This window comes from Spirilliplanes yamanashiensis, assembly GCF_016863475.1.
GTDB lineage: Bacteria > Actinomycetota > Actinomycetes > Mycobacteriales > Micromonosporaceae > Spirilliplanes > Spirilliplanes yamanashiensis.
The window spans coordinates 111,665-167,724 of the sequence record NZ_BOOY01000006.1 but is presented as its reverse complement, the minus strand read 5'-3'; the positions used below and the strand labels follow the sequence as shown (position 1 = coordinate 167,724).

Sequence of the window (56,060 nt, the reverse complement as noted above, 5' to 3'; positions counted from 1 at the left end):
CGCCGACCATCCTCGCCCTCAACGGCTCGGAGCGCGCCGACGGCAACACCGCCGCCGTGCTCGGCCACGTCGCGGAGCTGGCCGCCGGCCGCGGCGCCCGCCTCGAGGTGGTGCACCTGGCGCAGCACACGATCCTGCCCTGCGGCACGTGCGGCGACTGCAACCTCAAGCGCACCGCCTGCGACGTCACCGACGACGTGCCCGGCATCGTCGCCCGGATGACCGCGGCCGACGGCATCATCTACGCCGCGCCCGTGCACGGCTTCGGGATGGCCGAGACCATGCAGCGGTTCATCGAGCGCGCCGGGGTCGGGCACCTGCGCTTCCGCCGGCCGCTGACGAACAAGGTCGCCGGGGTGATCGTCACCGGCCGCCGCTACGCCCACGGCGACGTGCACGCCCAGCTGCAGAACAACGTCCTGCTCAACCGGATGCTGCTGGTCGGCAGCGGGTTCCCCGCGCTGGTGCAGGCGGGCGCGCGCGGCGACTGGCGGCACGACCGCGAGGGCATGGACACCGTGTTCCGGCTGACCCACCGCATGATCGACATGATCGAGCTGCTGCGCGACTACCGCCGCACCACCGGCCGCGACCTGCCCGTGCCCCACCAGAACGAGCGGGCGCTGCGGTGAGTGTCGCGCTGGTCACCGGGTCCGCCGGGGCCATCGGCGCGGCGATCGGGCGCGCCCTCGCCGCCGCCGGGCACCACGTCATCGGCGCCGACCTGCGGCCCGACCCGGCGGCGCCGTGGCGCACCGTCGTCGCGCGGCTGGACGACCCCGCCGAGGCCGCCGCGGCGCTCGCCGACGCCGCCGCCGACGGGCCGGTCACGACGCTGGTCAACAACGCCGGCGTGTACCTGGCCCGCGACTTCCTCACCACCACGCCGGAGGAGTTCGACGCGGTGCTGGGCGCCAACGTGCGCAGCGCGTTCTTCTGCGCCCAGCACGCCGCGCGGGCGCTGATCGCCGCGGGCACGCCCGGCACGATCGTCAACATCGCATCGGTCAGCGGGCGCACCGGCAGCGCCGACGCCGCGTACGGGGCGTCCAAGGGCGCCGTCATCGCGCTCACCAAGAGCCTCGCCACCGCCCTGGCGCCGCACCGCATCACCGTCAACGCCGTCGCGCCCGGGCTCATCGACAGCGACATGTCGCGGCGCATCCCGGCCGACCGGCAGCGGGCGTACCGCAGCCGCATCCCGCTCGGCCGGTTCGGCCGGCCCGAGGAGGTGGCCGCCGTCGTGGCCGCCCTCGCCGGCGACGCCGGCAGCTACCTGACCGGATCCGTCGTGGACGTCAACGGCGGCCTCTGGTGACCACCCCCGACTGATGAGAGGAGCGGCCCCGTGTGGCTGCCCACCGGCAAGGAGTACGAGGACTTCCTCACCGAGTTCCTCGGCGTCTGTGACACCTACTACGCCGGGCGGATGGACGACGCCGCCTGGACCTCCTGGTACGACCGGCGCCTGCCCGAGGTGGTGCGGCACGTGCAGGCCCGCTCGCCGTTCTACGGCCGGCACCTCGCGGGCGTCGACGGCGCGGCCGTGTCGACGGCGAACCTGGCGCGGCTGCCGTTCACGACGAAGGACGACCTGCGGCGCGAGATGTTCGACGTGCTCTCCGGCGACGTGAGCGACGCGATCTTCTTCTACGAGACGACCGGCACCACCGGCCGGGCCACCCCGTGCCCGCGCGACGGCGCCGAGATCATCGCCAGCAACACCCACGTCACCGAGAGCTGGAAGTCGATCTTCCGGCACCACTTCGGCGACCGGCGGCCCGCGGTCGGCCTGATGGGCCCCACCGAGGTCCACTCGTTCGGCGACACCCTCGGCGACGTGGCCCGCAACGTCGGCTCCTGCAACGCCAAGATCTGGCCGTACTCGCCCGTCATCGGGTTCGCCAAGGCGCTGCAGCTGATGAAGGACCTGAAGCTGGAGGTGATCGTCTGCACGCCGGGCGTCGCCCTCAACCTCGCCAAGGCCGCCGTCCACTACGGCTACGACCTGCACCGCGACTTCGCCGTCAAGCTGTTCTTCGTCACCGGCGAGATGTGCACCCCGGCGCTGGCGGCCAACATCGACAGCGTCTGGGGCGTCGACACCTACAACATCCTGTACGGCTCGCAGGAGGCGTTCGTCATCGGCACGACGTGCCGGAACAAGAACATGCACCTGTCGGCCCCGAACTACGTCGCCGAGATCATCGACCCGGACACCGGCGCCAGCCTCGGCGGCGCCGGCACCGGCGAGCTGTGCGTCACCACGCTGGTCACCGGCGTCAAGCCGCTCGTGCGCTACCGCACCGGCGACCTCGTCCGGCTCGGCGAGGGCAGCTGCGACTGCGAGCTGAAGGGCCCCCGCCTCGACGTCGTCGGCCGGGTCCTCGACCGCATCGAGCTGGGCGGCGGGAGGCACCTCGCCAGCGAGATCGAGGAGGCCGTGCTCACCGGCGTCACCGGCTGCCTGGGCTTCCAGGTCATCATCGAGCACGACTCGTACGGCGCCGACAGCGTCACCATCCGCCTCGACCTGATGTCCGGCGACGCGGCCGGCATTCCCGGCCGGTTCGCGGAGCGCTTCGGCGTCGCCGCCACCGTCGAGGTCGTCACCGAGCTCGACCAGATCACCAGCACCGGCGCGTTCGTCAGCTGGAAGGCCGCCCGCATCAAGGACCTGCGCACCGCACCCGACCACGAGGCGCAGGTCGCCGCGGCCCTGGGGGCGCGGCGCGGGTACACGACGTGACCCGGGCCGCGACGGGCTTCGACCGCTTCACCGGCGAGTACGCCGAGTCCGCCGCCCGCCTGCTCGACCTGGTCGGCACCGGGCCGGCGCCGCTCGGCACCCTCGGCCCCGCCGGCACGTCCAGCCACCAGGCGCTCGCCCATTTGGAGGAGCGCCTGGCCGACCACGGCGTCACCGACCCGTTCACCGTGCGGCTGCGCCCGTCGTTCGACGTCCTGCTCGACGAACTGGTCGCCGGCACCGTGCGGTACGCGCTCGTGCCCAGCGCCTACCAGAACGCCACCGCGTTCCACTGGCACCCGCAGGTGCGGCTGGTCTTCCACTTCGTGCACCCCACCCCGGCGTACGGGCTGGCCGCCCGTCCCGGCGAGGGCGTCACCTCCCGGCGCACCGTCACCGTGGCGACCGTGCCGGAGGTGCGCTCACTGTTCCACGCCCTGCGCCCGCCCGCCCTGCGCGACCGCCGGGTCCGCTGGGTGGACGCGGACTCCACCGTCACCGCCGCCGCCATGCTCGCCCGCGGCGCCGTCGACCTGGCCCTGACCAACGAGAACGGCCGCTCCACGTACCGGCTCGACTGGCTCAGCGTGCGCGCCGGCGCGGCCGTCGTCTGGCTGCTGTTCACCCACACCCCCCACGAGAGGCCGTCATGACCGAGCGTCCCCTGCTGCTGCACGACGTCACCGTCCAGGAAGGACTCGGCCGGGCGTCCGTGCCGGGCCGCAGCGTCCTGGTGCGCGGCGACACCATCGAGGCCGTCATGGCCGCCGGCGAGGCGCCCGTCGACTCCCCCGGCGTCGACGTGCGCGTGCTCACCGGGCACACCGTCATGCCCGGCATGACCCTCGGCCACGGGCACATCGCGTACAAGGACGTCATCACCGCCCGCGACACGATGTTCAAGTACACGCTGCCCGAGGTCACGCTCATCGCCGCCGAGCACGCCCGGCAGATGCTGCGCCTCGGCTACACCGGCCTGGTCGGCGCGGGCTCCGTCGGCGGCATCGACATGGCGCTCAAGCGGTCCATCGCCGCCGGGCGCATCGTCGGCCCGCGCATCACCGCGTGCAGCCGCGACCTGATGGTGTCGGCGCCCCCGCAGCGCCGCAACCCGGCCGTCGGCAAGAAGTTCCCCGCCGACCTCATGCCGATCGTCGACACCGTCGAGGAGATGGTCGAGCGCACCACGAAGGAGATCGACGAGGGCGCGCAGATCATCAAGACGTTCTCGTCCGGCGACGGCACCTACCCCAACGCCGACTCCCACGAGATCCTCTACACCCTCGACGAGATCAAGGCCGTCGTCGCCACCGCCCGCCCCCGCGGCGTGCTCGTGCGGGCCCACTCGCGCGGCATCGACGGCATCCGCAACGCCATCGCCGCCGGCGTCGACGTCATCGACCACGCCTCGTACGCCGACGAGGCCGCCCTGCACGCCATCGCCGAGCAGGGCATCTACATCGTGCCCAGCCTGTACCAGCCCAGGCAACTGCTCGACTACGGCGGCGACTTCGGCAAGAGCCAGGAGTACCTCGACAAGACCGAGTACGAGGCCGAGGTCGCCAACACGCTGTGGCTGCTGCCGAAGGCCGTCGAGCTGGGCATCAGGATCGTGGCCGGGGACGACTTCGGCTTCGCGTGGACCCCGCACGGCACGTACGCCCAGGAACTGGCCATGTACGTCGAGCTGGCCGGCATCGACGCCCCCACCGTGCTGACGTGGGCCACGTCGAACGGCGCGGCGCTGGCCGGCCGCGGCGACACGGCGGGCGTCGTGGCCGCCGGGCGCCTCGCCGACCTCGTCGTCACCGACGGCGACCCGGCCGAGGACATCCGCGTGCTGTGCGACCCGGAGCGCATCGTCGAGGTGTACCTCGGCGGCGTCCCGGTGGGCTCGACCGACCGGGAACTGGTGCCCGCGTGACCGTCACCGCCACCGCCGCGCCGCCGCGCGGGGCGCTGATCCCGCTGCTCGCGGCGGGCACGTTCGCCATCGGCACCGACACGTTCGTCGTGGCCGGGGTGCTGCCCGGCCTCACCGCCGACCTCGGCCTGTCCGTCGCCCAGGCGGGCCAGCTCGTCACCGTGTACGCCCTCGCGTTCGCCGTCGCCGCCCCCGTCCTCGGGGCGGCGCTCGGCGCGGTGCCGCGGCGCACCCTGCTCGTCGCCGCGCTGGCCGTGTTCGTGCTCGGCAACGTCGTCTCCGCCCTCGCCCCCGGCTACGCCCTGCTGCTGGCGGGCCGCGTCGTCGCCGCGCTGGGCGCCGCCGCGTACACCCCCGCCGCCGCCGCGGCCGCCGCCGCCCTGGTGCCCCCGGAGCGCCGCGGCCGCGCCCTGGCCACCGTGCTCGGCGGCGTCACCGCCGCCACCGTGCTCGGCGTGCCCATCGGCGCCTGGATCGGCCTCGGCTCGGACTGGCGGCAGACGTTCGTGCTGGTCGCCGTCCTCGCCGGCGTCGCCACCGCCGGCCTGGCGGCCCTGCTGCCGGCCGTCGCCGCCCCACCGGCGGTGCCGCTCGGCGCCCGGCTGCGGGTGCTCGCCGACCGCGGCGTGCTGACCATCATCGCCACCACGGTGCTGATCTTCGTGGGCGGCTTCAGCGTGTACACGTACCTGGCCCCGGTCCTGACCGCGGCGGGCGCGGGCGCCACCCAGGTGGCGCTGCTGCTGCTGGTCTTCGGCGTCGCGGGCGTCGCCGGCAACTGGCTCGGCGGCCGCCTCACCGACCGCCTCGGCCCCGTGCCGGTCCTGCGCGCCGGCCTGGCCGCGTTCACCCTGGTACTGCTCGCCTTCCCGCTCCTGGCCACCAGCCTGCCGGGCGCGGCCCTCGGCCTGGCAGCGTGGGGCGTCACCGCCTGGTCCACGACGGTGCCGCAACAGCACCGCCTGCTGGCCGCCGCCCCGCACGCCCCGATGGTGGCGGTCGGCCTGAACAGCGCGGCGGTGTTCCTCGGCATCGGAGTGGCGGGCGCGGCCGGTGCGGCGGGGATCGGGCTGGTCGGGCTGGGGCAGCTGGGCTACCTGGGCGCCCCGGTGGTGCTGGCGGCCCTGCTGCTCACCGGCCTGCGGCGCCCGGCCGGCTGACCGGCCCGGCGCTGCGGGTCCGGCTCGGGTACGGCGTTGCCGCGCCGGGCCGCGGCGCCCCACAGGCCCCGCGGTGCCGCGCCGGGCCGCCGCCGGGCCGCCGCCGGGCCGCGGCGCCCGCTCAGGTCCGGCGTTGCCGCGCCGCGCCGGGCCGCAGCGGCCGTTCGTACCGGATCAGGCCGTCGGGCCCGGCCGGGCCCGTGCGCGTGAACCCGGCCGGCGCCCGGCGGGTCAGTGCCGGCCGGTGCGGTGTTCGCGGAGTTCGAGGTCGATGAAGGCGCTGATCATCGTGCGGTACACCTGCTCGACCACGTCCGGGGTGGCGCCCGCGTCGGCCGCCAGGGTGCGGACCTTGCGCAGGACCTGGTCGACGCGGGCGGGGGCGCGGACCCCGTCCTCGGAGGTCTTCAGGGTGGCGGCGCGGCGGACGTGCGACTCGCGGGCCGCGAGCAGGTGGACGACCTGGGCGTCGATCGCGTCGATGGCGGCGCGGACCTCGGCGAGCTCCGCCGGGGTGGACGTGGCGGGGCTGCTGCTGGTCATCCGCTCATGATGCCATCGCGGCCGGGCGCCGGGCACACTCGTGGCCGTGAGAGAGATCGACGCGGCGCTGGTGGCGGAGCTGGTGCGGGAGCAGTTCCCCCGGTGGGGTGACCTGCCGGTGCGGGCGGTGGCGCGGCAGGGGTGGGACAACCGGACGTTCCGGCTGGGCGGGGAGCTGGCGGTGCGGCTGCCCAGCGGCGAGGGGTACGTGGCCGCCGTCGCGAAGGAGGACCGGTGGCTGCCGGTGCTGGCGGGCCGGTTGCCGCTGCCGGTGCCGGAGCCGGTCGGCGCGGGGCGGCCCGGGGCCGGGTACCCGTTCCCGTGGTCGGTGCGGCGGTGGCTGCCGGGCGAGCCGCTGGACGCGGCCGAAGGGGTGGACCCGGCGGGGGTGGCGCGCGATCTCGGCGGGTTCCTCACCGCGCTGCGGGCGGCGCCGGCCGCGGGTGGGCCCGCCGCCGGGCGGCACTGCTGGTTCCGGGGTTGCCACCCGAGCGTCTACGGCGACCAGGTCGGCCGGGCGCTGGACGTGCTGGGGGACGCGGTGGACGCGGCCGCCTGCCGGGCGGTGTGGGCGGCGGCCCTGACGTCGGCGTGGGCGGCGGCGCCGGTGTGGTTTCACGGGGACGTGGCACCGGGGAACCTGCTCACCGTGGGCGGCCGGCTGGCCGCCGTCATCGACTTCGGCACGTGCGGGGTGGGCGACCCGGCCTGCGACCTGGTGATCGCGTGGACCTGGCTGGGGCCCGCCGAGCGGCGGGTGTTCCGGGCGGCCGCCGGGCTGGACGACGACGCGTGGCGGCGCGCCCGCGGGTGGGCGCTGTGGAAGGCGCTCGCGACGATGGCCGGGCTGTCCGGTCCCGACCCGGCGGGCCACCAGGCGGCGGTGCTGCGGCGGGTGCTCGCGGACCCGGTCATCGGCTGAGGGCGGGCACGGGCGCGGGGACCGGCGCCGCCGGGGCGGGCGCGGGCGCCGGTGGGCGCAGCCGGAACGCCGCCGCCGTCGCGGCGACGAGGACCACCACCGGCAGCAGGTACGTGGCGCGGACGGCGTCGACGAGGGCGGGTGAGGACGCCCCGATCGAGGCGTCGCCGAGGCGTACCTGGAGCAGCGCGCCGACGGCCGCGCCGCCGAGGGCGCTGCCGCACAGCCGGCTCATGTTGAACAGGCCGGACGCGGCGCCCGCGAGCGACGGCGGGATGTCGTGCAGGGCGATCGCGGCGGGCGGGGCGGCGGCCAGGCCCATGCCGACGCCGAAGACGAGCAGGCCGGGCAGCAGGCCGGGCCAGGACGCGCCGGGGCGGACGGCGACCGCGAGGGCGGCGATGCCGGCGGCGAAGGCCAGGTAGCCGGCGATCATCACGTACTTGCCGCCGAAGCGGTCGATGAGGCGGCCGGCGTACACGGACACGGCGACGGACAGGATCGGGGCGACGGCGACGAGCAGCCCGGCGGACGACGCGGTCAGCCCGAGGCCGGTCTGCAGGTGCAGCAGGGTCAGGAAGAACATGGCGTTGAGGCTGAACGGCAGCGCGCAGACGAGGATCGCGGCGAGCCGGAAGTTGCGGTCGCGCAGCACGGCGAACGGCAGCAGCGGCTCGCGGTCCTGCCGGCGGTGCTCCACGGCGGCGAACGCGCCGAGCACGACGACGCCGGCGGCGAGCAGCATCGGCACGGTGACCGGCCCGGCGACCTGTCCCCAGTCGTGGGCGTCGCCCTCGATGAGGCCGTACGCGAGCAGGAACAGCGCGGCGGTGAGCAGCACCGTGCCGAGCACGTCGAACCGGCGGCGGTCGCGGGCGCCGGTGTCGGGCACCAGGGCGAGGGCGAGGCCGACGGCGATGATGCCCAGCGGCACGTTGACGTAGAAGACGGACCGCCAGCCGAACGCGGACACCAGCAGCCCGCCGACGGTGGGCCCGGCCGCGGCGGACGCGCCCGCGACGGCGCCCCACACGCCGAGGGCGGCGCCGCGGCGCTCGGCGGGGAAGGTGCGCGACACGATGGCGAGGACCTGCGGGGTGAGCAGGGCGGCGCCGAGGCCCTGCACGAGCCGGGCGGCGATGAGCTGGCCCGGTGTGGCGGCGAGCCCGCACGCGGCGGAGGCGGCGGTGAACAGGGCCATCCCGCCGATGTAGACGGTGCGGGCGCCGTACAGGTCGCCGAGCCGGCCGCCGGTGACGAGCAGCACCGCGTACGCCACGAGGTAGGAGCTGACCACCCACAGGATCTGGGTGACGGTGGCGCCGAGGTCGGCGACGAGCGCCGGGATGGCGACGTTGACGACGGTGGTGTCGAGCAGGCTGACGGAGTTGCCGACGCACAGCGCGGCGAGCACCCACCAGGGCCGCACGGGCCGGTTCACGTGAGCGCCGCGAGTTCGGCGGCGGCGAGCTGCTCGGCGAGGCTGCGCGGGCGCATGTCGGTCCAGGTGGCGTCGATGTGGTCGAGGCAAATCTGGCGCGGGGCGGGGCCGAACGTGGCGGTCCAGCCGGCGGGCACCGCGATGAAGTCGGGCCAGACGGAGTGCTGGCCCTCGTCGTTGACGAGCACGACGTAGTCCTTGTCGGTGATCTCGAACGGGTTGGTCACGGCTGCTCCTGGAGGGTGCGGGCGAGGATGTGTCCGATGCGGGCGAGCGGTCCGGGCGCGGTCATGGCGCCGTGTGCGGCGTCGACGGGGTGCACGGTGACGGCGCCGGTGACGTACGGCGTCCAGGCCCGCGGTGTGGGCGGGTTCGGGCCGTCGTGGCGGGCGGCGAAGAACAGCACGTCGCCGTCGAAGACGCCGGGCGTGTGCCCGGCCATGGCGGCGAGGTGGCGGCGCAGGCCGGCGACGACGGTGTCGAGCCGGTCGGCGCCGAGCACGGCGAGCGGGCTGCCGGCGGCGGTGAGCGCGGTGCGCAGCCCGGCCGCGTCGGTGACGTCCGCGCCGGGCACGCCGACGGACTCGGCGGCGGTGCGGTACGCGGCGGCGCCGGTGTACTCGGCGGGCGGCGGCGCGGTGTGCGGGTAGGAGTCCATGATCGCCAGCAGCTCGACCTGCTCCCCCGCGGCCCGCAGCCGCACCGCCAGGTCGTGGGCGACGAGCCCGCCGTACGACCAGCCGAGCAGCCGGTACGGCCCGGACGGCTGGACGGCGCGCAGCCGCGCGAGGTGGCCCTCGGGGTCGGCGGTGGCCTGCAGCCCGTACAGCGGCACGTCGGCCGGCAGGTGGCCGAGCAGTCCGGCGTAGACCCAGCTGAGGCCGAGCGCGGGGTGGACGCAGAACAGCGGGGCGGCGGCGCCGGAGCGGCGCAGCGCGAGCAGCGGTTCCAGCCCGTCGGACGGGGGCGCGCCGGCGTCGAGGTGGCGGGCGAGCCCGGCGACGGTGGGGGCGTCGAACAGGTCGCGCAGGCCGACGGCGGCGCCGAGCGTCTCGCGGATGCGGGCGGTGAGGCGGGCGGCGAGCAACGAGTGCCCGCCGAGGGCGAAGAAGTCGTCGTCGGCGCCCACGCCGTCGACGCCGAGGGCCTCGGCGAACAGGTCGGCGAGCAGCCGCTCGCGCAGCGTGCCGGGCGGGGTGGCGGTGGTGGCCGCGGCGGGCGGGTCGGGCAGGGCGCGCCGGTCGAGCTTGCCGCTGGGCGTCGTGGGCAGGGCGTCGAGCACCACGACGGCCGACGGCACCATGTGGGCGGGCAGGTGCGCGGCGGCGTGCCGGGTCAGCTCGGCCGGGTCGGGGGTGTGGCCGGGGGCGGGCACCACGTACCCGACGAGGCGCCCGGCGCGCACGACGACCGCGCTGCGGGCGACGGCGCCGTGGCCGGTCAGCGCGGCCTCCACCTCGCCGGGCTCGATCCGGAAGCCGCGGACCTTGACCTGGTCGTCGCTGCGGCCGCGGAACTCCAGGTCGCCGTCGGGGCGGCGGCGCACGACGTCGCCGGTGCGGTACATCCGGGAGCCGGGTGGGCCGTACGGGTCGGCGACGAACCGCTCGGCGGTGACGCCGGGGCGGCCGAGGTAGCCGCGGGCGAGGCCGTCGCCGGCCAGGTACAGCTCGCCGGGCACACCGGCCGGGACGGGCCGCAGCCGCTCGTCGAGGACGTGGGCGCGCATGCCGGGCACGGGGCGGCCGATCGGCGGCGGGGCGGGCTCGGCGCCGGTCAGCGGCGCGCTCATGGTGGCGACGACGGTGGTCTCGGTGGGGCCGTACACCTGCATGACGGTGCGGCCGGGCGCCCACCGCGCGGCCAGCTCGGCGGACAGCGGCTCGCCGCCGACGACGAAGCCGCGCAGGTCCGGCAGGTCCACGCCGGGCAGCGAGCCGAGCATGGACGCGACCAGGTCGGTGTGGGTGATGCGGTGCTCGCGCAGCGACGCGGCCAGGTCGTCGCCGGCGGCGCGCCGCTCGGGCGGCGGCAGCACGAGGGTGGCGCCGCTGGTCAGCGTCATGGCGATGTCGGCCATGGACACGTCGAAGCTGATGCTGACGAGCAGCAGGAACCGGCTGCCGGGGCCGAGGCCGAGCCGGTCGGCGTGCACGCCGGCGACGGCGGCGACGCCGCGGTGGGTGACGGCGGCGCCCTTCGGCGCGCCGGTGGAGCCGGAGGTGTAGATGACGTAGGCGGGGTGGTCGACGGCGATGTCCACGGCCGGGTCGGTGTCGTCGGCCGTGCCGCCGGTGGCGGCGCACAGGGTGGGCAGGCCGGCGGCGAGCGGGGCGGTCTCCGGCACGGTCAGGACCAGCTCGGGGTCCGCGTCGCGGAGCAGGTACGCGACCCGCTCGGCCGGGTACGCCGGGTCCACGGGCACGTACGCGGCGCCGGTCTTGAGCACGGCGAGCCAGGCGACGATCAGGTCGGCGGAGCGCGGCAGCAGCAGCGCGACGCGCCGCTCGGGCCGGGCGCCGCGGGCGACGAGGGCGTGGGCGAGCCGGTTGGCGCGGGCGTTCAGCTCGGCGTAGCTGAGCCGCTCGTCGCGGAAGACCACGGCGGTGCCGTCCGGGGTGCGGCGCACCTGGGCCTCGATCAGCCGGGGCAGCGGCGCGGGCGCCGGGCCGGGGGCGCCGGGCGGGGGCGCGTCGGCGGGCAGCAGCACGTCCACCTCGGACACCGCGAGCGCCGGGTTCGCCGTGACGGCCTCCAGGACCCGCACGTAGCGGGCGGCGAGCGCCTCGGCGGTGGCGGCGTCGAACAGGTCGGCGTCGTACTCGACGCGGCCGCCGAGCCCGCCGTCGGGGCGTTCGGCGAGGTTGACGGCCAGGTCGAGGCGGGCGGCGGTGACGCCCACCGGCACGTCGGCGCCGATCGGGGCGGACCGGGCGGGCGGCGTGTTCTGCAGCACCAGCAGCACCTGCGCCAGCGGGTGGGCGGCGGACCGGGCGGGCCGCAGCTCCTCGACGACCCGGTCGAACGGCACGTCCTGGTGGGCGTACGCGGCCAGGCCGGTGTCGCGCACCCGGTGCAGCAGCTGGGTGAACTGCGGGTCGCCGCCGGTGTCGGTGCGCAGCACGAGCGTGTTGAGGAAGCACCCGGCGAGCGGGGCGAACGCCTCGTCGGCGCGCCCGGCGGCGACCGTGGCGATCGGCAGGTCGGTGCCGGCGCCGAGCCGGGTGAGCAGCACGGCCAGGGCGGCGTGCAGCACCATGAACGGGCTGGTGCCGGTACGCCGGGCCAGGTCGCGGACGGCGGCGTGCAGGGCGGGCGGGACGCTCAGCGCGGCGGCGGCGCCGCGCCCGGCGGCGCGGGCGGGCCGGGGCCGGTCGAGCGGCAGGTCGAGCACCTCCGGCGCCCCGGCGAGCTGGGCGCGCCAGTAGGCGAGCTGCCGGTCGCCGTCGGCCGCGACGACGGCGTGCTGCCAGCGGGCGAAGTCGGCGTAGCGCAGCGGCAGCGGCGCGAAGGCGGGGGCGCGGCCGGCCCGGCGGGCGACGTACGCGGCGGCGAGCTCGTCGCGCAGCACGGCGAGGGACCAGCCGTCGGCGGCGATGTGGTGCAGGGTCACCAGCAGCACGTCGCCGCTGAGGTGGCTGCGGATCGGGGCCTCGCGGGCCAGGTCGAAGCCCTGCGCGGCGGCGGCCGCCAGGTCGGCCGGGCCGGTGTGGAAGCCGTGGTGGCGGACCCCGGCGGGCAGCACCACGGGCTCCGGGCCGGGCTCGGGGTAGATGGTGCGCAGCGGCTCGTGCCGGTCGACGAGGTCGTCCAGGGCGGCGGCGAGGGCCGCCGGGTCGGCGGGCTCGGCCAGGCGCAGCGCGAGGTGCATGTTCCAGGTGCCGCCGCCGTCGCTGAGGCGGTCGGCGAGCCACAGCCGGCGCTGGGCGAACGACAGCGGCCCGGGACCGTCGCCGGGCGCCGGGACGGGCCGCTCGGGGGCGGCGGCGGCCGCGCCGATCCGCTCGGCGAACCCGGCCACCGTCGGGGCCTCGAAGACGGCGCGCAGGTCGATGTCGGCGCCGAACACGGCGCGCACCCGGGTGACCAGGCGGGCGGCGAGCAGGGAGTCGCCGCCGAGGGCGAAGAAGTCGTCGTCGGCGCCCACGGCGTCCAGCCGCAGGATCTCGGCGAACAGCTCGGCGAGCACCTGCTCGCGGGCGTTGCGCGGGGCGCGCCCGGCGGCGGTGACCGGCGCCCCGGGGGCGGGCAGCGCGGCGCGGTCGAGCTTGCCGTTGGCGGTGACGGGGAACGCGGCGAGCGGCACGTAGCCGGTGGGCACCATGTGGGTGGGCAGCCGTTCGAGCAGGTAGTCGCGCAGCTCCGCCTCCGGCGGGGACGGCTGCTGCACGTAGGCGACCAGGCGCGGGTGACCGGGCCGGTCCTCGCGGGCGATCACCACGCAACGGTGCACGCCGGGGTGGGCGGCCAGCGCCGACTCGATCTCGCCCAGCTCGATGCGCAGGCCGCGGATCTTCACCTGGTGGTCGGCGCGGCCGAGGTAGTCGAGGGCGCCGTCGGGGCGCCGGCGGGCCAGGTCGCCGGTGCGGTACAGGCGGCTGCCCGGCGGGCCGTACGGGTTGGCGGTGAACCGCTCGGCGGTCAGCGACGGCCGGTGCAGGTAGCCCTGCGCCAGCTGCACCCCGGCGAGGTACAGCTCGCCGGTCTCGCCCACGGCCACCGGCCGCAGCTCGGCGTCCAGCACGTGCACCTGGGTGTTGAAGACGGGCCGGCCGATCGGCACGGACGTGGCCTGCGGGTCGGGCGCGCACGGCCAGTAGGTGACGTCGACGGCGGCCTCGGTGGGGCCGTACAGGTTGTGCAGCTCGACGCCGGGCAGCGTGGCGAAGAACGTCTGCACCAGCTCGGCGGGCAGCGCCTCGCCGCTGCACACCACCCGGCGCAGCCCGGTGCAGCGGCGGGCGGCGGGCTCGTCGAGGAACACGGCGAGCATCGACGGGACGAAGTGGACGGTGGTGACGGCGGCCTGCTGGATGACCGCGGCGAGGTAGCCGGGGTCGCCGTGCCCGCCGGGGCGCGCCATGACCAGCGGCACGCCCTCGATGAGCGGCCAGAAGAACTCCCACACGCTGACGTCGAAGCCGGACGGGGTCTTCTGCAGCACCCGGTCGCCCGGGCCCAGGCCGTACTCGGCCTGCATCCAGACCAGCCGGTTGACGATGGCGGCGTGGTCGATGACGACGCCCTTCGGGCGGCCGGTGGAGCCGGAGGTGTAGATGACGTACGCGGGGCTGCGGCCGCCCCAGCCGGGCGGCGGCGGCACCGGCCCGGCGTCCACACCGGTCAGCGGGTCGGCCGCGTCCAGCACCGGCACGTCCAGCTCCGGCAGCGGGGCGCCGTGCGCGGTCAGCACCACCGCGGCGGACGCGTCGGCGAGCATGAACGCGATCCGGTCGGCCGGGTAGTCGGCGTCCACCGGCAGGTACGCGGCGCCGGCGCGCAGCGTCGCCAGCAGGGACACCACGAGCTCCACCGAGCGCGGCACCGCCACGGCCACCAGGGCGCCCGGGCGCACGCCGTGCTCGGCGAGGTGCCGGGCGAGGCGGTTGACCCGGGCGTCCAGCTCGGCGTAGGTGACGGTGGCGCCGTCGCACCACACCGCGACCGCGTCCGGCGCCGCCGCCACCCGCGCCGCGAACAGCTCGGGCAGGGTGGTGTCGGGGACGGCCGCGGCGGTGTCGTTCCAGCGCTCGAGGGAAATCATGGTCTCGCTCTCAGGGGGTGCGGACGGGAACCCGGCCGGTGGACAGGTCGGCCGTGAGGGCGTGCAGGACGGCGGGGGCGTCCCGCAGGAAGAAGTGGCCGCCGGGGAACACCCGCTGCCGGAACGGCCCTGTGGTGGTGTCGCGCCACGCCCCGACCTGCGTGCCGGTGGCCAGCGGGTCGGCGTCGCCGGCGTAGCCGACGACCGGGCAGTCCAGCGGCGGCTGCCGGCGCGCCCGGTACGTCTCGTTGACCTCGTAGTCGGCGCGCAGCACCGGCAGGAAGTGGGCCAGCAGGCGCGGGTTGCGCAGCAGCTTGTCGGGGGTGCCGCCGAGGCGCATGACGGCGGCCGCGAAGTCGGCGTCGGTCATGGTGTGCAGCACCGGCGGGTGCAGCGCCAGGTGCGGCGCCCGCCGGCCGGAGACGGCGAGCACCTGCGGCGGCGGCTCGCCCAGCTCGGCGAGCCGCCGCGCGACCTCGTACGCGACCAGCGCGCCCAGGCTGTGGCCGAACAGGGCGTACCGGTCGCCGAGCTGGGGGCGCAGCCCGGCGACCAGGTCCTCGACCAGCGGTTCGATGCGCTGGTGCGGCCGTTCGCCGATGCGCGTCTCGCGACCCGGCAGGACGACCGGGCGCACGTCGGCGTGCTCGGCGAGCGCGGCCCGCCACGGTTGGTAGAGCCGGCTGCCGCCGCCGGCGAACGGGAAGCAGAACAGCCGCACGCCGCCCATGGCCGTCAGCCCGCGGTGGACAGGTCGCGGACGGCGGCGGCGACCGCGGCGGGCGCCTCCAGGGGCAGCATGTGCCCGGCGCCGGGCAGCAGCTCGTAGCGGGCGGCGGGCAGCGCCGCCGCCACGGCCTCGCCGAGCCGCGGGGCCACCACGGTGTCCCGGGCGCCGGCCAGCACGACCGCGGGCACGTGCACCTGGGCCAGCTGCGGGCGCAGGTCCATGCCGCGGCTGCACGCGAAGCAGGCGGCGCGCACCGCGCCCGGGGTGGCCGCGAACAGCTCCCGGTTGAGTTCCTGCACGGCCGCGGACGGGTTCTCGCCGAGGGTCTGGCGCAGCATGCGGCGGCCCAGCGCGGGGCGGCGCAGCGCCCACGAGAACACCGGGTTGCCCATCATCCGCACCTCGCCGGCGGGGGTGTCCTGGTCGTGGGCGGCGGTGGCGAGCAGCACCAGCCCGCGCAGCCGGATCGTGGCGCCCATCGGGTGCCCGGTGGCGTACGCGAGCGCGGCGAACCCGCCCCCGGAGTGCCCGGCGAGGATCGCGCCGCGGGCGTCCACGGCGGCCAGCACGGCGTCGAGGTCGTCGCCGAGCCGGCTGATCGAGACGGGCCCGGTGCCCGCGGTGGAGTCGCCGTGGCCGCGCTGGTCGTACGCGACGACGGCGTGCCCGGCGGCGACCAGGCGGTCGGTGACGCCGCGCCACACCGCGCGCCCCGCGCCCCAGCCGTGCGCCAGCACGACCGTGGGCTCGGTGGTGCGGCCGGGCGTGGTGACCGTGACGGCGAGGCGGGCGCCGTCGTCGGTGGTGACGACCCGGTCGATCGCCCACGCGGTGCCGGCGGAGATGGTCACGACACCACCGCCGGGGTGCGGGCCAGCAGCGCGTTCAGGTTGGCGAACGCCTCCTGGGTGCCCCGGGAGTGCTCCAGGCCGACGTCCTTGACCTTCGCCAGGACCCGCACCCAGCCGGCCGGCTCGGCGACGAAGTGCATGGCGATGCGGGTGCGCCCGCCGCCGGCCTCGGTGAGGGTGATGGCGGCCCGGCCGCGGAAGACGCCGCCGACGTAGTCGAACGCCAGCCGCTCCCCCGGGACGACCGCGGTGGTGCGGGCGGTGAAGCGCAGCACCGGGCCCGGTTTGCCGGCGCCGTTGGGGTGCACGCCGACGTGCATCTCGCCGCCGGGCGACTCCGGCGGCACGGCGCCGGGCGTGAAGGTGTTCTTCGGCGTCCACCAGCGGGCGGCGCCGTTGAGCTCGGCGACGAGCGCGTCCCACACCGCGGCGGGCGGGGCGTCGAGGACGGCCTCGTCGATCAGGTCGTAGCGATGCATGTCCGCACTCCTGTCACTGGAAGAAGCCGGCGCCGGGGGTCAGCACCGCGCCCGGGTCGAACCGCCGCTTGAGGGTGCGGAACGGCAGGTACTTGGCGCCGAAGTGGGCGCGCCAGTCGTCGACGGTCATGCCGGGGATGGCGCCGACGAGGTAGCGCTTGCCGCCGAGGGCGACCGCGCGGTCGTACAGGCGGCGGTTCTGGGCGAGCATCGCCGGGATGTTCGGGTCGCCGGGCGGCGGGAAGCGCAGCAGGTCGACGAGCCAGGCGACCTTCTCGCCGGGCAGCGCCACCAGCGGCCGGGTGATCTTCGAGGTGAGGAACGGGTAGACGCCGGCGAAGCCCGCGCCGAGGTCGCCGGGGGTCAGCTCGGCGGTGACCTCGCGGATGAACCGCTGCGCCGCGGAGGCGGGCAGGATGAGGCTCAGCCACGGCTTCGGGGCGGACCAGAAGCCCTCCTGCTTGAGGAACACCTCGTACGGGTCGAGGCGCAGGATCCAGTCGCGGTACGGCATCGACACGACCTGCAGCGCGGCCCGGTCGTCGCGCAGGCCGGTGAGCAGCCGCGCCGGGTCGGGCGCCGCGCCGGAGTGGTACGTGACGGCCTCCAGCTTGTAGCGCCAGCCGGAGTCGTCGGGCCGGCGCACGATCTCGCCGGACTGGTGGCTGAACCGGCCGTCGGCGAGGACCTTCTCCTGGTCGGCGGCGAACGTGGCCAGGTCGTCGTAGAACAGGTTCATGATCGTGGCGGTGGTCTGCGCGGGGATGAGCCGCACGGTGGCGCGCACGATGATGCCGACCTGGCCGGCGCCGGCGAGCGCGGCGAAGAACAGCTCGGGCCGGGTGGCGGCGCTGGCGGTGACGAGCTGGCCCTCGCCGGTGACGATGTCGATCTCCCGCACGGTGTCGGCGAGCAGGCCGTGCTTCTGCACGGTGCCGCCGATGCCGCCGATGCTGGTCGTGCCGCCGATGGACAGGTGGCAGTAGTCGGGCAGGGCGGGCGGGGTCCGGCCGATGGTGAGGGCGGCGTCGAGCAGGGACGCCCAGGTGACGCCGGCGTCCACGGTGGCGCTGGTGGCGCCGACCCGGTGGATCGTGGCGAGCTTGCCGGCGTCGATGCTGATGCCGCCCGGCACGGCCGCCTGGCCGTAGCTGGAGTGCGACTCGCGGTCGCCGCCGTTGCCGCTCTGGCCGTTCATGGCGACGGTCAGCCGGTTGGCCCGGGCGTACCGGACGATCTTGACGATGTCCTGGACGGACCCCGGCCGCAGCACGGCGCGGGGGGTGCCGGTCACCATCTTGCCGAAGTCGGCGGAGAAGTCGGCCAGCACCTGCGGGGCGGTCTCCAGCACGCCGTCCAGCTGCGGCAGCGGGCTGTACCTGCCGGGGGCCGCGCTCGCGGCGGTCGCCCAGGTGCCGGTCGCGGCGCTCCACCCGACCGCGACGGCGCCGGCGGCGACGCCCTTGAGCAGGGTGCGCCGGCTCTGCGGATTGGTCATCGTCGTGTCTCCTTGCGAGGAAGGTGGGAGAGGGATCAGGCGACGGGGACGCCGGCGGAGGTCGCGACGCGGTACGCCGCGATGTCGAAGCGCCGGGTCTCGCGGCGGAAGCGGAACGTGTACGTGGGCCAGATCGAGGGGTTGCGGCCACTGGCGTCGAGGTACCAGCTGCGGCAGTTGCCGGCGTTCCAGACGGTGCCGGTGAGCAGGTCGTCGAGGCGGGCGTTCCAGGCCGCCTGCGCCTCGGGGCGCACCTCGACGCTGGCGGCGCCGCGGGCGTCGAGCTGCTTGACGGCGTCGAGGACGTACGCGAGCTGCGCCTCGATCATCACGGTCTGCGACGAGTGGCCGAGAGTGGTGTTCGGGCCGAGCAGCATGAACAGGTTCGGGAAGCCGGCGACGGTGGTGCCGCGGTACGCGCTCATCCCGGTGTCCCACGCCTCGCCCAGCGTGCGGCCGTCGCGCCCGCGCAGCAGGTGCGCGACGGGGCGGCTGGTGGCCTGGAAGCCGGTGCCGAAGATGACGACGTCGACCTCGCGCTCGGTGCCGTCGGCCGTGACGACCGAGGTCGGCGTGACCCGGGTGATCCGGTCGGTGACGACGTCCACGTTGGGCGCGGTGATCGCCGGGTACCAGGTGTCGCTGAACAGCAGCCGCTTGCAGCCGGCGGTGTAGTCGGGGGTCAGCTTCGCGCGCAGCCCCTCGTCGGCGACGCTCGCCGCGAGGTGCTTGCTCGCCATGCCCTGCAGCACCTTCTCGGCCCGCTTCGGGCTGTTCATGATGAACGCCAGGACCTCGCGGCCCCACATGTTGAAGTTGCGGCGGAAGTTCTGGTAGCCGGGCACCCGGCGGCGCAGCCACAGCTGGCGCGCGCTGATCTCCTTGTCGCCCTTCGGCGCCACCCAGGCGGCGGTGCGCTGGAAGACGTGCAGCTGGGCGGCGTCCGGCTGGATCTTCGGCACGAACTGGATGGCCGAGGCGCCCGTGCCGACCACGGCGATGCGCTTGCCGGTCAGGTCGGCGCCGTGGTCCCAGCGCGAGGAGTGGAACACCGGGCCGGCGAAGGTCGACAGGCCGTCGATCTCCGGCACCGCCGGGTCGCTGAGGTAGCCGGTGCCGGTGACCAGCACGTCGGCGGTGAAGTCGCCCTGCGAGGTGCTGATCCGCCAGCGGCGGGCCGCGTCGTCCCAGGCCGCGCCGGTCAGCTCGTGGCCGAGCCGGATGTGCGGCGCCAGGCCGAACCGCTCGGCGCAGTCGCGCAGGTAGTCGAGCACCTCCTGCTGCTTGCCGAAGGTGGTGCGCCAGTTCGGGTTCTGCGCGAACGAGAACGAGTACAGCAGCGACATGACGTCGCAGGCGCTGCCCGGGTAGGAGTTGTCCCGCCAGGTGCCGCCGATCTCGTCGGCCCGCTCGAAGACCAGGAAGTCGGTGATGCCCTCCTGGCGCAGCCGGATCGCCATGCCCAGGCCGGAGAAGCCGGTGCCGACGACGGCCACCCGCAGGTGCCGCACGCCGGGTCCGGACGTCTCGCGGGTCAGTTCAACGGTGCTCGTCACGATGGTCTCCTCAGCCCGCCGCGCCACCGCGACGCGGATCCTCACGTGTGCCGCGCCGGAGGTGGCCGGACGGCTTCCGGCGGCGCCGAGTCGAGGGTGGCGGGGCGTGCGCAACAGCCGCGCAAGACGCGGTCGCGGCGGCCCCGGCGGCGCCGCCCGCGCGGCCCGGCCGGGCGGTCCCGGGGCGCGGCGCGGCGGGCCGGGGGCCGGCGGCGGGCCGCGTGCGTCGTTGCGCGGTGGTTGCGGGCCGCACCGTTTCCTGCTGTCGGGACAGGCGCGACGGACCCCGTCGACGCCGCTTCGCCCACAGCCGAGGAAGGACCGGTCGCCATGGAGATTCCCACCGCCGAGGAGCTGGCCAACGATCTGCAGGCCGTGTCGGGGGCCGACGCCGTCGACGTGGACGCGCCGATCCAGCTCATCGCCGACGTCGACTCGCTGGACCTGATGGAGTGGCTGTACGGGTTCCAGAACAAGTACCCGCACATCCCCGCCGACGAGTCGCTGTTCAAGAACATCGACGACACGACGACGATGCGGCACGTCCACGAGCGCGTCGTGGCGCTCGCCGGCACCGCGGCGTAGGGCATGACGGGCTTCGGCATCACCGGGTGGGGCACGTCCGTACCCGAGACGGTGCTGACGAGCGTGGAGCTGGCGGAGCGGTTCGGCGTCGACGAGCACTGGGTCGTCAGCCGCTGCGGCATCCGCGAGCGCCGCATCGTCGGTCCGGGACAGACCACCGCGAGCCTCGCCGTCGAGGCGGGGCGGGCGGCGCTGGACCGGGCGGGGCTGACGGGCGCGGACATCGCCCACCTGATCGTGGCCACGGCCACGCCGGAACAGCCGTCGCCGGCGACGTCGGCGTTCGTGCACCACGAGCTCGACATCGCGGGCAGCGCGCACGACGTCAACGCCGAGTGCTCCGGCTTCGTGTACAGCCTCATGACGGCCGCCGGCCTGATGACGCTGGACCCGCGGCCGATCCTGGTCATCGGCTCGGACACCCACTCGCTGACGGTCAACCCGGCCGACCGCGACCTGGGCATCCTCGTCGGCGACGGGGCGGCGGCGCTGGTGCTGCAGCCGTCGGACACCGGCTGGCTGCGGGCGTGGAACCTCGGCGCCGACGGCGCGTGCACCGGCAGCCTCAAGGTGCTCGCGGGCGGCAGCCGGATGCCCACGACCGAGCAGACGGCCCGCGACGGCCTGCACTACGCGAAGATCAACGGCAACGAGATCTACCTCAACGCCGTCCGGTTCAGCGTGCGGTCCGTGCGGGCCACCCTGGAGTCCGCCGGCGTGAAGCCGGAGGACGTGCAGCACGTCGTGCCGCACCAGGCGAACATCCGCATCATCAACTCGATCCTGAGCCACACCGGGCTGCGGCCCGAGGCCCTGGTCACCAACCTGGCGAAGTACGGGAACACGGCCTCGGCCTCGATCCCGCTCGCGCTGTCGGAGGCGCTCGACGCGCGTTCGATCAAGAAGGGTGACCTGGTCCTGCTCGCCGGCTTCGGGGCCGGCATGACGTGGGGCTCGATGCTGCTCGAATGGGGAGGGGTTCCGGCATGAGCAAATCCGCTATCGGCATCCGCCCGGACAGCCCGGTGGCTCTGGTCACCGGCGCGTCCGGCGGCCTGGGCCAGGCGCTGGCGATCGAGCTGGACGCCCTCGGCTGCCGCGTCGCCGTGCACTACAACAGCTCCGAGACCCAGGCCCACGCGGTGCGGGACAAGCTGATCAACGACTCCATGGTCGTGACCGGCGACGTCGCGTCCTGGGAGGCGGTGTCGGCGATGTACCAGCAGATCGCCGACGAGCTGGGCCCGGTGGACTTCCTCGTGAACAACGGGGCGATCCGGCGGGACTCGCTCATGGCGATGCAGGCCCCGGACGAGTGGGCGAAGGTGATCCAGACCAACCTGGTCGGCACCTTCCACACGTCGCGGATCTCGGTGCCGCACATGCTGCGGCAGCGCTGGGGCCGGATCGTCAACATCGTGTCGCCGTCGGGGCTCATCGCGACAGCGGGGCAGACGGCGTACTCGGCGTCCAAGGCGGGCGTCATCGGCATGACCCGCACCCTGGCGGCCGAGTGCGGCCGGCGGGGCGTCACGGTCAACGCCCTGTCCCCCGGGTTCATGATCACCGGGATGACGAAGGACCTGTCCGACGCCATCCAGTCGGGGATCAGGGACAAGTCGCCGATCCCCCGGTTCGGCACACCCGAGGAGGTGGCCCGCAGCATCCGGCTGTTCCTCGAGTGCGACTACACCACCGGCCAGGTGATCAGCGTCGACGGCGGCGTCTCGATCACCTGACCACCGCACGGCCGCCCGGCGGCCGGCGCGCCCCCGCGGCGTGCCGGCCGCCGTCGCGCGTCCGGTCCAAAATCGCGGGAATTGGCAACGGGAATGCGGCGCGAAAGCAATCTGCAATTGCAGGTCCGGGCGCGGGCCAATCGTCGTCTTGATTGGCATGTTCGGCCATCGATAACCTTCGTATGTGCTCTCGACGACGGCAATCAAAACATTCGCCCGGCCGGGAACAACCACCGACATCACCGCCCCGGCGAGTCCGGCCACCGTTCTTCTGGCCGCTTTCGACGGTTCCGGCGGCCTCGCCGAGGCCCCCGCCACGCTGCTCCTGGCCGGCGGCCGGGAGATCCCCGCCGACGCCCTGGGCGTCGTCGCCGCCGTCTTCCCGTGCGCCCGCGACGCCGCCCGGGCGGCCGTCGAGATCGCCCGCGGGCCGGGCCGCGCCCGGATCGTGCTCGCCACCACCGCCGACGCCCCGGACCCGCGCCGCCGCGCGGCCGTCGTGGCCCGGCTGCGCCCGCTGCTGGCCACCGTGCCCGCCGGGCGGGTCATCGTCACCGAGCCGGCGGCGATCCTGTCCGGCGCCACCCTCCCGCGCGGCGTCGAGCTGGTCGACCGGGCCACCACGTGGCCGATCTGCCCGGACGCCCCCGCCCAGCGCCTGTACGAGCTGCGCGTCGGCGCCCCCGACGCCGCGGACGCCGCCGGCTCCGGCGGGTCCAACGTGGCCTGGGCGCGGCGCGCCGTGGCCGGGCGCCGGCCGGAGAACGGCGACGCCGTGCGGGCGCTGACCGGCATGTGGCAGCAGGCGCGCGAGGGCGGCCTGCGCACGGCCCTGCTCACCGGGCCCGACCAGGACGACGCCCACGCCGCCACCGCCGAGCTGGCGCTGCGCCTGCACGCCGACGGCGGGCTCGTCCTCTACGGACGCTGGGATCCGGCGACCCGCACCCCGCTGCACGCGGTCCGCGAGGCGTTCGGCGTGTACGCCGACGGCTGCGACCCGGCGGACCTGCGCCGCGACCTGGACGGCCGGGCCGCCGAGGTGGCGCGGCTGCTGCCCGAGCTGGGCACCCGCATCGGCGTGGCCCGGCGGGCGGCCTGCCGCGAGCCCGCCCGCCACCCGCAGGCGTACGACGCGATCGGCACCTGGCTGACCCGCGCCGCCCGCCGCCGCCCGGTGGTGCTGGTGCTGCACGACCTGCAGTGGGCCGACGACGCCTCGGCCGGCCTGCTGGAACACCTCGGGCACGCGTGCCGCCGCGAGCGGGTGCTGCTCGTGCTGACCGCCGCCGAGGCCACCGGCGAGCGCGCCCCGGCCGTGGACCGCTTCCTGGCGGGCGCCGCGCACACCGACCCGGGCAGCTTCCGCCGCGTCCTGCTCTGAGGCCGCCGCCTCAGCGGATGCCGAGGCTCGTCAGGGTCGTGGCGGCCTCCGCGCGCAGCGCCGCCGCCGACGCCCGGTCGCCCGCTCGGTCCCGGCCCTGCAGCGCGTCGGCGAGCGAGCGCAGCGCCAGCGCGATCCACGGCTGCGCCCCGCGCTCGCCCAGCATCGCCAGCGCCGCCGTCAGGTGCCGCTCGGCCGCCGACCAGTCCCCCACCACCACCGACAGCCGGCCGAGGTGGAACGCCATCGGCCCGACGTAGCTGCGGTAGCCGACCCCGCAGTTCAGGTCGGCGTACGGGGCGAACAGCTCGCGCAGCGCCTCGGCGGTGGTGCGGTCGCCCAGCTCGACGGCGCCCAGCCCGAGCAGCCCGCCGACGTGCAGCCACTCGTCGCCGGGCGGCAGCGGCTGCGCCCCGGTGGCCAGCGCCCGCACGGTCAGGTGGGGCAGCCCGCGCTCGCCGGCCAGCAGGGTGGCGAGCGACTGCTCCACGGCCTGGGCGATGTCGGGGCGCCGCCGGCCCGGGTCGGTCCACGTCATGGCGCGCAACCACGCCGCAACATGCATCTGCCGCCCGGCCATCGTGCCGGGGGCGGGGAAGATGCCGGCGCCGCCCGCACCGCCGTCGCCGGCGCGGCGGGCCGTCTCCTCGGCGTCGGCGAACCGGCCGTGCGCGACCGCGGTGGCGACCCGGTGCTCCAGGATCAGGGCGTCGCCGACCGGGTCGTCGCCGGCGGCGCGCACGGCCGCGCCCAGGGCGGCCAGGGCGCGTTCCCGGGCGGGGCAGTCGCCGACCGTCTCGGCCGCCATCGCCCGGTGGTGCGCGGCGAGCAGCTGGGCCCGGCCGTCGCCGAGCTCCGCGGCCAGGGCGGCGGCGTCGTCGGCGAGCACGGCCCGCCGCTCGGCGTGGTCGGGGCCCTCCAGCTGGGACAGCTCCCGCACCACGGCCTGCATGGCCGCCGCGGTGGCCCGGGTGCGCTCGGCGACCACGCCGCCGAGGGCGACGTGCCGGGCCAGCAGCCGGCCGAGGGTGAGGTCGTCGACGACGCCGAGGTCTCCCGGGTCGCCCGGGTCGCCGCCGGTGACGCGGTCGAGCAGGGTGGACACGACGGCGGCGGCCTCGCTGCGCAGCGCGGGCTCGTCGCGCACGGCGCCCGCCAGGCCGATGGCGGCCTGCGCCGCGACGCCCAGCCGCCCGCTGTGCAGGGCCTGCAGCGCGCCGTCGAACAGGGTCTGCGCGCTGCCGGGGTGGCCGGCGTGCAGCTGGGCGAGCCCCAGGTTGGTCTGCGCCTCGCCGCGCATCTCGGCGTCCGCGGCCGGCACGTGGTCCAGCGCCTGCCGGTGCAGCCGGACCGCCTCGTCGAGGGCGCCCTCCTCGGCCAGCCGCACCGCGGCCCGCCAGCCCCAGCGCACCGCCCGCTGGTCGCCGTGCGGGGTGGCGCCGGCGGCCCAGTGCCGGGCCAGCGCCTCGCTGTACGGGCCGATCCGCCCGGCCCGGCGCTGCTCGATGGCGTCGGCGAGCCGGGTGTGCAGGAACCGGCGGCGGTCCTCGGTGGCCCGCTCGTACAGGGCCCGGCGCAGCAGGTCGTGGGTGAAGCGGTAGCCGCCCTCGCCGGGCGCCTCGCGCACCAGGCCGGCGGCGACCAGCGTCTCCAGGCAGTCCATGGCCCGGTCGGGTTCCAGCTCGGCGGCGTCGGCGGTGACGTCCAGCTCGAAGACGGGCCCGGCGACGGCGGCGGCGGTGAGCAGCTGGCGGGGCGCGTGGTCGAGGCCGGCCAGCCGGGCGGTGAGGTGCTCGCCGACGCCGCGCGGGACCCGCGGGGCGGGCTCGCCCCGGTCGCCGGGCCCGGCGGCGACCGCGCGCAGCACCTCCAGCAGCAGGTGCGGGTTGCCGGCGGTGTCGGCGACGAGGCGGTGGGCGGGCGGCACCCGGCCGAACGCGCCGTCCGGCACGACGTCGCGGGCCAGCGCGACGGCGTCGGTCTCGCCCAGGCCGGTGAGGGTGATCCGGGTGAGCCAGCCCTCCCGGTCGAGGTCGCGGACGGTCGCGGCGAACGGGTCGGGCCACGGCCCGGGCGCGGGCGCGGTGGCCACGACGAGCAGCCGGGCGCCGTCGCGGCGGGCGACGGCGTCGCGGACCAGCCGCAGGGCGGCCTCCCCGGCGGCGTGCAGGTCGTCGAGGAGCAGCAGCACCGGCCGGTCGCGGGCGGCGGCGGCCAGCGCGGCGGCGAGGGTGTCCTCGGCGGGGGCGGCCAGGGCGGCGCGGCCGGCCCGCAGCGCCTCGCCCCCGGCGTCGTCGCCCGCGGCGGCGAGGAACCCGCGCACCGCGTCGAGCAGCGGCTGGTACGGCTCCCGCGCCGCCGCGTCGCCGCGGCCGTGCAGGACCGTGCCGCCGGCGCCGCCGACCCGCCGGGCCGCCGCGGTGGCCAGCCGGGTCTTGCCGATGCCGGGCTCGCCCGCGATCAGCACGACGTGGGTGTCGCCGCGCCCGGCGTGCTCCCAGCACTCCGCCAGCCGGGCCAGCTCGGCGCCCCGGCCGACGAACGGCGCGGCCGTCGCCCGCCGGCCGCGGCGGGGCGCGGGCAGTACGGGCGCGGCCGGGCCGCCGAGCAGGTCGAGGTAGACGGCCTGGGTCTCGGGCGCCGGGTCGACGCCCAGCTCGTCGGCGAGCACCCGGCGCAGGTCGTGGTAGGCGCCCAGCGCCTGCGCCCGGTTGCCGGCGGCGACGTGCGCGGCCATCAGCGTGCGGTGCGCGCTCTCCCGCAGCGGCGCCCGGCGCACGGCGCTGTCGGCGAAGCGCAGGGCGGCCCGGTCGTCGCCGGTGGCGCAGGCGGCCAGCCCGGCGGTCTCCAGCCCGGTGACCAGCAGCTCCAGCAGGCGCTCGCGGGTCTCGGTGACCCAGCCGCCCGCGCTCTCCGGCAGGAACGGCCGTTCCAGGCAGGCGACGGCGTCCGCGGCGAACCGGCCCGCGTCGGCGAACGCCTGCGCCGCGTACGCCTCGGCGGCGCGCCCGACGGCCGCCTCGGCCTGTTCGATGTCGACGGTGACGTCGGCGGGCAGCCGCAGCAGGTAGCGCCCGCCCTGCGCGACGAGCGCGTCCTCCGCGGCGTCCTGCTCCGTGACGAAGGCCCGGACCCGGCTGACGACGCTGCGCAGGGCGGAGGCCCAGGTGTCGGGCAGCCCGTCCGGCCAGACGGTGTCGGCGAGTTCGTCGCGCCCGGTCCCGTGGGCGCGCTCGACGACCAGCCGGGCGAAGGCCACCTGCGCCTGCGCGCTGGACAGGTGCCGGGGCGGCCGGCCGGGCTGCTCCAGGCCGACCGGACCGGCGAGCTTGATCAGCACAGGCCTGGACCCTCGTCATCGGTTGATCACTCAGCGCTGCGGACGATACCCGCCACGGATGCGCCGTGGGCAAGGGCTGAGCGGTGAACAATTCCTGTCAGTGACGACAATCGATATAACACTGTGTATTGCCATTGTGACCTGCCAATTCGTGGCCCTCCCGGCGCCATTTCCGGTCCGCAGTGGACAGCTATGACGCAGATCACGTTTGCCGCGTCGAATGGCGCGCTGCCTCCGCAAGCGTCGCGTCCCACGTGTTGCGCCCGGCTTGCGGTGCCGCCCGTAGAACTGCCCTCAGCAAAAAGCCGACGGACCAACCAGTGGAAGAGGGGACGGACGTGAAGGCATCGGAAGCATGGCGGCGCGTGGCGCCGAAGCTCGAGGCGACCCGCCGGCGGATCGACGCACTCGAGTCGGACCCGAGCCGCAAGAACAGCTTCGTCCCGTACGGGATCGACCGGCACAGCGCCCAGGTGGAGCTGGAGGGCCGCAAGTACCTGATGATGTCCGGCTACAGCTACTGCGGGCTCGGCGGGGACGAGCGGGTCGTCGCCGCGGCCAAGGCGGCCGTCGAGCAGTACGGCACCGGCGCCCACGGCGTGCGGGCGCTGGCCGGCTCCACCCCGCTGCACGAGGAGCTGGAGGCGGAGGTCGCCCGCTTCCTCGGCCGCGAGTCCGCGCTGGTGTTCGGCTCCGGCTACGCCGCGAACGTCGGCACCATCGGCGCCCTGTGCGGCCCCGGCGACACCGTCTTCATCGACAAGTACGACCACGCGAGCATCGTCGACGGCTGCAAGCTCAGCGGCGCCACCGTCACCCGGTTCCGGCACAACGACCCGAACCACCTCGACCAGCGGCTGCGCGCCGCCTCGCCGGACGGCGTCCGGCTGGTCGTCGTCGACAGCGTGTACTCGATGGACGGCGACATCGCCCCGCTGCCCGAGCTGCGCGAGGTCTGCGACGCGCACAACGCGCTGCTGATGGTCGACGAGGCGCACGCGCTGGGCGTCATCGGGCGCACCGGCCGCGGCATCGAGGAGCACTTCGACGACACCGTCCACGTCGACGTCAAGCTCGGCACCCTGTCCAAGGGCATCCCGTCGATGGGCGGCTGGGTCGTCGGCTCCCCCGACCTGATCCGGCACCTGCGCTACCACGCCCGGCCGTTCCTGTTCTCGGCCGCGCTCGCCCCCGCCCAGGTCGGCGCCGCCCTCGAGGCGCTGCGCATCCTCGACCGGGAGCCCTGGCGGGTCGCGCACATCCAGGACCAGTCGGCGAAGCTGCGCGCGGTGCTCACCGAGGCGGGCATGCGGACGCTGGCCAGCGAGACCGCCGTCGTCCCGGTCGTGGCCGGCACCGACGAGCAGGCGTACGACTACGCCACCGCCTGCCGCCGCGCCGGGATCATCGGCCTGCCGGTCGTCTCGCCCGCCGTGCCGAACACTTTGGCCCGGCTGCGGATCGCGGTCACCGCGCGGCACTCCGAGGCCGACATCGAGTTCGCCGGGCAGGCGCTGCTGGAGGCGGCCCGCGAGTGCCGGCTCATCCCGGCGACGGCGGCGGTCTGACCATGGGCGCCGCGATCACCGGGATGGGGGTGGTCTCCCCCGCCGGCAGCACGCCGGACACCCTCTTCGAGACGCTGCTGGCCGGGCGGTCGCGCGCCGAGCTGCTGACCGGCGACGAGTTCGCCCGGCACCCGGTGCGCATCGCCTGCCGGGTGCCGGAGCTACCCGGCGACGTGCTGTCCGCCAAGGAGGCCCGGCGGATGGACCCGTTCGCGCGGTTCGGCGTGACGGCCGCCGTCCGGGCGCTCGCCGACGCGGGCACCCCGGTCACCGACCCGGGCCGCGCGGCGGTCGTCGTCGGCAACGCGGTCGGCGGCCGGGTCACCAGCGACGCCGAGTCGCTGAACTACGCCGAGCGCGGGCCGAAGGGCGTCAACCCGCTCATGCCGCTGCTCACCATGCCCAACGCCGCGGCGGCACTGATCTCCATGCGGCTCGGCTGGCACGGCCCGGCCACCACGATCGCCACCACGTGCGCGTCCAGCGCCGACGCGATCGGCCAGGCGATGCTGCTGCTGGAGACGGGACGCGCCGACGTGGTGCTGGCGGGCGGCTGCGAGGCCATCATCAGCCCCGTCACGATGGCCGCGTTCGCGAGCCTCGGCGCCGTCAGCGCCCGCAACGACGACCCGGCCCGCGCGTCCCGGCCGTTCGACGCCGGCCGCGACGGCTTCGTCATGGGCGAGGGCGCCGCCTTCGTGGTCCTGGAACGCCTCGCCGACGCCCGCGCCCGCGGCGCCCGGGTGCACGGCGTCGTCGCCGGCTACGGCGCCACCGCCGACGCCCACCACCTGTCGGCGCCGCCGGAGGACGGCGCGGGCGCGGTCGCCGCCATGACCGCGGCGCTCGCCGACGCCGGCCTGCAGCCCGCCGACATCGCGCACGTCAACGCCCACGGGACGTCCACCCCGCACAACGACCGGGTCGAGGCGGCCGCGCTGCGCAAGGTCTTCGGCGGCGGCGCCGTGCCGGTCACGTCCACCAAGGGCGTCACCGGCCACCTCATCGGGGCCGCCGGCGCGCTGGAACTGCTCGCCACCACCCTCGCCGTGCGCGAGGGCGTCGTACCGCCCACCGCCAACCACGAACGGACGGAACCCGGCATGGATCTCGACGTCGTCCACGGCGCGCCCCGCGCGATCGCGAGCGGCCCCGCGCTGTCCAACTCCTTCGGCTTCGGCGGCCACAACGCCTGCCTGGTGGTGATCCCGGCATGACCACCGCCATCGTTCCCGGCGCCGTCGTGGTGCCCGACGTCTCGGTCTACCGCGCGGCGGCCCGCGCGCCGCTCAGCCTGCCCGGCTCGGCGCAGGCGTCCCCGCTGCACCCGTTCGTGCTGAGCACCGCCGCCTTCGACGCGGTCGTGGCCGGCGACGGCACCCCGGTGCACCTCAGCCAGGAGGTCCACGTGACCCGCCTGGTGCGCACCGGCGAACAGGTGCGCATCGCGCTCGACGTCGTGGCCGCCCGGCGCGAGCCGCGCGGCGTGCGGCTGGCGCTGCGCACCGAGCTGACCGGCGAGGCCGGCGACCCGATCGCCCGGCTGGAGACGGCGGTGCTGCTCGTCGGCGCGACCGGCCCCGAGCCGTTCGGCGACGTCCCGGCGGCCGCCACGGCCGCCGCCGACCGCGCCGCGGCGCCGGTGACCGTCACCCGCACGCTCACCCGGGACACCGTCCGCGCCTACGCGGACGCGTCCGGCGACCACAACCCCATCCACCTCGACGACGCGGCGGGCGCGGCGGCCGGCTTCCCCGGCGTCATCGCGCACGGCATGAGCGTGCTGGCGCTGGTCTGCGAGGAGGTCACCGACGCCTTCGCCGGCGGCGACGCGGCCCGCATCGCCGGGATCGGCTGCCGGTTCACGTCGCCGGTGCTGCCCGGCGAGCCGCTCGCCGTGGTGCTCCAGCCGGGCGCCGAGGCCGGCACGGTCACCTTCACCTGCCGGACGCCGACCGGCATCGCCCTCAAGGGCGGCTGGGTCCGGGTGCGCCCGGGTGGCGACGATGGCTGACCGCCTCGACCTCGCCGCCGCCCTCGTCCGGCACGCCCTGACCCGCCCGCACGCCCCGGCGCTGCACTGGCACGACGAGACGGTCAGCTACGCCGAACTGCACGCGAGCGCCCTGCGCGCGGCGAACCGGCTGGCCGGGCTGGACCTGGGCCGCGACGAGCCGGTGGCGGTGGTGGCGGCCAAGTCGCCCGCCGCGATCGCCCTGGTGCTCGGCTGCCTGATCACCCGGCGGCCGGTGCTGCTGCCGTCGCCCGCACTGCCCGAGCAGACCCTGACCGCCCTGGCGGAGCAGGCCGGCTGCCGGTACGTGCTGGGCGTCGGCGACACTCGCACCGTCACGCCCGGCCCGCCGGTCGTGCCCGCCGGCACGGCGATGCTGCTCACCACGTCCGGCTCCACCGGCCTGCCGAAGGTCGTGCCGGTGCCGGCCGGCGCGATGCGCCGCTTCGCCGCCTGGGCGGGCGACGCGTTCGGCCTCGGGCCGGGCCGTGCCGTCCTGAACTACGCCCCGCTGAACTTCGACCTGTGCCTGCTCGACGTGTGGGCGACGCTCGCCCACGGCGGCGCGGTGGTGCTGGTCGACCCGGAGCGGGCCACCCAGGGCCGCCACCTGGCCGGCCTGCTGACCCGCCACGACGTCGCCGTCGTGCAGGCGGTGCCGATGGCGTTCGGCCTGCTGCAGGAGACCGGCGAGACGTTCGGCGCGGTGCGGCACGCGATGGTCACCGGCGACGCCGTGGCCGAGCGCACCCTGGCCGGGCTGCCCGCGCTGTTCCCCGGCGCGCGGCTGCACAACGTCTACGGCTGCACCGAGACCAACGACAGCTTCGTCCACGAGATCGACCCGGCCGAGGGGACGCCCGTGCCCATCGGCCGGCCGCTGCCCGGCGTCGCCGCGGCCGTGGTGGACGCCGCCGGCGCGGTCCTCGACGGACCGGGCGAGGGCGAGCTGTACGTCCGCACCCCGTTCCAGACCCCCGGCTACCTCGACCCGGCGCGCACCGCCGAGCGCTTCACCACCGACCCGCGCGGCCTGGACGCCGAGCCGTGGTACCGCACCGGCGACCTGGTGCGGCGCGACGCGGCGGGCCGGCTGCTCCTGATCGGGCGCAGCGACTTCCAGGTCAAGATCCGCGGCGTCGCCGTCAACACCGCCGAGATCGAGCGCATCCTGCTCGCCCACCCCGACATCGTCGAGGCCGCCGTCGTGGCCGGGCCGGACCCGGTCGCCGGGCACCGCCTGCTGTCCACGGTGCGGCGGCGCCCCGCCAGCCGGATCAACAGCCTCACCCTGCGGCAGCACTGTGCCGGGCGCCTGCCCCGGGCCGCCATCCCGTCCGTCCTGCGGATCGTCGACGACCCGCTGCCCCGGACGTCCACCGGAAAGGTCGACCGCACCGCCGTCGGCCGGCTCGCCGAGCCGGTCGCCGCCGAAGAGAGGAAGTCATGAACAACACCGACACGATCAAGCGCTTCGTCATCGAGGAGTTCCTCCCGGACGTCACGGCGGCCGAGCTCGACGCCGACGCCGACCTGCTCGGCTCCGGCGTCATCGACAGCCTCGGCCTGCTCAAGCTGATCGCCTGGCTGGAGGACCACTTCGAGCTGCTGGTGGACGACACCGCCCTGGACCCGGAGAACTTCCGCAGCGTCGCCGCGATCGACACGTTCGTCGGCAACGCCACCAGGGCCACCGCGGTCGCGGGCGGATAGCCGTGCACGAGGTCATCGCCGCGCTCATCGACGCCCGCACCGAGGTCGGCCGGGCCGCCTGGCGCTCGCTCTGGGACGAGCTGGACGCCGGCGCCCTCGACAAGGGCGACGCCGTCGCCCTGCTCACCAGCCTCGCGACCCGGCTGCCCGGGCCCGAGACCCTGCGCAACCTGCTGCTGTCGCTCGACGAGCGGCGCCCGGCCGCACCGCACCGGTGGCCGGGGGCCGTCAACATCGTCGGGACCGGCGGCGGCCCGAAGAGCTTCAACGTGTCCACGGCGGCGGCGTTCGTCGCCGCCGCCATGGGGGTCCCGGTCGTCAAGACCGGGTCCCGGGCCTACACCAGCAGCTACGGGTCGATCGACCTGCTGGACCGGCTCGGCATCGGACTCACCCGCTCGCACTCCCAGACCGGCGACGTGCTGGCCCGGCACGGCATCGCCTTCGCCGGCCCGTACGTCTACCCGGCGGCGCTCACCCGGCTCGCCCGGCAGATCCTGCCGCTGAGCATGCGCGCGTTCGGCCGGTTCCTGAACGCGACGGGTCCGCTGCTCGCGTCGGTGCCCGTCACCGCCCAGGTGACCGGCGTGTCGGCGCAGGCCCCGCTCGGGGTGCTGCGCCGGCTCGCCGCGTCGCTGCCGGACCGGCCGCTGTGGCTGGTCGCCAACGACGTCGGCGCGGACGAGCTGCTCGGCTTCGCCGACAACGTCATCTACCCCAACGACGGCTCGCCCGACGTGGAGCTGTGGCCGGGGCGGTTCACCACCAGCGGCGGCGACGTCGCCGACCTGGCCCCGATCACCGACCCGGCGGGGCTCGTCGAGCACTTCCTCGGCGTGCTGTCCGGCGTCGGCAACCCGGTCGCCACCGACGCGGTGTGCCTCAACGCGGCCGCGCTGGCCGTGGCGGGCGGGCACGCCACGGACTGGGCGGCCGCGGTGGCGGCGGCGCACGACGCGGTCCGCGACGGCGCCCCGCGCCGGCTCGCGGAGAGCATGCGCAGCGTGCGGCCGGTCCCCCTGGCGGTGCAGCGTGGCTGAGTTCTTCCCGTCGCCGGGCGGCCTCGCGCTGTTCGTCAACGCGGGCGACCCGCCGCTGGACGTCCTCGACGGCCTCGTCGACATGCTCGACGAGGCCGGGGTGGACTGCCTGGAGCTGGCCGTGCCGTTCCCCGGCTCGGTCACCGACGGGCCGGTGGTGCGCCGCTCCGCCGACCGCGCCCTGGCCCAGGGCGTCGGCCTGACCGAGACGCTCGCCTTCGTGGCCCGGGTCCGCCCGCGGCTGCGCCGGCTGCGGATCGCGCTGCTGGCCGACTGGAGCCACAGCCTGAAGGGCCGCCCGCTGCCGGAGGCGGTGGCCCGCATCGCCGACGCCGGCGTCGACGGGCTGCTCGTGCACGCCCTGCCGCCCCGGCTCGGCGAGCAGTACCACGACGCCGCGCGGCAGGCCCGCCTGCCCGTGGTCACCACCTGCTACCACGGCCGGTCCGCGGAGTCGCTCGCCGCCGCGGCGGCCGGCGCCTCCGCCTACGTCTACCTCGTCGCCCACTACGGCCGCAGCGGCACCGCGCCCGCCGCCGGCTACGCCGACCTGGCCGGCTCGATCGCCCGGCTGCGGGAGCGCACCGCCGCGCCCGTCGCCGTCGGGTTCGGCGTCAAGACCCGCGCCGACGTCGCGGCGATCCACGCCGCCGGCGCGCACGCGGCGATCGTCGGCTCCGCCGGCGTCGCCCGCATCGAGCAGGCGCTCGACCGAGGCCACGACGTCGTCGCGCGGCTGCGCGACTTCGTCGCGGAGATCCACCCCGTCACCACCCCGAGGAGGGCATCATGATCGTCCGCAACCTGACCGAGGCGAAGACCGTCGACTGGGGCAACGGCCTGAGCCGCCGCTTCCTGGTCGCCGCCGACGGGGTCGGCTACTCCCTCACGGACACCACCGTCCGGGCCGGCACGAAGTCCCGGCTGGAGTACCGCAACCACCTGGAGAGCTGCTACTGCATCGCCGGCTCCGGCGAGGTCATCATGGACGACGGCACCGTCTACCCGATCACCCCGGGCGTCATGTACTCGCTGAGCGAGAACGAGGCGCACTGGCTGGTCGCGGGCCCCGACGAGGACCTGAACCTGGTCTGCGTCTTCTCGCCGGCGCTGCGCGGCGACGAGGTGCACGACCTCGACCAGCCGTCCTCGGCGTACTGAGGGCCGCCGCGATGATCGAGTGGGACGCCGACCAGATCGCGTTGCGCCAGGGGCTCGCCGAGCTCGACGAGGCGCTCAGCGCCGGCCACGTCGAGCAGGACGCCGAGGGCGCCTTCAGCGCCGCCAAGTGGAAGCTGATCAGTGACACGGGAATCCTCGGCCTGCCGTTCGACGAGCGGTACGGGGGCCTGGGCCAGGATCTGCTCACCACCATGTACGTGCTGGAGGGCCTCGGCCAGGGCTGCCGCGACGGCGGCCTGAGCTTCTCGGTGACGACGTCGCTGTGCAGCGTCGGCGTCCCGCTCGACCGCTTCGGCAGCGCCGCGCTGAAGGAGCGCTTCCTGCCGCGGATCTGCTCCGGCGAGGCGATCGGCGCGCACGCCATCACCGAGCCGCAGGGCGGGTCGGACGCGCTGACGATGCAGACCCGCGCCGAGCGCGCCGGCGACCACTTCGTGCTCACCGGCGGCAAGACGTTCGTCAGCAACGCGCCCGTCGCCGACCTGTTCATGATCTACGCGAAGACCCGGCCGGAGGGCGGCCCGCTGGGCGTCACCGCCTTCCTCGTGGAGAAGGACACGCCCGGCCTTGCGGTCGGCAACCCGATCCACAAGATGGGCCTGCGCACCTCCCCGCTCAGCGAGGTGTTCCTCGACGACTGCCGGGTGCCCGCCACGCAGGTGGTCGGCCGGGTCGGCGGCGGGTTCCTCGTGCTCGACCACGTGATGAAGCGGGAGATCCTGTACTCGTTCATCGTCAACACCGGCGAGATGCAGCACCGGCTGGAGCGCTGCGTGGAGTACGCGCGCAGCCGCACCGCGTTCGGCTCGCCGATCGGGTCGTTCCAGTCGGTCGCCAACAAGATCGTCGACATGAAGGTGGGCGTCGAGACGGCCCGCAAGTTCCTCTACGACGCGGGCGTCAAGGTGCAGCGCGGCGAGGCGGCCACCGTGGACATCGCGATGGCCAAGCTGCTGACCAGCCGCGCCAACCTGCAGAGCAGCCTGGACGCGGTGCAGATCTTCGGCGGCAACGGCTACATGGCCGAGTACGGCCTGGAGAAGGAGGTCCGCAACGCGGTCGCCGGGCCGATCTACTCGGGCAGCAACGAGATCCAGTACAACCGCATCGCCGCGCTGCTGGGGCTGTGATGGGCCCGCTGCTGAAGGTCTGCGGGGCGACCCGCGACGCCGACCCCGCGCTGCTCGCCGGCGCGGGCGCCGGGCTGGTCGGGCTGTGGCACGGCGTGCCCGGCGGCCCGGCCGAGCTAAGCGCGGACCGGCTCGCGCGGCTGGCGGACGCCGTGCGGGCCACCGGCACGGCCGAGCCGGTGCTGGTCACGTTCCTCGCCGACGTGGCGGCGCTGACCGCCGTGCTGCGCCGCACCGGCATCCGGTGGGTGCAGCTGCACGCCTACCAGCCGCCGGGCGTGGTCCGCGCGCTCAAGGCGGCCGCGCCGGACGCCGTCGTGGTCAAGGTGCTGCACCTGCGCGACGGCGCCTGCGTGGAGAGCCGGTTCGTGCCGTTCTACACGCGGGCGGGCACCGACCTGTTCCTGCTCGACCGGGTGGCCGAGGACGGCCGCGTCGGCAGCACCGGGGTGGCCCTGGCCCCCGGCGACGTGCTGCGCGCCGCCACCGGCCTGCCGCGGCCGTTCCTGCTCGCGGGCGGCCTGGGCGCCGGCAACGCGGGCGACTACGCCGCCGCCACCGCCCTGCCCGGCTACGCCGGCATCGACGTCGACACGGCGGCGCGTGCCGCCGGCGGCGCGTTCGACCCGGCGGCGGTCGCCGCGATCGCCGCCGGCTGGGGCATCGGGGCCCCGGCGCCGTCCTGACCGATCCGACCACCCTGCCAGGAGGAAGCATGTCGTCGTTCGTGGAGGCCCTGCTCGCCGCCGAGCACCCCGTGATCATGGAGGTGAAGTGCCGCGACGCGCACGGCGCGGACCTGCTCGCGGGCCGCACCGTGCCGGCGGTGCTGGCCGCGTACGAGCAGGCCGGCGCCCCGTGCGTCTCGGTGGTCACCGGCCGGTGGTTCGGCGGCACCCGGGAGCTGCTGCGCGACGTCGCGAGCCGCACCCGCCGGCCGCTGCTGCAGAAGGACTTCGTCACCCGCCGGGACCAGCTGCGCACCGCCCGGGAGCTGGGGGCGTCGGCGGTGCTGCTGACCGCCGGGCTGCTGCCCCGCACCGCCCTGCACAGCCTGGTGCCGGCGGCGCTGCTGCTGGGGCTGACCCCGTTCATCGAGGTGACGACGGAGGCGGAGCTGGACGGCCTGCCGCACGCAGACGAGTGCGTACTGGCGGTCAACAACAAGGACATCAAGACGCGGGAGCGCGACGGCGGCGACCTCGGGCGCAGCCTGCGGCTGCTGCCGGCGGTGCTGGCGACCGGCACGCGTTGCGCGGTGAGCGCCAGCGGCATCGACCGGCCGGAGACGGCGGCGCGCCTGCTCGACCACGGCTTTGCGGGGCTGCTCGTCGGCACGTCGCTGCTGCGCCACGGCGACCCGGTCACCTGGGCCCGCACGGTGCGCGCGCTGCGGCGCGGGACGGTGCCCGCGACGGTCGGCGCGCCCGTGCCGGTCGGGGCGGTCGCGGCCGCGCCGTGACGCCCGTCCGCCCGACGACGACGCCCGGTCCCGTGTGGACCGGGCATCGCCGCGTGTCAGGCGGGTCCGCGGCTGTCGCGGCCGTCGCGGCCGACCCGGCGCACCACCCGGGCGGCGCCGGGCCGCACCCGCGCCGGCCGGTCGCCGGCGTGCCCGGCCTGGCGCACCGCGGCGCCGCGCCAGGTGGCGCGGGCCTCGTCGGTGACCGGCTCGGCCACGCTCTGCGCGACCTGCCCGGCCAGCGCCTGGCGCCGGTACTCCTGCGGGCTGACGCCGCGCACCCGCTTGAAGGCGGTGCTGAGCGCGAACGCGCTGCCGTAGCCCACCTGCCGCGCCACCTCGCCGATGGTGGCGTCCTGCTCGCGCAGCCGGTCGGCGGCCAGGTCGAGGCGGAAGTCCGTCAGGTACGTCATCGGCGGCTCGCCGACCAGGTCGGTGAACCGGCGGGCCAGCGCGGCGCGGGAGATGCCGACGGCGGCGGCGAGGGTGGCGACGGTCCAGCCGTTCGCCGGGTCGGTGTGCAGCAGCCGCAGCGCCGGGCCGACGACCGGGTCCTGCTGGGCGCGGTGCCAGCCGTGCGCCGGGGCGTCGGCGCCGCCCAGCCAGGACCGCAGGACGGTGATGAGCAGCAGGTCGAGCAGCCGGTCGAGGACCAGTTCCTGGCCGGGCTCGTCCCGGCCGGACTCGGCGGTGATGAGCGAGACCAGCGTGGCGTCGCTGCGGCCGACGACGACGTCGGGCAGCGCGCCGAGCAGCCGGCGGCTCACCTCGGACTGCAGCTGGTAGGTGCCACTGAGCAGCACGGTGCCGGCGTGCAGGTCGTCGCCCCAGGTGCGCACGCCGAGGCTCATCTCCTGGGCCATGTCGGCGCCCTCGACGGTGGTGCAGTGCTGGCCGGGGTGGATGACGATCTGCACCGGCGTGGCCGGGTCGTCGGCCACCGTGTAGGGCTCGGGGCCGCGCATGATCGCGACGTCGCCCGGGTGCAGCTCGGTGGGGCGGCCGTGGTCGGGCAGGATCCAGGCGTGCCCGCGCACCACCGTGACGAGCGAGAGGGCGGCCCGGTCCTCGATGCGCAGGCACCACGGGGGGTCGAGCACGGAGCGCAGCAGGAACGCGCCGCGTGCGCGGGGCTGGTCGAGCAGTCCGTTCAGAGCCTCCATGCAGGACAGTCTAGACCCTTATGTTGTATTTAGGTAGTTTGATCTTTTTGTACCGAAGTTGAGGAGCGCACCGTGGAACTCGTCCGCACCGCCGTCCTGATCGCGGCCACCATCGCCATGGGCCTCATCGCCGGCCTCTTCTACACCTACGCGTGCTCCGTCATGCCGGGCCTGCGCCGGGTCGACGACCGCGCGTTCGTCTCGGCCATGCAGCACATCAACGCCGCCATCCAGAACGGCTGGTTCGCGCTCAGCTTCTTCGGCGCGTTCCTGCTCACCGCCGTCGCCGCCGCCCTGCACATCGGCTCGTGGACGACGTTCGGGCTCACCGTCGCCGGCCTGGCGCTGTACGTGTGGACGCTCGGCATCACCTTCCGGGTCAACATCCCGCTCAACAACCGCCTCGACGCCGCCGGCCCCGGCGCCCGCATCGACGACCCGGGCGCCGCCCGGCGCGCGTTCGAGGCGCCCTGGGTGCGCTGGAACCTCGCCCGCGCGCTGACCAACACCGCCGCGTTCGCCTGCCTCGGCGCCGCCCTCGTCACCGCATGATCGCCGCGATCCTCCCGGCGGGCGTCGCGGCGGCCGAGGCCTTCGACGACGAGGCGCCCGCCGCGCTGTTCCCCGGCGAGGAGGCGCTCGTCGCGGGCGCCCTGCCTCGCCGGGTCCGCGAGTTCGGCACCACCCGCGCCTGCGCCCGCCGGGCCCTGGCCCAGCTCGGGCTGCCCCCGGCCGCCGTGCTGCGCGGCGCCGGGCGGGCCCCCGCCTGGCCCACCGGCGTCGTCGGCAGCCTCACCCACTGCGACGGCTACCGGGCCGCCGCCGTCGCGCGCGCCACCGACCTGACCGCCCTCGGCATCGACGCCGAGCCCGCCGAGCCGCTGCCGCCGGGCGTGCTGTCGCTGGTCGCCTCCGCCGGCGAGGAGCAGCCGCACCTGCGCGAGCTGGCCGACGGGCACCCCGGGGTGCCCTGGGACCGGCTGCTGTTCTGCGCCAAGGAGGCCGTCTTCAAGGCGTGGTCGCCGCTGACCGGCCGGTGGCTGGGCTGCGCGGAGGCGCACGTCACCATCGACCCGGCGGGCACGTTCCGGGCCCGGCTGCGCCCCGAGGGCGGGCCGGGCCCGGTGGCCGCGTTCGACGGCCGCTGGCTCGCCGCGCGCGGGCTGCTCGTGGCGGCCGTGACGCTGTAGCGCGGGCGTCAGCCGCGGGCGTTCAGGTGGATCGCCCGGGCCAGGCACGCCAGGGCGGCCGTGCAGCCGAGCGTGCGGAACACGTTGACCGGCACCCACGTCGGCTCGAAGCGGGCCCGCACCGCGGCCGGGTCGGCGAGCGTGCGCGCGTCGCCGGCCGCCGCCAGCTGATCGTTCAGCGGCACCTCGACGCCCATGGTGAGCACCAGCACGACGACGTACAGCCCCAGCGCGGCCAGCGCCCACGTCGCGGCGCGGCGCCGCCCGCCGGCCAGCAGCAGCACCCCGGCCACCAGCGTCAGCACGGCCGCGCCGCCGAACGTCAGGCCGAACACCGGGTTGAGGATGGCCGCGTTGGCGGCCTGCATCGCGGCCACGAACGTGCGGTCGTCGACCGCGGCCAGCCCCGGCATCACCGAGACGTCGAACGCGAAGAACAGCCCGGCCATCAGGCCCATGACGACGGCGGCGGCGCCGAGCACCGCACCGGCGAACGGGCTCGGCCGGTGCGGCGCGCGCACCGGCGGGGAGGACAGGACGGACACGATGACTCCCTACGGACGACGGTGAGCGGCCCGGCCCCCGGCGGCGCTGCCGGGAACCGGGCCGGACGGATCAGATCAGGTCGAGCACGGGGCGCACGGTGCGCTGGTAGCGCCAGCGCAGCACCGTGCCCGCGGCGACCTGCAGCGGCGGCGGCACGAACCGCAGCATCCGGGCCGCGGTGCGCCGGTCGGCGCCGTCGAGCAGCCAGGGCAGCAGGGTGGCCAGCACGGCGGGCGAGGCGTTGGCGATGAGCCGCCGCTCCATCCACAGGTACTGCCGCTTCGTCATGCCGTCGGCGAACGCCGGGAACACGATCGCCTCCTCCGCGGCCAGGTGCTCGGTCAGGAGCCGGTCGAGGTGCCGGGCGGCCGGGGCGAGGCGCCCGGCGTCGGCGCCCGGGGCGAGCGCCGCGACGACCGCGGCGAGCGCGTCCTCCAGGTCGGCGTGGTGGTGGTCCATCGTCCGCTCGGCGGCGGCGAAGCCGGGGACCCGGCGGCGCAGCTCCGGCCAGACGATGTCGTCCTCGGTGCGGTGGTGCCAGTCGACGACGTCGTGAACCGCGCTCCACCAGGAGCGCACCCGCCCGGCCGTCGCGGGGGTCACGCGGTCGGCGACCGCCGTCAGCCGGCGCACGTCGCGCCGCAGCGCGACGTGCACCAGCCCGAAGGCGACGAGATGGTCGGGCAGGGTGCGCATGCCGGGGTCGGTCGAGGTGGAGGTGGTCACGGGGGTTCCCCTTTCGCCGGGCGGACGGATCAGCCCCACACGCCGGTGGCGGCGGTGGCGCGGGCGTAGTCCCGGAAGTCGCGCGGCTCGCGGCCCAGCGCGCGGCGCACGCCGTCCGTCAGGCTGGCGTTGCGGCCGTCCAGGATCTTGGTGAACAGGTCGACGAACTCCATCGGGAGGTCCTGCGCGCGCAGCACGGCGGCGTACTCCTCGGTGCTGACCGGGGTGTAACGAACGTCGCGGCCGGTCGCGTCGCTGATCTCCTTCGCCACGTCGGCGAAGGTGAGCAGGCGCGGTCCGGCCACCTCGTACACCTGGCCGTCGTGGCCCTCGGAGGTGAGCGCGGCGACCGCGACGTCGGCGATGTCGTCGGCGTCGACGAACGGCTCCGCCGCGTCGCCGGCGGGCAGCGCGATGTCGCCGCTGAGCACCGGGCCGAGCAGGAAGTTCTCGCTGAAGTTCTGGTTGAACCAGCTGGCCCGCACGATGGTCCAGGCGACGCCCGACCGCTCGACGACCAGCTCGCTGGCGCGGGCCTCCTCCTCGCCGCGGCCCGACAGCAGCACCAGCCGCCGGGCGCCGGCCGCCACGGCCGTGCGGGTGAAGACCTCGATGGTCTCGGTGGCGCCGGGGAACGCCAGCTCCGGGTAGAACGAGATGTAGACCGCCGAGACGCCCTCCAGGGCGGGCCCCCAGGTGGAGCGGTCCTCCCAGTCGAACGGGATCTCGGCCGACCGGGAGCCGACCCGGGTGAGCACGCCGCGCTCGGTGAGCCGGTCGACGACGCGGCGCCCGGTCTTGCCGGTGCCGCCGAGGACGAGGATGGGGCTGTTCTGGTGGGTGTTGCTGCGCTCCGTCATGCCTTGAGTCAACCGGGACAGATCCGCCCGGAACATAGCTGACCCACTCGCCCGCATGCGCCGTCGTCCAGAATCGGCCGCGCGCATCATCGAGGCGCTCAGTCCAATCATCGGGGCGCTCGGTCCAGTGGCCCGGCGGCCCGCGGCGGCTCCCGCCCGCCCACCTCGGCGGACGCCCGCGCAGCGGCCCCGGCCACCGGTGCGCACCGGACCGGTCGCGGCGCGCCGCGGCGGGCGCGCGTGGACGGCCGCTGCCGCACCGGCGACGCCACTGAGCGGGTTCGGGAGCTGCACCACGCCTCCACGAGAACGGGAAAAACCGGACGCTCAGCTTGCGCCTGCCCCCGCAATCCCGCCGCAACACGACGAGGCCCGGCGTGGTGGCGCCGGGCCTCGTGGAACGGGTGGGGTCAGCGGCGCCGGCGCCGGGCCGCGCCGAACAGCGAGCGCACGATCTCCCGCCCGGCGGCGGTCGCCGCGCTGCGCAGGGCGCCGCGCACGGCGGTGTTGCCGAGCGCCCGCTCGAGGAACCCCGGACCGGCATCGGCGGGCGCGGGCGCCGGGGCCGCGGGCGGCGGGGCGGGGGCGGGCGCCGGGGCGGGCGTGACCTTCGCGAGCAGGCGCTCGTAGGCGGACTCGCGGTCGACCTCGGTGCCGTACGCGGCCAGCAGCGGCGACGCCGCCACGATCCCCTCCGCCACCGCGGCGTCCGCCGGGGCCATCCGCGAGCGCGGCGGCGGCAGCCGGGTCCACGCGACCGGGGTGGGGGCGCCGCGCTCGCTGAGCACCGTCACGACGGCCTCGCCGGTGCCGAGCTGGGTGAGCACCTCCTCCAGGTCGTAGTCCGAGCGCGGGAACGTCGACACCGTCGCCTTGAGCGCCTTGGCGTCCTCGGGCGTGTACGCGCGCAGCGCGTGCTGGATGCGGTTGCCGAGCTGGGCGAGCACGTCGCCGGGGACGTCCTTGGGGGTCTGGGTGACGAAGAAGATGCCGACGCCCTTGGACCGGATGAGCCGCACGGTCTGGGTGATGGCGGCCAGGAACTCCTTCGAGGCGTCGCGGAACAGCAGGTGCGCCTCGTCGAAGAAGAACACCAGCTTCGGCTTCTCGACGTCGCCGACCTCGGGCAGGTCGTCGAACAGGTCGGCCAGGAACCACATCAGGAACGTGGCGAACAGGTCGGGCCGGTCCTGCAGGCCGGGCAGCTCCAGCACGCTGACGACGCCGCGGCCGTCCGGGTGCACGCGCAGGAAGTCGCGGGTGTCGAACTCGGGCTCGCCGAAGAACTCGTCGGCGCCGCCGTCGGCGAAGCTGATGAGCTTGCGCAGGATGACCCCGGCGGTGGCCTTCGACAGCCCGCCCAGCTCGGCCAGCGCCGCGGCGCCGGCGGGCGACGTCAGGTGCTGGACGACGGCCCGCAGGTCCTTGAGGTCGAGCAGCGGCAGGCCGTTGCGGTCGGCGAAGTGGAAGACCAGGCCGAGCGAGGACTCCTGGACGTCGTTGAGGCCGAGCACCTTCGCCAGCAGCGTGGGGCCGAACGCGGTGACGGTGGCCCGCACCGGCACGCCCGTGCCGACCCCGCCCAGGGCGAAGAACTCGACGGGGTACGCGGCGGGCTGCCAGTCGTAGCCGATGTCGGTGGCCCGGGTGGTGACCCGCTCGGTGGCGTCGCCGGGGGTGGCGAGGCCCGACAGGTCGCCCTTGATGTCGGCGAGGAACACGGGCACGCCCGCGGCGGACAGCTGCTCCGCCATCGCCTGCAGGGTCTTCGTCTTGCCGGTGCCGGTGGCGCCCGCGACGAGGCCGTGCCGGTTCACCATGGCGAGCGGGATGCGCACCTTGGCCGTGGGGTCGCAGGCGGCGCCGTCGACGACGAGGGCGCCGAGGTCGAGGGCCGGGCCGGTGAACGCGTAGCCGGCGCGCACAGCCGCACCGATGTCGGATTCCGCCATGCCAGCACCGTAGCGCCGGTTCAGGCCGCCGGCAGCCGGACTTCGGCACGTACCCCCGGGTCCGCGTCGGCGAGCGTGACCGTGCCGCCGTGCCGGTGCACCAGCTCGCGCACGATGGCCAGGCCGAGCCCGGAGCCGCCGGCGTCGCGGGCGCGGGCGTCGTCGAGGCGGGTGAACCGGCCGAACACCCGCTCCCGGTCGGCGGCGGGGATGCCGGGCCCGTCGTCGCTGACGGTCAGCAGCACCGACGCGCCCTCGCGGGCCACGCCGACCGTGACCGCGCCCGCGGCGTGCCGGGCGGCGTTGTCGAGCAGGTTGCCGGCGACGCGCAGCAGGGCGTCGTGGTCGCCGACCGTCCACACGGGCTCGTCCGGAGCGGCGAACGGCCGCACCGGCGGCGACGGGCAGCGGCTCACCGCCTCGGCGAGCACGGCGCCCAGGTCGACCCGGTCGGCGGCGACGGCCGGGCGGGGGTCGTCCGCGCGGGCGAGCAGCAGCAGGTCGTCGACGAGGCGGCTGAGCCGCTGCACGTCGGTGAGCAGGTCCTCCGACAGCGCCGGCCAGTCGGTGCTGTCGGCGAGCCGCTGCGCCACCTCCAGCTCGGTGCGCATGTTCGTCAGCGGGCTGCGCAGCTCGTGCGCGGCGTCGGCGACGAAGGCGCGCTGCCGGGCGCGGGCGGCGTCGAGGCGGCCGAGCATGTCGTTGAGGGTGACGGCCAGGCGGTGGATCTCGTCGGTGGCCGCCGGCACGGGCAGCCGCCCCGCCCGGCCGCCGCCGGTGATCTCGGCCGCGCCGCGGCGCAGCGCCTCGACGGGCCGCAGCGCCGCGCCCAGCACCCGCCACGCCACCCCGGCCAGCACGGCGACGAGCACCGGGAACGCCACCAGCAGCACGTTGCGCAGCAGGTCGACGCTCTGCCGCAGCACCGCCGTGGACCGGGCGACGACGACCCGCTGCCGGTCGTCGGGCGGCCCGGCGGACACGGCGACCACGCGCACCGGGCCGGACAGCCCGATCCGCTCGCCGGGGATGAACCGGCCCTCGCCGTCGGCGGTGCGCGCCAGCTCGTCCGGGTAGAGCACGGGCACCAGCCGGTCGGCGTCGAACGAGGCGGCCCGCACCCGGCCCTGAGCGTCCACCACCTGCACCCGCACGTCGTTGCCGGCCACCGGCAGCGGGTCGCTGACCGTGTCCTCGTTGACGAGCCGGGCGATGCCCTGGGCGGTGGTGAGCGCCTCGCGGTCGGCGGTGTTCAGCAGCGCCACGTTCAGCGCGGCCACCAGCGCCACCCCGCCGACGGCGAACCCGGCGACCAGCCCGGCGACCCCCACCGCCATGAGCCGGGCCCGCAGGCCCAGCCGCCGCCACCAGCCCACGGCGTCAGCCGCCGGTCACGGTGAGCCGGTAGCCCGCGCCGCGGACCGTCTCCAGCACGTCCCGGCCGAGCTTGCGGCGCAGGTAGCCCACGTACACCTCGACGGCGTTCGGGGCGGTGTCGACGGCGGCGTCCCACACGTGGTCGAGCAGCTCCACCTTCGTGACGACCTCGCCGGCGCGGCGCATCAGGTACTCCAGCAGCGCGTACTCGCGGGCGGTCAGGGCGATCTCGGTGTCGTCGCGGGTGACGCGGCGGCGGGCCGGGTCGAGGGTGAGCGGCCCGGCCGTGATGACCGCGGGGCGGGGCGCCGCGCCCCGGCGCAGCAGGGCGCGCAGCCGGGCCAGCAGCACCACGTACGAGAACGGCTTGGTCAGGTAGTCGTCGGCGCCGCAGTCGAGGCCGTCGGCCTGGTCGTACTCGCCGTCCTTCGCGCTGAGCATGAGCACCGGCAGCCAGTGCTCCTCGGAGCGCAGCTGCTGCACCACCCGGTAGCCGCTCAGCCCGGGCAGCATCACGTCCAGGATCATCGCGTCGTAGCCGCCGTGCCGGGCCAGGTCGAGGCCGGTGGGCCCGTCGCCGGCCACGTCCACGGCGAAGCCCTCCGCCTGCAGGCCCCGCTGCAACGCGGTGGCCAGGCGCTGCTCGTCCTCCACCACCAGCAACCGCACGCCCCGAGCATGGCACGCGGGCTGAGGGCGGCCACAGCTCTTCTCAGCGGTTCCACAGCACGGGTGGCGCACAGTGCAGGCATGGCTTCCCTCACGTCCCGTCCCGCTCTGAGGTGGCTCGTCCCCGCCGCGGCGGCCGCCCTCGTCATCGGCGGTGGCGCCGCGGCCGGCACCATCGTCGCCAACGCCGACCCCGCGCTGCCCGAGCGCAGCGCCGCCCAGCTGCTCGCCGACCTGCAGACCGCCGAGGTGGCGGGCCTGTCCGGCACCGTCGTGCAGCGGGCCGACCTGGGCCTCCCGCCGCTGACCGGCCTGCCCGGCGGCAACGGCGAGGCCGCCGCCCAGCTGACCAATCTGGTCGCGGGCAGCAACACCGTCCGCGTCTGGTACGCCGGGGAGCAGAAGGCCCGCGTCGCGGTGCTCAGCGCCCTCGGCGAGATGGACGTCATCCGCAACGGCACCGACGTCTGGTTCTGGAACAGCAAGGAGAAGTCCGCCACCCACCTGACGGTGCCCGCGGACGCGGGTTCGTCCGCCGAGCGCCGGCCCGCCGAGCTGCCCGCCACGCCGCAGGCCGCCGCCGACGCCGCGCTCGCCGCGATCGACCCGACGACGAAGGTCACCACCACCGGCACCGCCGAGGTGGCCGGGCGCGACGCGTACGAGCTGGTCCTGGCGCCGCGCGACACCGCGTCGCTGATCGGCCAGGTGCGCATGGCGATCGACGCCGAGCACAAGATCCCGCTGCGCGTCGAGGTCTACGCCAAGGACGCGGTGCAGCCGGCGTTCAAGGTGGCGTTCGAGCAGGTCGACTTCGCGGTGCCGGACGCCGAGCAGTTCGCGTTCAACCCGCCGCCGGGCACCAAGGTCACCGACGAGGCCGTCCCGGCCGAGCCGGAGAAGGCCGGCAAGCCGGAGCGGACCGCGCCGAAGGCCCCCGCCCAGCGGGACGCCGCCGAGGGCGGGCCCACGGTGATCGGCACCGGCTGGACGTCGATCGTCGTCGCGAAGGCCGACGTGAACAAGGCCGCCCAGGAGGCCGGCGACCAGGCCGAGGGCGCCGCGGTCACCCAGTTCCTGAACGCGCTGCCGAAGGTCAGCGGCGCCTGGGGCAGCGGCAACCTGCTGCAGAGCGCGCTGTTCAGCGTGCTGGTCACCGACGACGGCCGGATCCTCGCCGGCGCCGTCGCCCCCGAGAAGCTGTACGAGGCCGCCGCGAAGAAGTAGGCGGCGGACGCGACGAAGGCCGGGCGGGTGACCGCCCGGCCTTCGTGGCATCGTGGGTCACCATGCTGAGCCACCACTACACGGCCACCGTCTCCTGGACGGGCAACCGCGGCACCGGCACCAGCGGCTACCGCGACTACGGCCGCGACCACACCGTCGCCGCCGACGGTCCGGGCACCCTGGCCGGCAGCGCCGACCCGGCGTTCCGCGGCGACGCCGGCCGGTGGAACCCGGAGCAGCTGCTCGTGGCGGCGCTCGCGCAGTGCCACATGCTGGCGTACCTGCACCTGTGCGCGGTCAACGGCGTCGTGGTCACGGCGTACGCGGACACCGCGCGCGGGACGATGGCGGTGCGCGGCTCGGGCGGGCGGTTCACCGAGGTGGTGCTGGCCCCGCACGTGACGGTGGCCGCCCCGGGGATGGTGGCCAGGGCGGCCGAGTTGCACGCCGACGCGCACCGCGACTGCTTCATCGCGTCGTCCGTCAACTTCCCGGTGCGCCACGAGCCGGTCGTGACGCCCGCGGGCTGATCAGGCGGCGGCCGCTGCCTTGCGGGCGCGGTGCTCCGCCCGGGCCGGCTCGCTGACCTCGCGCAGGTGGCGCAGCGCCATCCGGTACGACTCGATGAGGCCGGTCTCCTCGTAGTGCACGCCGATGCTCGCGCAGTACTCCTGGACGATCGGCTTGGCGTACCGCAGGTTCGGCGACGGCATGCCCGGGAACAGGTGGTGCTCGATCTGGTAGTTCAGGCCGCCCAGGGCCACGTCGACGAACCGGCCGCCGCGGACGTTGCGGGAGGTCAGCACCTGCTTGCGCAGGAAGTCCTCGGTGCCGTCCGGGTGCGGCATGCCCTTGTGGTTGGGGGCGAACGTCATGCCCAGGTAGACGCCGAACAGCGCCTGGTGCACCACGAGGAACGCCAGCGCCTGCAGCGGGGACAGCACGACGAACAGGGCGGTCAGGTAGAGCGCGGCGTGCAGCGCGAGCAGGCCGCCCTCGAGGCCGCGGCGCTTCATGTCGCCGCGCAGCACGGCCTTGACGCTGGACACCTTGAGGTCGATGCCGAGCAGGGTGAGCAGCGGGAAGAACAGCCCGGCCTGGTGCCGGGTGACGAACGCCTTGAGCCCGCGCCGCCCCACGGCGGACTCGGTGGCCCAGATGAGCACCTCCGGCGCCACGTCCGGGTCGAGGTCGTCGTGGTTCGGGTTGGCGTGGTGGCGGGTGTGCTTGTCCATCCACCAGCCGTAGCTCATGCCGACGGCGAGGTTGCCGAACAACCGGCCGAGGATCTCGCCGGGCCGCTTCGTCCGGAACACCTGCCGGTGCGCCAGGTCGTGGGCCACCAGCGCGACCTGGGCGAACGTGACGGCGAGCCACACCGCGACGGCCAGCTGCCACCACGACGAGCCCAGCAGGAAGAAGGCGGTCCACCCGGCGGCCAGCATCGCCCCCACGACGGGCAGGCGGACGGCGTAGTAGGCGGGCCGGCGCGTCATCAGGCCCTCGGTGGCCATCCTGCGGGACAGGACGGCGAAGTCACTGCCGGCCGTCGCCCGGGCCGGCTCGATGGTCATCGTCATGTCCTCCATTCCACCGCCTCGCGCGCGCAAGGTCAGGAGTGCTGTGTCCCCGGGCCTGGTGGTGCCAGCACCCCTGATATTCCGAGCGGCGTCCGGTCAGAATCGGAATCATGCACATCGCGCTGTCCGACGAGGGGGTCCGCCGGTGGGCCCGCGACGGCCTGCGCGCGGTGCTCGGCGGGCTGGCGGGCATCGGGCTGGCCATCGTCAACCTGCCGCTGTTCATCGTCACCGTGGCGGCGCTTGTCATCGTCATCGTGCCGGGGGTCGGCCTGGCGGCGTTCCCGTGGGTGACGTCGCTGGTGCGGGCGCGCGCGGACCTGGAGCGCCGGCGCGCCGCCGCCGCCGGGGTGGTCGTGCACCGCCCGTACGCGCCGCCGCCGAAGCGCGCGGTGCCGGGCGGCTGGCGGCTGTTCCGCTGGGTGGTGACCGACCCGGCGACGTGGCGGGACCTGGCCTGGCTGCTGCCCGGGGCGATCGTGGGGCTGGGCCTGGGGGTGCTGGCCGTCGCCGTGCCGCTGTACGGGCTGGAGGGCGCGCTGCTCATCCCGCTGTGGCTGTACCTGGGCGTGGACTGGTACGGCTACGGCCTGTTCTGGCCGATCGAGAACGTCGCCGAGGGGTGGCTGTCCGCCCCGCAGGGCCTGCTGTTCATCGCGGCCGGGCTGACCGCGGCGCCGTGGCTGCGCCGGGTGGACGCCATGTTCGGCAAGCTGTTCCTCGCCCCCACGAAGGCGGCGGACCTGCGGCTGCGGGTCTCCCAGCTGACGGCGACCCGGGCCGACACGGTCGACGCGCAGGCGGCCGAGCTGCGCCGCATCGAGCGCGACCTGCACGACGGCGCCCAGGCCCGGCTGGTGTCGCTGGGCATGACCATCGGGCTGGCCGAGCAGCTGCTGGAGCGCGACCCGGCCGCCGCCCGCAAGCTGCTCGTGGAGGCGCGCGAGGCCAGCGGCACCGCGCTGACCGAACTCCGCCACCTGGTGCGCGGCATCCACCCGCCGGTGCTCGCCGAGCGCGGCCTCGACGGGGCGGTCCGGGCGCTGGCGATGAGCCTGCCGGTGCCGGTCGACGTGGACGCGGAGCTGCCCGGGCGCCTGCAGACGCCGGTCGAGTCGGCCGCGTACTTCGCCGTGGCGGAGGCGCTGGCGAACGTGGTGCGGCACAGCGGGGCCCGGCACGCCTGGCTGTGGCTGCGCGAACGCGACGGCCGCCTGGCGATCGTGGTGGGCGACGACGGGGCCGGGGGCGCCGACCCGGGACGCGGCACCGGCCTGACCGGCATCCGCAGCCGCCTCGCCGCCTTCGATGGCACGATGACGCTGTCCAGCCCGCCGGGCGGGCCGACCGTCGTGACCATGGAGCTGCCGTGCGCGTTGTCATCGCCGAGGACCTCGCCCTCCTCCGGGACGGCCTGACCCGGCTGCTGGAGGCGTTCGAGTTCGAGGTCGTGGAGGCGGTCGACAACGGCCCGGCGCTGCTGCCGGCCCTGATCCGGCACCGGCCGGACGTGGCGGTGCTCGACGTGCGGCTGCCGCCGACGTTCACCGACGAGGGGCTGCAGGCCGCGATCGCCGCCCGCACGGAGCTGCCGGGCCTGCCGGTGCTGGTGCTGTCCCAGCACGTCGAGCAGCTGTACGCCCGCGAGCTGCTGTCCGATCGCACGGGCGGCGTGGGCTACCTGCTGAAGGACCGGATCGCGAACGTGGGGCAGTTCCTGGACGCGGTGCGCCAGGTCGCCGGCGGCGGCACCGTGATGGACCCGGAGGTGGTGGCGCAGCTGCTGGTGCGGCGGGACCGGCCGCTGGCCGCGCTGACCGGCCGGGAGCGCGAGGTGCTGGGGCAGATGGCGGAGGGGCGGTCGAACGCGGCGATCGCCGCCCGGCTGTTCGTCACCGAGAAGGCGGTGAGCAAGCACATCAACAACATCTTCAGCAAGCTCGGGATGCCGCCGTCGGACGACGACAACCGGCGGGTGCTGGCGGTGCTCGCCTACCTGGACTCACCCTGACTCTCCGTAGCCGGAAGGTGACCTCTCATCCGATCAGACAGCGCAAAACGGACCTGTCCGACCTGTCTGACTTAACCCTCTGTGACCTACCGTGAGGTGACCACCCCTCCGGTAGGAAGGCACCTCCCCCCATGCCGCAGCTGCCCCGGCTCCCCCGGATCCGCCGCCTCCTCGCCGCTGGCCTCGCCGCCCTCGTCCTCGCCTCCACCGCCCACGCCCCCGCCGCGAACGCCGCCCCCGCCGGCGCCGCCGTCTCCACCGACGCCGCCGCCTCCGCCACCGTCACCGCGGCGGCCGCGCGCACCGCCGAGCAGCGCCGGACCGACCGCGTCCGCACGCCCAAGCTCCGCTGGTACAAGTGCTACGGCTGGGCCCAGTGCGCCACCGCGCGGCTGCCCCTCGACTACGACGACCCCGACGGCCCCACCACCGAGGTCGCCGTCCTGCGCGTCAAGGCCCGCGACCCCCAGCGCCGCATCGGCAGCCTGTTCGTCAACCCGGGCGGCCCCGGCGGCTCCGCGACCGGCCTCGCGCTGGCGGCCCCGATGTTCCTCAGCAGCTCGGTCACCGAGCGCTTCGACGTCGTCGGCATCGACCCGCGCGGCGTCGGCTTCAGCGACAACGTGCGCTGCTTCACCGGCACCCGCGCCCAGACCGTCGCGCTGCGGCCGCTGACGACGATGGCGTTCCCGGTGACCGCCGCGGAGACCAAGCGGTACCTGGCCGCGTCGAGGAAGCTCGCCCGCGGCTGCTCCACCACCGGCCGCCCGCTGTCCGGCGCCATGTCCACCGCCGAGACCGCCCGCGACATGGACGTCATCCGGCGCGCCGTCGGCGACCGCAAGCTCACCTACCTCGGCTTCAGCTACGGCAGCGTGCTCGGCGAGTACTACGCCAACATGTTCCCGGACCGCATCCGGGCGCTGGCGATCGACGGCGTCATCAACCCGTCGGCGTGGGCCGGCACCGCCGCCACCCGCACCGCCACCCAGGACGACCGGCTGCGCTCCGCCGACGGCGCGTACGTGGCGCTGCGGGAGATCTTCCGCCGGTGCGACGCCGCCGGTCCCGCCTACTGCGAGGCCGCGCCCTCGTCCGCCGGCAAGTTCGCCACCGCCGCCCGCCGCCTCAAGGCCGAACCGATCGACTTCGGGTACGGGCTGAAGCTGAGCTACGCCGACTTCGTCGGCACCACGCTCGGCCTGATGTACAGCACCATGGCGCCCGAGCTGGTCGGCATGTTCACCGCCGCCGTGCACATGATCACCTCGCCGGCCGGCGCCACCGCCGCCGACGTCGCGGCCGCCCGCGGGGTCGTGCGCCGGCAGCTCGGCCGCGACTTCCAGTACCTCAACGACGCCGAGGCGTACGCCGGCGTCATGTGCACCGACGGCCTGCACCCGGCGAAGATGTCGACCTGGCCGCAGCGGGCCGCCCGGGCCGACCGGCGCGCCCCGTACTTCGGCCGGGCCTGGGCCTGGGCGAGCGCGCCGTGCGCCACCGACGCCTGGACCGTGCGGGACCCCGACGCCTACCGCGGGCCGTTCAACCGCCGCACCAGCGCCACCGTGCTGATCGTGGGCAGCTTCCACGACCCCGCCACCGCGTACGTCGGGGCGAAGCAGACCGCCGCGAAGATGCCGAACAGCCGGCTGCTGTCCAGCGACAACTGGGGGCACACCGCGTACGGCACCAACGAGTGCGTGACCGCGTCGATCGACGCCTACCTGCTGCGCCGGGCGCTGCCGGCCAGGGGCACGATCTGCCGCATCGCCGAGCAGCCGTTCAGCGTGCCGCTGGAGGAGGGCATGGAGCCGTTCTCGGCGGGCGCGACGGGCCCGGCGCAGCGGGTGACCGGCACCAAGGAGCAGATCGCGGCGCGAGGCCTGCCGGCCGCCGGCGGGCCGAAGCAGCTGCCGCCGGTGTCCAGCGGCCTGCCGGGGGTCGTCGCCCGCTGACGACCGCGGCGATGGGGCGGCCGGCTCCCCGCACCGGGGAGCCGGCCGTCCCACCGACCACAGTAGAGACATCGACGATGAACAATGTGAACACGGCGTGACCGTCCGCCGCGGACACCGGACGGCCGCGGGGCTGAGCCCCGCGGCCGTCCGGTCCTTCTCTGGAAAGGTCAGGTGTTGCGCGCCGCCTGCTTGGTCTCGTCCGCGGCGTCGCGCGCCGAGGACTTGGCCTGCTGCGCGGTGGTCTGCGCGGCGTCCTGCGCCGTGCTCTTCACCTCGGCCGCAGCCTGCTGGACGGTGCCGCTCAGGTCTTCCTTCATCTCCTGCGCGGTCTCCTTCACCTTGTCGGTGAGGTCGCCGGAGTGCTCCTTGAGCTGAAGACCCGCGCGCTTCTCGGCCTCGGTGGCCGGGATCAGCGTGGCGGCGAGCATGCCGATGCCGAAGGCGATGACGCCGGCGGCGATCGGGTTGCCCTCGGTCTGCCGGGCGACCGCGCCGGGGGCCGAGCGGACCGCGTCCGCCGCGGTCGACGCGGCGTCCGAGGCCTTCTCGCCGACCCGGGACGCGGCGTCGGACGCCTTGTCACCGACCCGCGAGGCGGTGTCCTGCACGGTGCCGACGGCCGAGGAGGCCTTGTCGGACGCCACGTGCCTGCCGTGATCGGCCGAACCCATCACTTTCTCCTTCACAGCCGTCCAGCGGCGCTGGGCCACCTTCGTGGGGCTGGTCTTCTCGGCGAGCCGATCGACGTCGCGGGTCAGCTCTGCCCGCGTCCGGTCGATCTCAGCCCTTATCCGGTCGGGTTCTTGAGCCATTGCGCGTCCTCCTTGAGCGTCTCGACGGTGCGCCGCGGCATCGGGTCGACGTCCTTGATCTTCTTCTTGCCGGACACGAACAGGACCGCCGCGACGATGCCCCAGAGGACCGCCACGATCAGCGCCGCCCAGCCGTAGTCCATGACGTTGCCGAGCCCCCACGCGAGGGCGAAGCTCAGGAACAGCACGGTCAGGTAGCCGGCGAAGCCGGCGCCGCCGAGCATGCCCGCGGCCTTGCCGGCCTTCTGCGCCTCCTGGCGGACCTCGGCCTTGGCGAGCTCCACCTCCTGGCGGAACAGCTTCGACAGGTCGTCGCTGATCTCACCGATGAGCTCGCCCACCGACGTCTGCGACGGGTCCTCCTGGGCCGGGTCGAAACCCTGGCCGGAACGGTACGAGGGCGCCGTCATCGCGGGTCACTCCGGTAACCCGTCTCCGGGTAGTCCGGGTCCACCGGGATCGGCGTGCCGGTGCCGGTGGCGGCGTACTCCGTGGAGCTGGCCGGGTCGACCGGCGGGTACGCGGCGGTCTCGGTGTAGGCCGGCGCGACGTACCCGGTCTGCGGGTAGGCGGGGTCGGTGTACACCGGCTCCGGCGTGGACGGACCGGACACGAACGAGTCCGTGCGCGGCTTGTCCTGCTCCAGGTCGGACGCCTTCGCGACGCCCTTGCCGAGCCGGCCGACGACGAACCCGGCGGCGAGCGCCGTGGCGAGGAACGCCCCGGGGCGACGGCGCGCGAAGTCCTGCACGTCGCGCAGCACGCCCTCCGGGCCCTGCCGGGCGAGGTGGTCGGCGAACTGGCGGCCGCCGTCGGCGACGCGGGACACCACGGTCGCGGCCGGGGAGTCCGCCCGGTCGCCGCGCATCTGCTCCAGCTCGTCGGCCATCCGGCGGATGCCGTCGACCAGCTTCTCGTTCTGGGTCTGGGCCTGCTGGCCGACCCGGTCACGAACCTGCGACGCCACCTGCTGCACCTGCGACTTCGCCTCACCGGCGACTCGCTGGGCCTGGTCCTTGGCGGTGTCCTTGACGTCAGCGGCCGCGCGTCCGGCCGCGTCAGCAGTCTGCCCGGCCACCTGGCGTGCGGTCGAGTCGGAACTGTCAGGGGCGCGGGCCCCGGTCTGCATGTCGCTCACTCTGGCCTCCCATACGAAGCGGACACCACTTCGACTACCCCCGGCCCGGCCGATCATGCGACTTCGCGTTCGCTTCATCCGATAGAAAAAGCAGGTGTGACGCGGCCTTTTCCGGGAACCCCCGCGCATCCGCGGGTGGGGAGTTTGGACGGTGCATGATCGGGCACCCGGGCGGTATGGAGCCTGACCAGACCCGGATCGTGCCGTACGAGGACGGGCCGCTGATCGTGCGCGGCGACTTCGTGCTGGAGACGCCCGACGGCGAGCGGATCGACCCGGGCCGCCGCACGGTGGCGCTGTGCCGGTGCGGCAAGTCGGCCGTGAAGCCGTTCTGCGACGGCACCCACAAGGCGATCGGGTTCAAGGCGGGCACCCAGCGCGAGGGCTGAGGCGCCCGCCCCCGGCGTCAGCGCAGGGAGCTGCGGCCCTCGGCCCAGGCCTCCAGCACGCCGGTGGCCCACAGCCCGTCGACGGCCAGCGCGCACCGCGCCCCGAACAGCACGTCGCCGGCCAGCTCCGGCTCGGCGGCCGCGAACGAGCCGCACAGGTCGTGGGCCGCGATCTGCTCGTGGACGGCGTCGGCCTCGACGTGCTCGTCGTAGAAGCGCGCGGCGTCGGCGTCGCCGCCGAGCCGGCGCAGCCCGTTGGCGTAGGCGCGGTTGGGCAGCGACGACGTCATCTCGAACGCGGCGAGCTGGCCCAGCAGGGCGCCGCGCAGCCGGCGGTGCAGCCCGAACAGCGCCATGACGTTGTTCGTGGCGAGCGTCGGGGCGGGCACCGCGTCGACGTACGCGCCGTAGGTGGTGTCCAGGCCGAACCACCGCATGGTCCGCGTGAACAGCTCCTGGTGCATCCGGTCGGTGCGGCCGCCGCCGTACTCGTCGATCTGGATCTCGATCAGGGCCGCCTTGGCGCGGCCCGACAGCCGCGGGATGGCGAAGGTGTGCGGGTCGGCCTCGCGCAGGTGGTAGACGCTGCGGTGGGTGACGAACTCGCGGAACTGCTCGTGGGTGGCGCGGCCGCGCAGGTAGCCGGACAGCGACGGCGAGTCGTCCGCGGCGACCACGGCGGCGAGCCCGGCCGGGACGTCGCGGGGCTGCACCGGCCGCACCGGGCCGGCGAGCGCGCGCAGGGCGGCCTCGAACGGCCGTTCGGCGGCGGCCCGGAAGCGCAGCAGCTCGGGGTCCCACTCGCGGCCGTCGGGCACGTCGTCCCAGCCGCGGAAGTGCAGTTCGTAGCAGACGAACAGGCTGAGCTGGAGATCCTCGTCGGCGAGCGGGTCGGCGCCGGAGAAGTCCGCCGCGGGCAGGGCGCGGCCGTCGTGCGCGAGGGCGTCGATGAGGGCGGACGAGACTGGGCCGCGGGCCACCGGCAGCTTCATGTCGCGCCGATTTCCCCGGTGATCAGGAAGTAAACAGCTCCGCGAGCGCGTGGGTGATCGCCGCGTCGGTCCGGATCAGCGCCTCGCGGACCTCCGCGGCCCCGCCCCGCACCCCCGCCAGGTCGCCGGCGCCGGCCCGCCGCTCCAGCTCGGCGCAGGCCGCGGCCAGGCCGGTGGCGCCGGCGTTGCCCGCGGCGCCCTTCAGCGCGTGCGCCCGGGCGGCGACGGCCTCCGCGTCGCCCGCCTCGACCGCGGCCGTCAGGGCCTCGGCCAGGCCCGGGGCGCGGTCGGCGAACGAGCGCAGCATGCGCGCCACGAACGCCACGTCGGCCGGGTCCTCCACCAGGTCGACGATCCGCTCGCGGATCGACGCCAGCTCGGTCACGGCACCGGGACGGTGGCCAGGATCGGCTCGGCGAGCTGCCCCATCCGCCGGTAGTTGGCGAGCCGGTCGAGCAGCACGGCCGTCACGACGACGCCCCGGCCCACCAGCACCGGACCGTTGAGCGCCAGTACGTCCTCCACGATGCGCATGCCGGGGACGATCTCCGCCAGCGGGTACGCCCGGATGGTCCCCTGCGTCGCCTCCAGCTGCCGCACGTTGCGCAGCGCGTCGAGCACCCGCACGTCGTGCCGGCCGTCGCGCTCCAGCACCGCGATCGCGCTGGCCGTGCCGACGCCGCGGCCCTCCAT

53 protein-coding genes and 1 pseudogene (2 of these 54 running past the window's edge) are annotated in these 56,060 nt (G+C 75.7%); 30 read left to right on the top strand and 24 right to left on the bottom strand.

The features are described from left to right. The 6 genes in view from Sya03_RS06220 to Sya03_RS06195 are tightly spaced (at most 30 nt apart) and all read left to right on the top strand, a layout consistent with a single transcriptional unit that may run on beyond the window. Positions 1-632: the 3' portion of a flavodoxin family protein gene (locus tag Sya03_RS06220; protein ID WP_203937201.1), read on the top strand. 61 nt of this gene lie to the left of the window's left edge; 632 of the gene's 693 nt are visible here — the last part of the coding sequence; the start codon falls outside the window, past its left edge; its stop codon occupies positions 630-632. Further along, complete coding sequence (locus Sya03_RS06215; RefSeq protein ID WP_203937200.1) at positions 629-1,318, top strand: SDR family NAD(P)-dependent oxidoreductase; 690 nt, start codon at positions 629-631, stop codon at positions 1,316-1,318. The genes Sya03_RS06220 and Sya03_RS06215 overlap by 4 nt, the downstream gene beginning before the upstream one ends. 30 nt (positions 1,319-1,348) lie before the next feature. After that, complete coding sequence (locus tag Sya03_RS06210) at positions 1,349-2,749, top strand: phenylacetate--CoA ligase family protein (RefSeq protein WP_203937199.1); 1,401 nt, start codon at positions 1,349-1,351, stop codon at positions 2,747-2,749. Further along, positions 2,746-3,402 carry a type 2 periplasmic-binding domain-containing protein gene (locus tag Sya03_RS06205; RefSeq protein ID WP_203937198.1) on the top strand — a complete coding sequence of 219 codons (657 nt, stop codon included), beginning with the start codon at positions 2,746-2,748 and terminating at the stop codon, positions 3,400-3,402. The genes Sya03_RS06210 and Sya03_RS06205 overlap by 4 nt, the downstream gene beginning before the upstream one ends. Further along, positions 3,399-4,673, top strand: coding sequence for an amidohydrolase family protein (locus Sya03_RS06200; RefSeq protein WP_203937197.1), 1,275 nt, complete (start codon positions 3,399-3,401; stop codon positions 4,671-4,673). Before Sya03_RS06205 ends, Sya03_RS06200 begins: the two co-directional genes overlap by 4 nt. After that, positions 4,670-5,833 carry an MFS transporter gene (locus tag Sya03_RS06195; protein WP_203937196.1) on the top strand — a complete coding sequence of 388 codons (1,164 nt, stop codon included), beginning with the start codon at positions 4,670-4,672 and terminating at the stop codon, positions 5,831-5,833. The genes Sya03_RS06200 and Sya03_RS06195 overlap by 4 nt, the downstream gene beginning before the upstream one ends. A 231-nt stretch (positions 5,834-6,064) precedes the next feature. Here the strand turns inward: Sya03_RS06195 and Sya03_RS06190 are convergent, their stop codons facing one another. Then, positions 6,065-6,376: a chorismate mutase gene (locus Sya03_RS06190; RefSeq protein ID WP_203937195.1), complete on the bottom strand. Its 312-nt coding sequence runs from the start codon at positions 6,374-6,376 to the stop codon at positions 6,065-6,067. Between the two features lie 46 nt (positions 6,377-6,422). On the opposite strand from Sya03_RS06190, the gene Sya03_RS06185 reads away from it, so the two are divergent. Then, positions 6,423-7,298, top strand: a complete 876-nt coding sequence (locus Sya03_RS06185; RefSeq protein ID WP_239107147.1) for an aminoglycoside phosphotransferase family protein — start codon at positions 6,423-6,425, stop codon at positions 7,296-7,298. Here Sya03_RS06185 and Sya03_RS06180 read toward each other — a convergent pair. From Sya03_RS06180 to Sya03_RS06145, 8 genes are read right to left on the bottom strand one after another with little or no spacing between them, the layout of a single operon-like run. After that, a complete protein-coding gene (locus Sya03_RS06180; RefSeq protein WP_203937193.1) occupies positions 7,288-8,739 on the bottom strand; it encodes an MFS transporter in 1,452 nt (483 codons plus the stop codon). The genes Sya03_RS06185 and Sya03_RS06180 overlap by 11 nt on opposite strands. Beyond that, entirely contained in the window at positions 8,736-8,966 is a 231-nt protein-coding gene (locus tag Sya03_RS06175; protein ID WP_203937192.1) for an MbtH family protein, read from the bottom strand. Before Sya03_RS06175 ends, Sya03_RS06180 begins: the two co-directional genes overlap by 4 nt. Then, on the bottom strand, positions 8,963-14,503 hold the full coding sequence (locus Sya03_RS06170) for a non-ribosomal peptide synthetase (protein WP_203937191.1): 5,541 nt from the start codon (positions 14,501-14,503) through the stop codon (positions 8,963-8,965). Before Sya03_RS06170 ends, Sya03_RS06175 begins: the two co-directional genes overlap by 4 nt. A 10-nt stretch (positions 14,504-14,513) precedes the next feature. Beyond that, positions 14,514-15,233, bottom strand: a complete 720-nt coding sequence (locus tag Sya03_RS06165) for a thioesterase II family protein (protein WP_203937190.1) — start codon at positions 15,231-15,233, stop codon at positions 14,514-14,516. Positions 15,234-15,238: 5 nt separating this feature from the next. Further along, entirely contained in the window at positions 15,239-16,084 is an 846-nt protein-coding gene (locus Sya03_RS06160; RefSeq protein WP_203937189.1) for an alpha/beta fold hydrolase, read from the bottom strand. After that, positions 16,081-16,563, bottom strand: coding sequence for an SRPBCC family protein (locus Sya03_RS06155; protein ID WP_203937188.1), 483 nt, complete (start codon positions 16,561-16,563; stop codon positions 16,081-16,083). The genes Sya03_RS06160 and Sya03_RS06155 overlap by 4 nt, the downstream gene beginning before the upstream one ends. A 13-nt stretch (positions 16,564-16,576) precedes the next feature. Then, positions 16,577-18,061 (bottom strand): FAD-binding protein, encoded by a 1,485-nt coding sequence (locus tag Sya03_RS06150; RefSeq protein ID WP_203937187.1) that lies wholly within the window; start codon positions 18,059-18,061, stop codon positions 16,577-16,579. Between the two features lie 35 nt (positions 18,062-18,096). Further along, positions 18,097-19,617, bottom strand: coding sequence for a flavin-containing monooxygenase (locus tag Sya03_RS06145; protein ID WP_239107146.1), 1,521 nt, complete (start codon positions 19,615-19,617; stop codon positions 18,097-18,099). Between the two features lie 330 nt (positions 19,618-19,947). Here Sya03_RS06145 and Sya03_RS06140 point away from each other — a divergent pair, with 330 nt between their 5' ends. From Sya03_RS06140 to Sya03_RS06125, 4 genes are all read left to right on the top strand, one after another. Further along, a complete protein-coding gene (locus Sya03_RS06140; RefSeq protein WP_203937186.1) occupies positions 19,948-20,202 on the top strand; it encodes a hypothetical protein in 255 nt (84 codons plus the stop codon). Between the two features lie 3 nt (positions 20,203-20,205). Beyond that, entirely contained in the window at positions 20,206-21,192 is a 987-nt protein-coding gene (locus Sya03_RS06135) for a 3-oxoacyl-ACP synthase III family protein (protein ID WP_203937185.1), read from the top strand. Then, entirely contained in the window at positions 21,189-21,941 is a 753-nt protein-coding gene (locus Sya03_RS06130; RefSeq protein WP_203937184.1) for an SDR family NAD(P)-dependent oxidoreductase, read from the top strand. Before Sya03_RS06135 ends, Sya03_RS06130 begins: the two co-directional genes overlap by 4 nt. 184 nt (positions 21,942-22,125) lie before the next feature. Further along, positions 22,126-23,325: an AAA family ATPase gene (locus tag Sya03_RS06125; RefSeq protein WP_203937183.1), complete on the top strand. Its 1,200-nt coding sequence runs from the start codon at positions 22,126-22,128 to the stop codon at positions 23,323-23,325. A 10-nt stretch (positions 23,326-23,335) separates the two neighbouring features. On the opposite strand, the gene Sya03_RS06120 is transcribed toward Sya03_RS06125, so the two are convergent. Next, entirely contained in the window at positions 23,336-26,665 is a 3,330-nt protein-coding gene (locus Sya03_RS06120) for an ATP-binding protein (RefSeq protein ID WP_203937182.1), read from the bottom strand. A gap of 365 nt (positions 26,666-27,030) precedes the next feature. Here Sya03_RS06120 and Sya03_RS06115 point away from each other — a divergent pair, with 365 nt between their 5' ends. The 11 genes from Sya03_RS06115 to Sya03_RS06065 are packed head-to-tail and all read left to right on the top strand — an operon-like array spanning position 27,031 to position 36,774. After that, positions 27,031-28,233 carry an aminotransferase class I/II-fold pyridoxal phosphate-dependent enzyme gene (locus Sya03_RS06115; RefSeq protein ID WP_203937181.1) on the top strand — a complete coding sequence of 401 codons (1,203 nt, stop codon included), beginning with the start codon at positions 27,031-27,033 and terminating at the stop codon, positions 28,231-28,233. A 2-nt stretch (positions 28,234-28,235) separates the two neighbouring features. Next, a complete protein-coding gene (locus Sya03_RS06110) occupies positions 28,236-29,450 on the top strand; it encodes a beta-ketoacyl-[acyl-carrier-protein] synthase family protein (RefSeq protein ID WP_203937180.1) in 1,215 nt (404 codons plus the stop codon). Then, positions 29,447-30,247: a MaoC family dehydratase gene (locus Sya03_RS06105; RefSeq protein WP_203937179.1), complete on the top strand. Its 801-nt coding sequence runs from the start codon at positions 29,447-29,449 to the stop codon at positions 30,245-30,247. The genes Sya03_RS06110 and Sya03_RS06105 overlap by 4 nt, the downstream gene beginning before the upstream one ends. After that, the gene (locus Sya03_RS06100; protein WP_203937178.1) at positions 30,240-31,697 is read left to right on the top strand and encodes an AMP-binding protein; all 1,458 of its coding nucleotides are present in this window, start codon (positions 30,240-30,242) and stop codon (positions 31,695-31,697) included. Before Sya03_RS06105 ends, Sya03_RS06100 begins: the two co-directional genes overlap by 8 nt. Continuing rightward, on the top strand, positions 31,694-31,960 hold the full coding sequence (locus tag Sya03_RS06095) for an acyl carrier protein (protein WP_203937177.1): 267 nt from the start codon (positions 31,694-31,696) through the stop codon (positions 31,958-31,960). Before Sya03_RS06100 ends, Sya03_RS06095 begins: the two co-directional genes overlap by 4 nt. Before the next feature lie 2 nt (positions 31,961-31,962). After that, complete coding sequence (locus Sya03_RS06090) at positions 31,963-33,000, top strand: hypothetical protein (RefSeq protein ID WP_203937176.1); 1,038 nt, start codon at positions 31,963-31,965, stop codon at positions 32,998-33,000. After that, positions 32,993-33,793, top strand: a complete 801-nt coding sequence (gene trpA / locus Sya03_RS06085; RefSeq protein WP_203937175.1) for a tryptophan synthase subunit alpha — start codon at positions 32,993-32,995, stop codon at positions 33,791-33,793. Before Sya03_RS06090 ends, trpA begins: the two co-directional genes overlap by 8 nt. Then, positions 33,790-34,161, top strand: coding sequence for an ectoine synthase (locus tag Sya03_RS06080; RefSeq protein ID WP_203937174.1), 372 nt, complete (start codon positions 33,790-33,792; stop codon positions 34,159-34,161). Before trpA ends, Sya03_RS06080 begins: the two co-directional genes overlap by 4 nt. 11 nt (positions 34,162-34,172) lie before the next feature. Beyond that, entirely contained in the window at positions 34,173-35,312 is a 1,140-nt protein-coding gene (locus tag Sya03_RS06075) for an acyl-CoA dehydrogenase family protein (RefSeq protein ID WP_203937173.1), read from the top strand. Next, entirely contained in the window at positions 35,312-35,998 is a 687-nt protein-coding gene (gene trpF / locus Sya03_RS06070; protein WP_203937172.1) for a phosphoribosylanthranilate isomerase, read from the top strand. Before Sya03_RS06075 ends, trpF begins: the two co-directional genes overlap by 1 nt. Positions 35,999-36,027: 29 nt before the next feature. Then, positions 36,028-36,774, top strand: a complete 747-nt coding sequence (locus Sya03_RS06065) for a beta/alpha barrel domain-containing protein (RefSeq protein ID WP_203937171.1) — start codon at positions 36,028-36,030, stop codon at positions 36,772-36,774. A gap of 242 nt (positions 36,775-37,016) precedes the next feature. Here the strand turns inward: Sya03_RS06065 and Sya03_RS06060 are convergent. After that, positions 37,017-37,937, bottom strand: a pseudogene (locus Sya03_RS06060) (AraC family transcriptional regulator); the annotation flags it as partial. A 72-nt stretch (positions 37,938-38,009) separates the two neighbouring features. On the opposite strand from Sya03_RS06060, the gene Sya03_RS06055 reads away from it, so the two are divergent. Together Sya03_RS06055 and Sya03_RS06050 are read left to right on the top strand one after the other, a co-directional pair. Further along, complete coding sequence (locus Sya03_RS06055; RefSeq protein ID WP_239107145.1) at positions 38,010-38,489, top strand: anthrone oxygenase family protein; 480 nt, start codon at positions 38,010-38,012, stop codon at positions 38,487-38,489. Continuing rightward, the gene (locus Sya03_RS06050) at positions 38,486-39,127 is read left to right on the top strand and encodes a 4'-phosphopantetheinyl transferase family protein (RefSeq protein WP_203937169.1); all 642 of its coding nucleotides are present in this window, start codon (positions 38,486-38,488) and stop codon (positions 39,125-39,127) included. The genes Sya03_RS06055 and Sya03_RS06050 overlap by 4 nt, the downstream gene beginning before the upstream one ends. A gap of 8 nt (positions 39,128-39,135) precedes the next feature. Here Sya03_RS06050 and Sya03_RS06045 read toward each other — a convergent pair whose 3' ends face one another. From Sya03_RS06045 to Sya03_RS06020, 6 genes are all read right to left on the bottom strand, one after another. Next, the gene (locus Sya03_RS06045; RefSeq protein ID WP_239107144.1) at positions 39,136-39,672 is read right to left on the bottom strand and encodes an anthrone oxygenase family protein; all 537 of its coding nucleotides are present in this window, start codon (positions 39,670-39,672) and stop codon (positions 39,136-39,138) included. Positions 39,673-39,742: 70 nt separating this feature from the next. Then, the gene (locus Sya03_RS06040; protein ID WP_203937168.1) at positions 39,743-40,399 is read right to left on the bottom strand and encodes a hemerythrin domain-containing protein; all 657 of its coding nucleotides are present in this window, start codon (positions 40,397-40,399) and stop codon (positions 39,743-39,745) included. A 29-nt stretch (positions 40,400-40,428) separates the two neighbouring features. Beyond that, the gene (locus tag Sya03_RS06035) at positions 40,429-41,259 is read right to left on the bottom strand and encodes an NAD(P)H-binding protein (protein ID WP_239107143.1); all 831 of its coding nucleotides are present in this window, start codon (positions 41,257-41,259) and stop codon (positions 40,429-40,431) included. 410 nt (positions 41,260-41,669) lie between these two features. Continuing rightward, positions 41,670-43,211, bottom strand: a complete 1,542-nt coding sequence (locus Sya03_RS06030) for a helicase HerA-like domain-containing protein (protein ID WP_203937166.1) — start codon at positions 43,209-43,211, stop codon at positions 41,670-41,672. A gap of 20 nt (positions 43,212-43,231) precedes the next feature. Then, positions 43,232-44,548: a sensor histidine kinase gene (locus tag Sya03_RS06025; protein ID WP_203937228.1), complete on the bottom strand. Its 1,317-nt coding sequence runs from the start codon at positions 44,546-44,548 to the stop codon at positions 43,232-43,234. A 43-nt stretch (positions 44,549-44,591) separates the two neighbouring features. Further along, positions 44,592-45,257 (bottom strand): response regulator transcription factor, encoded by a 666-nt coding sequence (locus Sya03_RS06020; RefSeq protein ID WP_203937165.1) that lies wholly within the window; start codon positions 45,255-45,257, stop codon positions 44,592-44,594. An 81-nt stretch (positions 45,258-45,338) separates the two neighbouring features. Here Sya03_RS06020 and Sya03_RS06015 point away from each other — a divergent pair, with 81 nt between their 5' ends. Together Sya03_RS06015 and Sya03_RS06010 are read left to right on the top strand one after the other, a co-directional pair. Further along, positions 45,339-46,484, top strand: coding sequence for a LolA family protein (locus Sya03_RS06015; RefSeq protein WP_203937164.1), 1,146 nt, complete (start codon positions 45,339-45,341; stop codon positions 46,482-46,484). A gap of 62 nt (positions 46,485-46,546) precedes the next feature. Beyond that, positions 46,547-47,014 carry an OsmC family protein gene (locus tag Sya03_RS06010; protein WP_203937163.1) on the top strand — a complete coding sequence of 156 codons (468 nt, stop codon included), beginning with the start codon at positions 46,547-46,549 and terminating at the stop codon, positions 47,012-47,014. Here the strand turns inward: Sya03_RS06010 and Sya03_RS06005 are convergent, their stop codons facing one another. Further along, complete coding sequence (locus tag Sya03_RS06005) at positions 47,015-48,064, bottom strand: fatty acid desaturase family protein (protein WP_203937162.1); 1,050 nt, start codon at positions 48,062-48,064, stop codon at positions 47,015-47,017. A gap of 110 nt (positions 48,065-48,174) precedes the next feature. On the opposite strand from Sya03_RS06005, the gene Sya03_RS06000 reads away from it, so the two are divergent. The 3 genes from Sya03_RS06000 to Sya03_RS05990 all read left to right on the top strand — a co-directional run bounded on the left by Sya03_RS06000 (position 48,175) and on the right by Sya03_RS05990 (position 52,033). After that, positions 48,175-49,482, top strand: a complete 1,308-nt coding sequence (locus Sya03_RS06000) for a sensor histidine kinase (RefSeq protein ID WP_203937161.1) — start codon at positions 48,175-48,177, stop codon at positions 49,480-49,482. After that, positions 49,434-50,075 carry a LuxR C-terminal-related transcriptional regulator gene (locus Sya03_RS05995; RefSeq protein ID WP_203937160.1) on the top strand — a complete coding sequence of 214 codons (642 nt, stop codon included), beginning with the start codon at positions 49,434-49,436 and terminating at the stop codon, positions 50,073-50,075. Before Sya03_RS06000 ends, Sya03_RS05995 begins: the two co-directional genes overlap by 49 nt. 131 nt (positions 50,076-50,206) lie before the next feature. Next, a complete protein-coding gene (locus tag Sya03_RS05990) occupies positions 50,207-52,033 on the top strand; it encodes an alpha/beta hydrolase (protein WP_203937159.1) in 1,827 nt (608 codons plus the stop codon). Between the two features lie 170 nt (positions 52,034-52,203). On the opposite strand, the gene Sya03_RS05985 is transcribed toward Sya03_RS05990, so the two are convergent. The 3 genes from Sya03_RS05985 to Sya03_RS05975 are packed head-to-tail and all read right to left on the bottom strand — an operon-like array spanning position 52,204 to position 53,977. Further along, complete coding sequence (locus Sya03_RS05985; protein ID WP_203937158.1) at positions 52,204-52,848, bottom strand: DUF3618 domain-containing protein; 645 nt, start codon at positions 52,846-52,848, stop codon at positions 52,204-52,206. Next, complete coding sequence (locus tag Sya03_RS05980) at positions 52,824-53,258, bottom strand: phage holin family protein (RefSeq protein ID WP_203937157.1); 435 nt, start codon at positions 53,256-53,258, stop codon at positions 52,824-52,826. The genes Sya03_RS05985 and Sya03_RS05980 overlap by 25 nt, the downstream gene beginning before the upstream one ends. Beyond that, on the bottom strand, positions 53,255-53,977 hold the full coding sequence (locus tag Sya03_RS05975; protein WP_203937227.1) for a hypothetical protein: 723 nt from the start codon (positions 53,975-53,977) through the stop codon (positions 53,255-53,257). The genes Sya03_RS05980 and Sya03_RS05975 overlap by 4 nt, the downstream gene beginning before the upstream one ends. A 185-nt stretch (positions 53,978-54,162) precedes the next feature. On the opposite strand from Sya03_RS05975, the gene Sya03_RS05970 reads away from it, so the two are divergent. Further along, the gene (locus tag Sya03_RS05970; RefSeq protein ID WP_203937156.1) at positions 54,163-54,375 is read left to right on the top strand and encodes a CDGSH iron-sulfur domain-containing protein; all 213 of its coding nucleotides are present in this window, start codon (positions 54,163-54,165) and stop codon (positions 54,373-54,375) included. Between the two features lie 17 nt (positions 54,376-54,392). On the opposite strand, the gene Sya03_RS05965 is transcribed toward Sya03_RS05970, so the two are convergent. The 3 genes in view from Sya03_RS05965 to Sya03_RS05955 are tightly spaced (at most 22 nt apart) and all read right to left on the bottom strand, a layout consistent with a single transcriptional unit that may run on beyond the window. Continuing rightward, a complete protein-coding gene (locus tag Sya03_RS05965) occupies positions 54,393-55,367 on the bottom strand; it encodes an iron-containing redox enzyme family protein (protein ID WP_203937155.1) in 975 nt (324 codons plus the stop codon). A gap of 22 nt (positions 55,368-55,389) precedes the next feature. Further along, positions 55,390-55,752 (bottom strand): Hpt domain-containing protein, encoded by a 363-nt coding sequence (locus tag Sya03_RS05960; RefSeq protein ID WP_203937154.1) that lies wholly within the window; start codon positions 55,750-55,752, stop codon positions 55,390-55,392. Then, on the bottom strand, positions 55,749-56,060 hold the final stretch of the coding sequence (locus Sya03_RS05955; RefSeq protein WP_203937153.1) for a response regulator. Its footprint extends 855 nt past the window's final position; only the last 312 of its 1,167 coding nucleotides appear in the window; its start codon lies off the right edge, out of view — the gene reads right to left on this strand; it ends in the stop codon at positions 55,749-55,751. Before Sya03_RS05955 ends, Sya03_RS05960 begins: the two co-directional genes overlap by 4 nt.

Excerpts from the sequence above, each read along its gene's own strand:
- Sya03_RS06100 (WP_203937178.1), top strand. The coding sequence starts at position 30,240 with ATGGCTGACCGCCTCGACCTCGCCGCCGCCCTCGTCCGGCACGCCCTG.
- Sya03_RS05975 (WP_203937227.1), bottom strand. The coding sequence starts at position 53,977 with ATGCAGACCGGGGCCCGCGCCCCTGACAGTTCCGACTCGACCGCACGC.
- Sya03_RS06010 (WP_203937163.1), top strand. The coding sequence starts at position 46,547 with ATGCTGAGCCACCACTACACGGCCACCGTCTCCTGGACGGGCAACCGC.
- Sya03_RS06135 (WP_203937185.1), top strand. The coding sequence starts at position 20,206 with ATGACGGGCTTCGGCATCACCGGGTGGGGCACGTCCGTACCCGAGACG.
- Sya03_RS06050 (WP_203937169.1), top strand. The coding sequence starts at position 38,486 with ATGATCGCCGCGATCCTCCCGGCGGGCGTCGCGGCGGCCGAGGCCTTC.
- trpF (WP_203937172.1), top strand. The coding sequence starts at position 35,312 with ATGGGCCCGCTGCTGAAGGTCTGCGGGGCGACCCGCGACGCCGACCCC.
- Sya03_RS06170 (WP_203937191.1), bottom strand. The coding sequence starts at position 14,503 with ATGATTTCCCTCGAGCGCTGGAACGACACCGCCGCGGCCGTCCCCGAC.
- Sya03_RS06150 (WP_203937187.1), bottom strand. The coding sequence starts at position 18,061 with ATGACCAATCCGCAGAGCCGGCGCACCCTGCTCAAGGGCGTCGCCGCC.
- Sya03_RS05970 (WP_203937156.1), top strand. The coding sequence starts at position 54,163 with ATGGAGCCTGACCAGACCCGGATCGTGCCGTACGAGGACGGGCCGCTG.
- Sya03_RS06110 (WP_203937180.1), top strand. The coding sequence starts at position 28,236 with ATGGGCGCCGCGATCACCGGGATGGGGGTGGTCTCCCCCGCCGGCAGC.
- Sya03_RS06095 (WP_203937177.1), top strand. The coding sequence starts at position 31,694 with ATGAACAACACCGACACGATCAAGCGCTTCGTCATCGAGGAGTTCCTC.
- Sya03_RS06000 (WP_203937161.1), top strand. The coding sequence starts at position 48,175 with ATGCACATCGCGCTGTCCGACGAGGGGGTCCGCCGGTGGGCCCGCGAC.
- Sya03_RS05965 (WP_203937155.1), bottom strand. The coding sequence starts at position 55,367 with ATGAAGCTGCCGGTGGCCCGCGGCCCAGTCTCGTCCGCCCTCATCGAC.
- Sya03_RS06080 (WP_203937174.1), top strand. The coding sequence starts at position 33,790 with ATGATCGTCCGCAACCTGACCGAGGCGAAGACCGTCGACTGGGGCAAC.
- Sya03_RS06200 (WP_203937197.1), top strand. The coding sequence starts at position 3,399 with ATGACCGAGCGTCCCCTGCTGCTGCACGACGTCACCGTCCAGGAAGGA.
- Sya03_RS05985 (WP_203937158.1), bottom strand. The coding sequence starts at position 52,848 with ATGGCTCAAGAACCCGACCGGATAAGGGCTGAGATCGACCGGACGCGG.
- Sya03_RS06065 (WP_203937171.1), top strand. The coding sequence starts at position 36,028 with ATGTCGTCGTTCGTGGAGGCCCTGCTCGCCGCCGAGCACCCCGTGATC.
- Sya03_RS06105 (WP_203937179.1), top strand. The coding sequence starts at position 29,447 with ATGACCACCGCCATCGTTCCCGGCGCCGTCGTGGTGCCCGACGTCTCG.
- Sya03_RS06130 (WP_203937184.1), top strand. The coding sequence starts at position 21,189 with ATGAGCAAATCCGCTATCGGCATCCGCCCGGACAGCCCGGTGGCTCTG.
- Sya03_RS06025 (WP_203937228.1), bottom strand. The coding sequence starts at position 44,548 with ATGGCGGTGGGGGTCGCCGGGCTGGTCGCCGGGTTCGCCGTCGGCGGG.
- Sya03_RS06075 (WP_203937173.1), top strand. The coding sequence starts at position 34,173 with ATGATCGAGTGGGACGCCGACCAGATCGCGTTGCGCCAGGGGCTCGCC.
- Sya03_RS06005 (WP_203937162.1), bottom strand. The coding sequence starts at position 48,064 with ATGACGATGACCATCGAGCCGGCCCGGGCGACGGCCGGCAGTGACTTC.
- Sya03_RS06190 (WP_203937195.1), bottom strand. The coding sequence starts at position 6,376 with ATGACCAGCAGCAGCCCCGCCACGTCCACCCCGGCGGAGCTCGCCGAG.
- Sya03_RS06155 (WP_203937188.1), bottom strand. The coding sequence starts at position 16,563 with ATGCATCGCTACGACCTGATCGACGAGGCCGTCCTCGACGCCCCGCCC.
- Sya03_RS06165 (WP_203937190.1), bottom strand. The coding sequence starts at position 15,233 with ATGGGCGGCGTGCGGCTGTTCTGCTTCCCGTTCGCCGGCGGCGGCAGC.
- Sya03_RS05990 (WP_203937159.1), top strand. The coding sequence starts at position 50,207 with ATGCCGCAGCTGCCCCGGCTCCCCCGGATCCGCCGCCTCCTCGCCGCT.
- Sya03_RS06015 (WP_203937164.1), top strand. The coding sequence starts at position 45,339 with ATGGCTTCCCTCACGTCCCGTCCCGCTCTGAGGTGGCTCGTCCCCGCC.
- Sya03_RS05980 (WP_203937157.1), bottom strand. The coding sequence starts at position 53,258 with ATGACGGCGCCCTCGTACCGTTCCGGCCAGGGTTTCGACCCGGCCCAG.
- Sya03_RS06035 (WP_239107143.1), bottom strand. The coding sequence starts at position 41,259 with ATGACGGAGCGCAGCAACACCCACCAGAACAGCCCCATCCTCGTCCTC.
- Sya03_RS06030 (WP_203937166.1), bottom strand. The coding sequence starts at position 43,211 with ATGGCGGAATCCGACATCGGTGCGGCTGTGCGCGCCGGCTACGCGTTC.
- Sya03_RS06140 (WP_203937186.1), top strand. The coding sequence starts at position 19,948 with ATGGAGATTCCCACCGCCGAGGAGCTGGCCAACGATCTGCAGGCCGTG.